Source organism: Haloactinopolyspora alba (genome assembly GCF_003014555.1).
Lineage (GTDB): Bacteria > Actinomycetota > Actinomycetes > Jiangellales > Jiangellaceae > Haloactinopolyspora > Haloactinopolyspora alba.
In genome coordinates, this window is the sequence record NZ_PYGE01000030.1 from 1 (window position 1) to 48,604 (window position 48,604).

A 48,604-nucleotide genomic window follows, 5' to 3' on the forward strand; every position below is an offset into this window, starting at 1 on the left:
GCGACCAGCTCGACCATGGCCTCCGGCGGGGTCCACGAGGTGCGTCCGTCGTGCATCGGCATCGCCGTGGTCATGTCGGTGCGCACGTGCCCCGGCGCCACGTCGAAGGCTAGGACCGTTGAGTCGCGAGCCGATCCGGCCCGGCGCGGTGTGGTTCGTGGACTTCGACCGGGTGCGTGGACGTGAACGAGGCAAGGAGCAGCCCGCCCTAGTGGTGTCTTCGACGTTCCACCTGGACTCACCGATGGTCAGCTTGTGAGTGTGAGAGTGGCCCCGTTTCGCGTCGCGTCGTCAACCCGTCGAGATCCTGCCCACCACCTCGGCCACGCACGTGTCCAGCGACAGGGCCGTGTCGATCTGAATCGAGCCGGGCCATGACGGAAAGCTGGCCAGCCGGGACGTAACATCCGACCAATCTGCGGCGTCGGCCCAGCCAGGGATGCCGCGCTGTCGTCGTTCAACGCGCTCCCGATGGAGCGCCGGGTCCGAGCAGACACAAACGATCGGTACGAAGGTTGCTCCGGCGGCTGTCGCAAGACTCTGCAACCGTGCCCTGGTGTCGACATCCTCAGTGGTCGCGTCGACGATTGCCGAACGCCCGACGAACAACTCACGGTAGGCCAACGTCGTCAGCAACTCCGCACCGACGCTCAGCAAGTCGAGTCGATGCCTCATGCCGAACGGGCTCAATGCTCCCAGTAGCCAGTCGAGCGCGAACACAGGATTATCCAGGGTTGACCCTACTCGCTGGGCGACGGCGCTCTTCCCGCTCCCGGGAACTCCTCCGAACACGACCAAGGTTGCGCTAGTGGCGTCGGCCGAGCCTTCGAAGTCCTTGGCGGTGAACTCAGCGGGTAAGGCCGCGGTCAGATGCTCAGGCACCCACGGCTGGGCGTAGGCCAGGACAACTCTGTGCGGTTCCTCAGCCTCGACGGTCACCCGCGCCACCCAGCGATCGCCGTCCCGGGTACAGAATCGCGCTACGGCCGAATCTCCCTCCACGTCGACCCCGTTCACAACAATCGGAGCGAATGTCGCCGCCCGTTCCCGCATCACCGCAACAAATCGCGACGGCGCAACTGCTGCCGCGAACTCCGGCGCCAGGACGGTCGTGGCGTCAGTCTCGTCACCCCAGCGACCAGCAAGGCCGTCAAGAAGCCAGCACAACCGGTCCATCGCCGGGCTCGATACGAACAGCTGGTCCATGAGCCTGATCGTCCCCCACAACACTCCGTAGCGGCCAGCTCATGGGAAGGTAGCAGTAGTAACTACCTTCGGGGTATGGACGTGATCCCGCAGAAGGAACTCCGCAACCTGTCGGCGAGGTCCTCCGGCGTGTCGAGGCCGGCGAGACCCTCACCGTCACTGTGGCCGGTCGCGCCGTCGCCGAACTGGCGCCGACCCAGCGACGCCGCTGGGTGGCGGGTCGTGAGCTTGCTGAGATTTGGGATGGACGACGCCGCGGGGCCTTGAGAAAGATCTGTCCCAGCTGGATGCCGGCGTGATCGAACCGTTTGCGACATGAGGGCAGTCCTGCACATCTGTGCTTGTCGGTGAGGTTGCACCCTCCGGTGTCGAAGCGGCGATCAGTGTCGTGTCGCTGACCGAGTTGCACTTCGGTGTTCTCGTTGCCCCGGATGAGGACGAGCGGGCGCGGCGTACCGATCGGTTGGCCGCGGTGGAGGCGGCCTTCGACCCTTTACCTGTCACCGCGGAGGTTTCGCGGGCTTGGGGCCGGCTGGCGGCAGCGGTCACTCGCCCGGGAGGAAATCTCCGACGCCGACAGATCGATCTTGCCATCGCCGCGACCGCGGAGGTCGAGCAGTGCCGTGACCGGCAGACTCAGCTTGGCGACGGCGCGTCGGAGATCCACGGCGCGGGGTCGGTGTGCCGGCCGTCCAGGCGCACCTCGAAGTGCAGATGCGGGCCGGTGGAGTAGCCGGTCGAGCCGACCTCGCCGATGACCTGGCCCTTCCGCACCCGCTGCCCGACGGTGACGCCCAGCGAGCTCTGGTGGGCGTACATGGTCGTCAGGCGCTGGCCGCGCCACGTCCCGTGGTCCACGATGACCATGTAGCCGTAGGCGTCGTTCCAGGTCGCCTCGACGACGGTGCCGGAGTCGGCGGCGTGGATGGCGCCGTCGCCACGGCCGAAGTCCAGCCCGGTGTGGACCTTCACGTAGCCGAGTATCGGGTGCAGGCGCGGGCCGTACTGTGAGGTGGGCGCGCCGGTGCCGGGAAGCACGAACGAGCCGGTGCCGTATCCGGGGCCGTAGTCGAGCGAGGCGAGGCGTTCGCCGATGGCGGTGGACTCGTCCAGCAGCCGCATGTATCGGCGGTAATCCTGCAGGCGAGCGTCCTCCGCGGCCTGCAGCGCGGACGTCACCAGCGCCGACTTCTCGTCGACCGTCTCGTGGGCGGTCCGCGCCTGCTGCGCGGCCTGCTCCTTCGCCTCGCGGGCTTCGGCCGCCTCGTCGGCGCGGCGTTTCCGGCGGTCGCGCTGGCCCTCGAGCCGCGACAGCGCGTCACGTAGCTCGGCCTCGTGCACGGCCATCTCGCCCAGGGTGGAGTCGCCGGAGCGCATCAGTGTGCGCATGCCGACGTAGCGATCGGTCAGCTGGGCCGGTGTCTCGGCGGACAGCACGACCCCGAGCGTCGCCATGCCGGTGCCCTTGTAGGCCTCACGCGCGACCGCACCGAGCTCCTGGCGGGTCCGCTCGGTCCGTGCGCGCAGCTCGGCGATCTCGCGTTCGGTGCGGGCGACCTCCTGCTCGGCGATCGTCAACTCCCGCCGGGCCTTCTTGGCGCTCGCACGCGCCGCATCGGCCGCGGCCCGCGCCTCGGCGTACGAGCGCTGGGCACTGTCGAGCTCACCGGCGACCCGGGCGAGCAGGCGCTGCGCCTCGGCGACGGCGACGGTCTGGGCGCCGTCGAGCGCGGCCTGGTAGGCCTCGTCGGGGTCGTCGGGCAGCTCGTCCGGGATCTGCATGTCCCCGTCCGGCGGAGTGGTGGGCTGCGGCGGGGGCTCGTCCGTGGGGCCGGTGCCGGGGTCGCCCGTCGGTGGCTGTGTCGGCGTCGGGTCCCCGGTCGGTTCGCTCGGTGGCTCGCTGGGTTCGCTGGGCGGTTCGCTGGGTTCGCTGGGCGGTTCACTGGGCTCGCTGGGCGGTTCGCTCGTGGGATCGTCGGTCGGCTCCTCCGGAGGCGGGACCGTCGGGTCCTCGGTCGGGTCCTCGGTCGGGTCTTCGGGCGGCGGTTCCGGAGGCGGCGGCGTCGGTGTCGGGTCGGGCGTCGGTGTCGGGTCGGGCGTCGGGTCCTCGGTCGGTGTCGGGTCCTCGGTCGGTTCGCTCGGCGGCTCGCTGGTCGGCTCCTCCGGTGGTGGAGTCGTCGGGTCCGTCGTGGGCTGTTCCGTGGGCTGCCCGGTCGGCTCGTCCGTCGGTTCGCCGGTTGGCTCGTCCGTGGGCTCGCGGGTGGCCGTGGGCGTCGCGTCCGGGTCGGACGTGGGCGCCGGCGTGCTGGGAGGCGATCCGGTGTCGGCATGGGCGGGGAGGCCGGCGATACCACCGGCGATGCTCAACGAGGCGACGACAGCCGTCAGCCTCCGTCGGACGAACCGCATCGGCGTTCGTGTCTCCTTCCGTGCCGTGCGCGGTGCGCCGGAACGACCGAGCGTGCCGACGACCCGGCGTCCTGGACGTCAGGTGCTTACGACATGACTAGCGCATTTTCTCGGCCGTTGCGACCGGTGACGAGAATCACGGCGTGTCGCGGTGCCGGATCCCACGGATGCGCCCGTCCGGGCGTGGGTGCGGGCCGGCGATTCTCGTAGGGTGCGGGCATGCCTACCGTCGTGCTCGTGCGTCACGGCCGGACCGCGGCCAACGCCTCCGGGACCCTGGCCGGACGTACCCCGGGCGTGGGCGTCGACGAGGCGGGACTGTCCGATGTGCACGACCTCGCCGGCCGGCTGCGCGGCATCCGGCCCGCGGCCGTCGTCAGCAGTCCGCTCGAACGCTGTGTCCAGACCGCCCGGGTGCTGACGGGGGACGATGCGGCGATCAGCACCGACGAGCGGCTCACCGAGTGCGACTACGGCTCGTGGACCGGCCGGGCGCTGTCCGAGCTGCGGCGGCAGAAGCTGTGGCGGGTGGTCCAGGAGCACCCGTCCGGGGCGGTCTTCCCGGACGGTGAGGCCATGCGCGACGTCCAGGACCGCGCCGTCGCGGCGGTGCGCGAGCACGACGCCCGCGTCGCCGAGAGCGCGGGCCCGTCGGCGGTGTGGTTCGCCGTGTCGCACGGCGACGTGATCAAGTCGGTGGTCGCAGACGCCCTGGGTATGCACCTCGACCACTTCCAGCGCATCGTCGTCGATCCGTGTTCGCTGACGGCCATCACCTACACCGACCGCAGGCCGTTCGTCGTACGCGTGAACGACGTCGGTGGTGACCTCGGGTTCCTGCGCGCGGCCGGGCGGCGACGCCGCCGCGGGGCGAGCGCGGACGGGGCCGTCGGGGGTGGGCGCGGCAGCCGCGCGAGATAGGGTCGACCCGTGGCCGCGCAGGTATATCGATTCGACGCGCCCGATCGTTTCATCGCCGGAACGGTCGGGCGCCCAGGCGAGCGCTCCTTCTTTCTGCAGGTGCGCGACTCCACCCGCCTCATCAGCGTGCTGCTCGAGAAAGAGCAGGTCTCCGTGCTGGCCGAACGGCTCGACACGATGCTGGACGAGGTTCTGCGCCGCTCCGAGGGTGGCGTCGACGTGCCTGCCGAGTCGCCGGAGGAGGTGGACGACCTCGACCCGCTCGAGCAGCCGATCGTCGAGGAGTTCCGCGTCGGGGCGATGACACTGTCCTGGGACGGCGACGACGAGCGTGTCGTCGTGGCCGCCTACGCCGCCGGTGAGGAGGAGACCGAGCCGCCGGACGACCCCGAGGACTCCGACCGCGACGTCGTCGTGGTCCGGCTGACCGGCGAGGACGCCCGCGCGTTCGTGAAGCGCGCGCAGGCGCTGGTCGCCGCTGGACGCCCGCCCTGTCCGCTGTGCAGCCTGCCGCTCGACGCCGACGGCCACATCTGCCCGCGGCAGAACGGCTACCGCCGGCGGAGCTGAACACGTGGACGTCCTGAGCCTGCTGCGTGACGGCGAGCTGAGCGTCGAGGGCAGGCTCGTCGTCGCGTCGAACCTGACCCTGCTCGGCCGGGTGACGCACGGTGAGCACTCGGCGCGATGCGTCTACAAGCCGGTGGACGGCGAACGTCCGTTGTGGGATTTCCCGGACGGGAGCCTGGCCGCGCGCGAGGTCGCCGCCTACGAGCTGTCCGAGGCGGCCGGGTGGCACGTCGTCCCGCCGACCGTCCTGCGCGAGGACGGCCCGTTCGGTCCGGGGATGTGCCAGCTCTGGATCGACCAGCCCGAGGACGAGCGCCGATGGGTCGACGTGGTGTCGCCGGACGCGGTGGCCCGCGGCTGGCTCCCGGTGCTCGAGGCCGTCGACGGTGACGGCGAGCCGGTGGTGCTCGTGCACGCCGACGACCCCGCACTGCGCCGTATGGCGGTGTTCGACGCCGTCGTGAACAACGCCGACCGCAAGGGCGGGCACGTGCTGGCCGGGCTGCCGGGCGCCGACCGCACGGCTCCCGTCGTCGGTGTCGACCACGGTGTCTGCTTCCACGTGGAGCCGAAGTTGCGCACCGTGCTGTGGGGGTGGGCCGGCACCGAGCTCACCCCCGCCGACGTCGCCGAGCTCACGGCTCTGCGCTCGGCCCTGGACGGTGATCTCGACCACACCGTGCGAGCCCTGCTGAGCACCGACGAGGTGACGGCCACGGCGGAACGGGTGGACAGACTGCTCGGCGACGGCCGGCTGCCTGATCCCACCGGGCGGATGCCGGTTCCGTGGCCGGTGTTCTGAGCGCCTAGGCTCTGCGGCATGCATGCTTGGTCTGCTCCCGAACCGCCAGAACTCCCCGGCCGCGGGCTGCCCGTACGGGTGTACGACACGGCGAGCGCGCAGTCACGGCAGGCGGCCACCGGACCGGCGGCGACGATGTACGTGTGCGGCATCACCCCGTACGACGCGACCCACCTCGGCCACGCCGCCACCTACGTCGCGTTCGACGTGCTGCACAGGGCCTGGCGCGACGCCGGCGTCGACGTCACGTACGTGCAGAACGTCACCGACATCGACGACCCGCTGCTCGACCGGGCGCGAGAGACCGGGCAGGACTGGCGCGAACTGGCCGACCAGCAGACCGAGCTGTTCACCGCGGACATGGCCTGGCTGCGGGTGCTGCCGCCGCAGCGGTTCGTCGGCGCGGTCGACTCGATCCCGCTGATCACCGAGCTGATCGAGCGGATGCGTTCGGCGGGTGCCGTGTACGAGGTCGACGGAGACCTGTACTTCTCGGTCCGGGCCGACCCGCGGTTCGGCGAGGTCGCCCGGCTCGACGACGCCACCATGCGCGAGCTGTTCGCCGAGCGGGGCGGTGACCCCGCCCGCGCGGGCAAGAAGGACGAGCTGGACTGCCTGGTGTGGCAGCGGGCGCGGCCGGGGGAGCCGTCCTGGGACAGCCCGTTCGGGGCCGGCCGGCCGGGCTGGCACGTCGAGTGCACCGCGATCGCGCTGCAGTATCTCGGTGTGCCGTTCGATGTCCAGGGCGGCGGCAACGACCTGGCGTTCCCGCACCACGAGATGTCCGCCTCGCACGGTCACCTCTCCAGCGGCACCTGGCCGTTCGCGCACGCGTACGTGCACGCCGGCATGATGGCGCTCGACGGGCAGAAGATGTCCAAGTCGCAGGGCAACCTGGTGTTCGCCTCCGAACTGCGGCACGGCGGGCAGGATCCGGCAGCGGTGCGGCTGGGGCTGCTGTCCGGGCATTACCGCGCCGACCGCGAATGGAACGACGACGTCCTGGCGCGGGCCACGCGCCGGCTCGAGCAATGGCGGACGGCGGCAGCGGCGCCGTCGGGCCCCGACGTGCTGCCGCTGCTGTCGCAGGTCCGGCAGAGCCTTGCCGACGACCTCGACACGCCCGCAGCGCTCGCTGCCGTCGACGGCTGGGCGGAGCAGACGCTGCGCGACGGTGGCGGCGACGAGTCGGCCCCCGAGCTGTTTCGCACCATGGCCGACGCCCTGCTCGGCATCTCCCTGTGACGGGGATGAATGATCACGTTCCGCATGGAATTCCATGCGTCACCACCCTTGCAGGCCTGGTGACGCGTACGAACGCCTAGTGATGCGGGCGAGGGCCACCGCATCGATGCCGTGACGGCCCCCGCGGCACCGGTATCCACAAGGCGCCGTGGCAGCCGTACGTTGTCCACAGAACGGCGGCGGTGCCTGGCGCATGGTCGACCGCGGGGCGAACGTTGCGCTCCATGGACAACGCGCTGGCGGCCCTGGCGGCCCAACAGGCAGGCATCATTCTGCGCACACAGGCGCTCGACGCCGGGTACTCCGACGGCGAGATCGCCCGGTGCGTCGCTCGCGGAGTCTGGGTTCGGGTGCGCCGCGGCGCCTACGCCGAGCGGCGCACCTGGGAGGCCCTCGACGAGGTCGGGCGACATCGGGCGCGCGCCCACGCCGTCGTGCGCCAGCTGGCGGTACCGGCGGTGCCGAGCCACGTCACGGCCGCCGTCCTGCTCAGGCTGCCGGTCTGGGACGCCGACCTGTCGGCGGTGCACGTCACCCGTGCCGACCTGCACACCCCACGCATCGAGGGCGGCGTGCACCATCACGCCGGTGCGATCGAGCAGAGCGAGCTGACGGGCAGCGACGACGGCCTCGTCGTCACCGCGGACGCGCGCACCGCCGTGGACGTCGCGCGCACGCTCCCGTTCGAATCGGCGGTCGTCACGACCGACGCCGCCCTGGCGCGCGGGAACGTGCCCGCGGACGGGTTGCTGGTCGTGCTCGACCGGATGCGCGACTGGCGTGGTGCCCGGGCAGCGGGCCGCGTGGTGGAGTTCGCCGACGGGCGGTCCGAGAGCGTCGGGGAATCGCGGCATCGCGTGCAGTTGGAGCGCATCGGCCTTCCGCGGCCGGAACTGCAGGTGACCGTCGAGGACCGGTCGGGCGAGACGGACCGGGTGGACTTCTATTTCGAGCGGTTCGCGACGGTGGGTGAGTTCGACGGCCGGGAGAAGTACCAGCGGCTGCTACGCCCCGGTGAGACGCCCGGCGACGCCATGTGGCGGGAGAAACGCCGCGAGGACCGGCTGCGCGAGAGGGGCCTGCAGGTCGTGCGGCCGGTGTGGGCCGATCTCTGTCGCGACGACGTCGTCGCGGCGCGTTACCGGCAGGCGTTCGCCCGTGCTCGAGGGCGCCGCGCCGTACGTTGACCGGTCGTACCCGGGGCTCGACGGGCGGGCGTCCGGCGCTGTGGCCTGACGGGGACCAGTCAGCGGTCGCGGCGGCGGAGGTAGCGCTGGAACTCGCGGGCGATGTGCTCGCCGGATGCCTCCGGGAGGTCGACGGTGTCGCGGGCCTCCTCGAGCCGCCGGACGTACTCGGCGACGTCGGAGTCCTCTTCGGCGAGCTCGTTCACGCCGTGCTGCCACGCCTCGGCCTGCTCGCTGAGCTCGTCCAGCGTGATCGGCAGCTGCAGGAAGTCCTCGAGGTGTTGCAGCAGCACCAGCGTCGCCTTCGGGCACGGGGACTGGGCGACGTAGTGCGGCACCGCGGCCCACAGCGACACGGCGTCATAGCCGGCGGCCGTGGCCGCGTCCTGGAACACGCCGACGATTCCGGTGGGGCCCTCGTAACGGGACGGGTCGAGGCCGAGCTTCGTGGGGTGCTCCGGGTCGCTCGCGGCGATGGTCACCGGGACCGGGCGGGTGTGCGGGACGTCGGCCAGTAGCGCGCCCAGCGTGATGATCTGGGTGATCCCCAGGTGGTCGGCGGCCGTGAGCAGCTCTCGGCAGAACGTGCCCCACCGCATGTTCGGCTCGATGCCGCGCAGCAGGACCACGTCGCGGCCGGCGTCGATCTCGCGGGCCACGGACAGCCGGGTGGTGGGCCAGTGAATGGAACGTACGCCCGCGTCGTCGATGCTGACCTGCGGACGGTTGACCTGGAAGTCGTAGTACTCGTCCGGGTCGAGCTCGCCCACCGGGGTGGCGTTCCACTCACGTTCGAGATGGTCGACACCAGCGGTGGCCGACTCGCCCGCGTCGTTCCACCCCTCGAAGGCGGCGATGAGTACGGGATCGCGCAGCTGCGGCGCACTGTCGAGCTCCATCACTCTCTCGTCTCCCTGGCTGGCGATCGTTCGTGTCCGTCAGACCTCATCGTCCGTGTGTCCACCCTACGGCCGGTCGCGGTGCGACGGCCGTAGGCGTACGGCATGGACGGGCGACGGGCACGTTGCGGATCGCCGGCCAGGGGACGGAGGTGATGAGCCGGGCGTCACTGCGCCTCGCCGGACTCCTCCGACTGCTCGGCGAGGGCGAACTGCACCGAGCCGTCGGCGTCGACGGCGGCGTCCAGGGCCTTGTCGTCGAGCATCACGGCGGCGTCGGAGTCGAGGAACAGCCGCACGCCGGAGTCGTCGACAACCTGGTCGCCCTCTTCGGGCTCGGGGGACAGGTTGAGGTTCAGCGCGCCCTCGTCGGTGGCGGCGATCCGCAGGCCGGTGCCGGCAGGCATGTCCTGCTGTCCGGTGATGTTGCGGATCACGTTCGCGGCGTTCTCGGTGAGCGTGAGCATGGTGATGGACCTCTCGGTGGTTTTTCGATGTCAGGGATCGGATCGCCCGGGATTCTCGGGGGCGCCGATGGAACGAACTACTGATCCGACACGGACCATGACGTTCATGAGATGCGACGGGGCCGTGCGTTGCTCGTTTCCGTGGCCCGATGGGAACCGGGCGGGCGGAACGTGGCACGTGCCCTTCGGCAGATGGTATTCCTCTCCCGGCGGCTGGGCCGGTCGACAGCCGTTCGCAACACCCACGCTTCCCGCTGTGCTTCGATACGTCAAGCCGGACCCGCGATCGCGTCCGGCGTGTCGCTGAGCGTGTCGCGGGGCTCGTCGCCGAGACCGTCGGCGACGACCTCGGCCAGATGGACCGCGCGACGGTCGCTGCCCTGCTGGATCTGGGTTCGGCAGCTGAAACCGTCGGCGATGATCAGGGTGTCGAGGCCGGCCGCACGGACCGCCGGCAGCAGTGCCTGTTCGCCCAGCGCGTGTGAGATCGCGTAGTGACCGCGTTCGAATCCGAAGTTGCCCGCGACGCCACAGCAGCTGGACGGCACCCGCTGCGCGTCCACGCCGGCGGCGGCCAGCAGCGTGTTCTCGGCGTCGACGCCGAGCGTGGCGTGCTGGTGGCAGTGGACCTGGGTCAGTGCACGCCGCTCCCGTCGCGGCGGCGACCAGTGCGGCGCGTGCGCGGCGAGGAACCCGGCGAGGGTGGACGCGCGGTCGGCGACGAGGCCGGCTCGCGGGTCGTCGGGCAGCAGGTCCGGCAGCTCGCCGCGCAGCGTGGACAGGCAGCTGGGCTCCAGGCCGACGATCGGGACACCGGCCGACAGCGCCGGCTCGAGGACCCGCAGCGTGCGCCGCAGCACTCGCCTGGCCACGCCGAGCTGGCCGGTGGACACCCAGGTCAGACCGCAGCACACGGAGCGCGACGGCAGTCGCGGGTCGAACCCGGCGGCACGCAGGACGGCGACGGCGGCGCGGCCGACGCCGGGGCTGAAGTGGTTTGTGAAGGTGTCCGGCCACAGCAGCACCTGAGGGCCGGACGCCCGCCCGCCCCGGCGGCGGAACCACCGGGTGAACGGCTCCGGCGCGGGCCGCGGGAGCTCGCGCTCCGGCGCGATGCCGCCGGCACGCTTCACCGTGCGCGAAACCGCAGGGACGTCGAGGGCGGCGCCGACCGAGCCGGGAGCGGCGGCGCCGAGCCGCAGCCACAGCGGCAGCCAGCCCATCGAGTAGTGCGCCGCCGGGCGTGGCCGCCGCGCGTAGTGATGGTGCAGGAACTCCGCCTTGTACGTGGCCATGTCGACGTCGACGGGGCAGTCGCTGAGACACCCCTTGCAGGACAGGCACAGGTCGAGGGCGTCACGGACCTCGGTGGAGCGCCAGCCGCCGGTGACGACCTCACCGGCGAGCATCTCGTGCAGCAGGTGGGCGCGGCCGCGGGTCGAGTGCTTCTCCTCGCCGGTGACCTGGAAGCTCGGGCACATGACGGCGCCGGCCGCGGTGCCGTCCGCGTCGGCGCGGTTGCGGCACTTGCCGACGCCGACGCAGCGCCGTACGGCCTGGGCGAAGTCGCCGTCGTCGTGCCGATAGCCGAACGCGGTGGACGGCGGCTCCGGCTGGACGGCCGCGAAGCGCAGGTCGTCGTCGAGGCGACGCGGGGTGACGACGACGCCCGGGTTCAGCCGGCTGTCCGGGTCCCATGCCGCCTTGAAGCGCTCGAACAGCTCGATCGTGTGCGCGGAGTACATGCGCGGCAGCAGCTCGGAGCGGACCTGGCCGTCGCCGTGTTCGCCGGACAGCGACCCACCGTGGCGGGCGACGAGGTCGGCGGCGTCCTGGACGAACCTCCGGTACGCGGCGACCCCGGCGGGGGTGACCAGGTCGAAGTCGATGCGGACGTGAACGCAGCCCTCGCCGAAGTGCCCGTAGGAGATGCCGTGCAGGCCGTGCGCGGACAGCAGGGCGCGGAACTCCCGGAGATAGGAGCCCAGCCGCTCGGGTGGCACGGCGGCGTCCTCCCAGCCCGGCCAGGCCTCGGTCCCGTCGGCCAGCCGGGTGGCGGTGCCGGCGCCCTCCTCGCGCAGCCGCCACAGCGCCCGCCGCTGCGCCGCGTCGGTGACGACGGCGTGCGGCACCGATTCGCACTCGGCGGCCACCTGCGCGGCACGATCGGCGGCCGCGGCGGTGTCGTCCGCGCCGAACTCGACGAACAGCCAGGCGCCGCCGGCCGGCAGGGATCCATGCGCCCGGTCGAGCTGAGCGCGGCCGCCCGGGCTCAGCTCGACCAGGCGCGCGTCCATGCCCTCGACGGTGAGCGGGCCGTGGCCGAGGATGTCCGGGACGGCCTCGGCGGCGGCGCTGTCGTCGGGGAAACCGAGGACGAGCAGGGCGCGCGCCGGTGGCGTCGGCACCAGGCGCACCGTCGCGCCGACGACGACGGCGCAGCTGCCCTCGGTGCCGACGAGGGCACGCGCCAGGTGGTGGCCCTTCTCCGGAAGCAGCCAGTCGAGGGCGTAGCCGGAGACCTGCCGGGAGAACCCGCCGAGCTCGCGCCGGATCGTCGCCAGCTCGGTGGTGACCAGCTCGCGCAGCGCCGCGTGCACCCGGCCCTCCGCACCGGGCGTTCCGGCACGACGGTCGAGCTCGCGGCGGCTGTTCGCGGCGACCGTCATCCGGGTGCCGTCGGCCAGCACGACGTCGAGGTCCTCGACGTTGTCGGCGGTGGTGCCCCAGGCGACGGAGTGCGAGCCGCAGGAGTTGTTGCCGATCATCCCGCCGAGGGTGCAGCGGCTGTGCGTGGAGGGGTCCGGTCCGAACGTCAGCCCGTGCGGCGCGGCCGCCGACCGGAGGTCGTCCAGCACGACCCCGGGCTGGACCCGAGCCGTCCGGCGGTCCGGGTCGACGTCCACGATGCGGTCGACGGATGTGAGGTCGAGCACAATCCCCGAGCCGATGGCGTTGCCCGCGAGGCTGGTGCCGCCGCCGCGCGGCACGACGGTGAGCCCGGTTTCGGCGGCCGCCGCGACCGTCGCGGCGGCGTCGTCCGGCGAGCGTGCCACCACGACCGCCGCCGGCGAGTGACGGTGGTTCGAGGCGTCCATGGTGTAAAGAGCCCTGGTCGCAGCGTCGTCGTGCACCACTGCCGTGCTCGTCGAACGCAGCCGGGCCGACAGCTCGGCGACCCGCGCCACGGGCCGCTCGGACGGTGGACTCTCCACGGGCGCCTCCTTCGTGTCCATGCGTATCAGAGTCGGTCCGGTCGCCGGTGGACGATCGCGGTCGGCCCGCCCGCGCGTGCGACGATGGTGTCCGTGACTGCTCATCTGCCCGCCGCCGTCCTGTGGGACATGGACGGCACCATGGTCGACACCGAGCCGTTGTGGATCGGCGCCGAGAAGGCGCTGGTCGAGCAGCACGGCGGCGCATGGACCGACGAGGACAGCCTGGCCCTGGTCGGCAGCGATCTGCTGGCCGCGGGGGCCTACATCCGCGACCGCGGCGGACTGCCGCTGACGCCGGAGCAGGTGGTCCAGCACCTGCTGGGCGAGGTGCTGCGGGGTGTGCGCGAGGGCGCCGTCGGCTGGCAGCCGGGCGTGCGCGAGCTGCTGGCCGAGCTGAACGGGCTCGGGGTGCCCTGTGCGCTGGTGACGATGTCCTACCGGGTGCTGGCCGAGGCGGTGGTCGCGCAGCTGCCGGAGGCGACGTTCGCCGCGGTGGTCACCGGCGACGAGGTGACGCACGGCAAGCCGCATCCGGCGCCGTACCTGTCGGCGGCCGCGGCGCTGGGCGTCGACCCGTCGGACTGCGTCGTCATCGAGGATTCGCCGCCCGGCTCGGAGTCCGGGGTGGCCGCCGGGGCGAAGGTGGTGTCGGTGCCGAACGCCGTGGCTGCCAACCCGGTGCCGGGCATGGTCGTCATCGACTCGCTGGACGGCGTTGCCGCGCGTGACCTGCTCACCCTGTTCGACGAGCCGCGCCTCGACCCGGTCCACTGACCCGCCGCGCCGGTCGCTCTCACTGCTTGTTCGTATAGCGGACGAAACCGTTGTGGAATCGCGACGAGTTTCTGACGCCCCGGTGACTCCGGGGGAGCGCCGGAGGAAGTACTGTCACAGGCCAAACCGGACGGATGACCGCCGGCAGTCGAGCTTGTGAGGTGTGAGATGCGTGGCACGAGCCTGAATCGCAGGCTTGTCGCCGGGGCGACCGCGGGTGGCCTGGCCCTGGCGCTGACGGCCTGCGGGGGAGACGACGGCGGTGGCGGTGACACCTCCGGGGACGGCGGGACGCTGGTCTTCGGAGCCTCGGCCGACCCGGTGATTCTGGACGGCGCACTGATCAGCGACGGCGAGTCCGCCCGTCCGATCCTGCAGATCTACGAGGGCCTCGTCGGCACCGCCGAGGGCAGCACCGAGATCGTCCCGGCGCTCGCCACGTCCTGGGAGGCCAGCGAGGACGGTCTGAAGTGGACGTTCGAGCTGCGCGAGAACGTCACCTTCCACGACGGTGAGCCGTTCAATGCCGAGGCCGTGTGCTTCAACTTCGAGCGGTGGTACAACTTCACCGGCATCATGCAGAGCCCGTCGGTGACGTACTACTGGCAGGCGGTCATGGGCGGGTTCAAGAACAACGAGGACCCGTCCCTGGGCGAGAGCATGTACGCCGGATGCGAGCCCACCGACGAGTACACCGCGACCATCTCGCTGACCCGCCCGTCGTCGACGTTCATCTCCGCGCTCGCGATGCCGGCCTTCTACATGGCCAGCCCCGCCGCGCTGCAGAAGTACAACGCGGACCAGGTCAGCGGCACCGGGCAGGCGCCGACGTTCGAGGGCTCGTTCGGCTACGAGCACCCCGTCGGCACCGGCCCGTTCATGCTGGCCGACCCGTCGGACTGGGAGCGCGGCAGCCAGCTGACACTGACCCGCTACGACGACTACTGGGGCGAGCCCGCCAAGCTCGAGCAGCTGATCTTCAGCGTGATCCCGGACGGACCTGCCCGCCGGCAGGCGCTCGAGGCCGGCGACATCGACGGCTACGACCTGGTGGCCCCGGCCGACATCGGCGCGCTCGAGTCCGCAGGGTTCCAGATCCTGCGCCGGCCCGCGTTCAACGTCGGGTACCTGGGTTTCCAGCAGGACACCCCGCCGCTGGACAACCTGAAGATCCGCAAGGCCATCGCGCACGCCATCGACCGCGAGAACCTCGTGCAGACCAACTATCCCGAGGGGTCGCAGGTCGCGAACCAGTTCATGCCACCGGAGCTGTTCGGCTACTCCGAGAACGTCCCCACCTACGAGTACGACCCGCAGAAGGCCGAGCAGCTGATCGCCGAGTCCGGCGTCACCGACCTGACCATCGACTTCTGGTACCCGACGGACGTGTCGCGGCCGTACATGCCGAACGCCGAGGCGAACTGGGAGATGATCCGCAGCGACCTCGAGGAGGTCGGCTTCACCATCAACCCGAAGAGCGCGCCGTGGGACCCGGACTACCTGAACGCCTACCAGAGCGGGAACACGCCGATGTACCTCATCGGCTGGACCGGCGACTTCGGCGACCCGGACAACTTCCTCGGGACGTTCTTCAAGTCGCCGTCGCCGGAGTTCAGCTTCAAGAACCAGGAGATCCACGACCTGCTCGCCCGGGCCGAGGCCGAGACCGACCACGACAAGCGCGTCGACCTCTACCAGCAGGCGAACAACCTCATCATGGAGTTCGTGCCAGGGGTGCCGTACGTGCACACGGAGCCGGCCGTCGCTCTGCGTGAAGGCGTGTCCGGGTACGTTCCGGACCCGCTGAACAACGAGAGCTTCGCCACCGTCTCCATCGAGTAAGGCAGAGCGCGCCTGTGCTGAAGTTCGTCGTCCGCCGGCTGTTGATGCTGGTGCCGATCCTGATCGGCCTGTCGGCGCTGCTGTTCGCGTGGTTGCGCGCTCTTCCGGGCGGGCCCGCCGTGGCCCTGCTCGGAGAGCGCGCGACCCCGGAGTCGATCGCCCGCGTCGAGGAGCTGTACGGGCTCAACGAGCCCTGGTACGTGCAGTACGGCAGGTACCTGAGCAACGCCGTCCAGTTCGACTTCGGCAACAGCACCCGGACGAACCGCCCGGTCACCGAGGAGATGGCGCGGACGTTCCCCGCGACGTTCGAGCTCGCCCTCGCCGCGCTGATCCTCGCGATCGGCATCGGCATCCCGCTCGGGTACCTGGCGGCCCGGCACTACGGCCGCTGGCTGGACAACATGTCCGTCACCGGATCGCTGCTCGGCGTGGCCATCCCGGTGTTCTTCCTGGCCTACATCCTCAAGTACGTCTTCGCCGTTCGGCTGGGCTGGTTCCCCACCCAGGGCCGGCAGGACCCGCGCATGGACGCCGAGCATCCCACCGGCATGTACGTGCTGGACGGGCTGCTCACCGGGAACCTCGACGCGAGCTGGGACGCGCTGATGCACCTGGTGCTGCCCGCGCTCGCCCTCGGGTCCATCCCGCTGGCGATCATCGTGCGCATCACCCGGGCCAGCGTTCTGGACGTGGTGCACGAGGACTACGTGCGCACGGCCGAGGCGAAGGGGCTGTGGGAGCGGACCATCACCCGGCGGCACGTGCTGCGCAACGCGCTGCTGCCCGTGGTGACGGTCGTGGGCCTGCAGGCCGGGCTGTTGTTCTCGGGGGCGATCCTGACCGAGACCGTCTTCGCCTTCGACGGGGTGGGGCGGTTCGTCGCCGAGGCGATCTCCAACCGCGACTATGCCGTCCTCCAAGGGTTCATCCTGGTCATCGCCGTCCTGTACGTCGTGATCAACCTGCTCGTGGACGTGTCGTACGGGTTGATCGACCCGAGAGTGAGGGTGCGATGAGCCTCTCGCAAGTCGAAGCCGCGACCGAGTCCGACCAGGTCGAACAGCCGGTCGGCAACCTGCGGCAGGCCGCCTGGCGCCGGTTGCGGCGCGACCCGGTCGCGATCACCGGGTTCGTGCTGATCGCCATGTTCATCGTGGTGGCGGTGCTGGCGCCGTTGATCGCGCCGTACGACCCGCGGGACACGCCGGGTGCGGGAACGATCACCCCGACGAACATCCCGGGCCCTTCGGCCGAGCACTGGTTCGGGCTGGACGAGCAGGGCCGCGACGAGCTCAGCCGGGTGATCTACGGAGCGCGGCAGTCGCTGCTCGTCGGCGTGGTGGCGATGCTGCTGGGCATGGCCGGCGGCATGGTGCTCGGCGTGCTGGCCGGCGCGTTCGGCCGGTGGGTCGACTCGGTGGTCATGCGGATCGTGGACATCATGCTGTCCATCCCGGGCCTGCTGATGGCGATCGCCATCGCGGCGGTGCTCGGGCGCAGCCTCACCTCGGTCATGATCGCCATCGCGGCGGTGAACGTGCCGATCTTCGCCCGGCTGCTGCGCGGGCAGATGATGTCCCAGCGCGAGAGCGACTACGTGCTGGCGGCGCGCTCGCTCGGCGTGCGGCGACGATCGATCGTGCTCAGCCACGTGCTGCCGAACTCGATGTCGCCGGTCATCGTGCAGGCCACGCTCACGCTGGCCACCGCGATCATCGAGGCGGCCGCGCTGTCGTTCCTCGGCCTCGGCGGGGCGGACCCGGCCGTGCCCGAGTGGGGGCGGATGCTCGCCAGCACACAGCGCTACCTGGCCAGCGCTCCGCACCTGGCACTGTTCCCCGGCCTGGCCATCATGGTCGCCGCGCTCGGGTTCACCCTGATCGGCGAGCGGCTGCGCGAGGCACTCGACCCCAAGTATCGGCGGTGACCGTGACGAACGACCCGACGCGACCGTTGCTCGCAGTGCGTGACCTCGGGGTGAGCTTCACCCGCAAGGGCGCGCCGGACGTGCGCGCCGTCGACGGTGTGTCCTTCGACGTGAGTCCCGGACAGACCGTCGGCCTGGTCGGCGAGTCCGGCAGTGGCAAGAGCGTGACCTCGCTGGCGGTCATGGGACTGCTGCCCCGGCGCAACGTGCGCGTCGACGGCCGGGTGATCTTCGACGACGACGATCTGCTGACGCTGCCGCGTGAGCGGATGCGCGACATCCGCGGCCGCGACATGGCGATGGTCTTCCAGGACCCGATGACGTCGCTGAACCCGGTGGTGCCCATCGGTGTCCAGGTCACCGAGGTGATCGAGCGGCACCAGCAGCTCAGCGGCGACGCCGCGGACAAGGCGGCGGCCGAGCTGCTCGACCGTGTCGGCATCCCCGACCCGACGCGGCGGCTGCGCGAGTACCCGCACCAGCTCTCCGGCGGGATGCGCCAGCGCGCGCTGATCGCGATGGCGCTGGCCTGCCGGCCGCGGCTGCTCATCGCCGACGAGCCGACCACCGCGCTCGACGTCACGATCCAGGCGCAGATCCTGGAGCTGCTGAAGGAGCTGGTCCACGACTCCGGGGCGGCGCTGATCATGATCACCCACGACCTCGGTGTGGTCGCGGGGCTGTGCGACACCGTGCACGTGATGTACTCCGGGCGGGTCGTGGAGGGCGCGCAGCGCCGTGAGCTGTTCGCCCGGCCGCGCCACCCGTACACCGGCGGGCTGCTCGCCTCGGTGCCGCGCCTGGACGCCGCGCGCGGAACGCCGCTGCATCCCATCCCGGGGTCACCGACCGACGTGCTCGCGTGGCCGTCGGGCTGCGCGTTCGCGCCGCGCTGTCACCATCGGGTGGACGCCTGCACGGACGGCCCGCCACCGCTCGAGAACATCGGAGGCCGGTCGCTGCGCTGCGTCAATCCGCTGCCCACGACCGAGGAGGTGCCGGCATGACCGCGCAGCCCTCGGCGGCCGGCGCGGACCCGGTGCCCACCGGGCGCGACCAGCGGGAGATCGATCCGGACGACGTGCTGCTGTCGGTCCGTGGCCTGCAGGTGCACTTCCCGATCCGCCGCGGGATTCTCGTCGAGCGGCAGGTCGGTGCCGTCAAGGCCGTGGACGGGGTGGACCTCGCCGTCCCCCGCGGGTCCACCGTCGGCCTCGTGGGTGAGTCCGGTTGCGGCAAGACCACGTTCGGGCGGGCGGTGCTGCGGCTGGTGGAGCCGACCGGCGGCACCGTCACCTTCGACGGGACGGACCTGCGAGAGCTGGACGCCGAGCAGATGCGCCGGCAGCGCCGGCAGATGCAGATGGTCTTCCAGGACCCGATGGCCAGTCTCGACCCGCGGCAGAGCGTCGAGTCGGTGCTGACCGAGCCGTTGCGCGCGCACGACATCGGCGGTGATCACCGCGCCCGCGTGCGCGAGCTGCTCGACGTCGTCGGGCTGCCGGCGTCGGCCGCCTCACGGTATCCGCACGAGTTCTCCGGCGGGCAGCGCCAGCGGGTCGGCATCGCCCGGGCCATCGCGCTGGAGCCGCAGCTGATCGTCGCGGACGAGCCGGTGTCGGCGCTCGACGTGTCGATCCAGGCGCAGGTGGTCAACCTCCTCGAGCAGCTGCAGGACCGACTCGGCCTGACCTACCTCGTCATCGCGCACGACCTCGCCGTCGTGCGGCACATCGCCGACGTCGTCGCCGTCATGTACCTCGGCGGCCTGGTGGAACAGGCGCCGTCCGACGAGCTGTACGCGACGCCGCTGCATCCCTACACGCGGGCCCTGATGTCGGCGGTGCCGATCCCGGACCCGGACGTCGAGGAGAGCCGGGAGCGCATCCTGCTGACCGGCGACCTGCCGTCCCCGGCGGCGCCGCCGTCGGGCTGCCGGTTCCACACGCGCTGCCCGTTCCGGCAGGAGACGCGCTGCGACGACGAGCGTCCGGCGCTGCGGGAGATCCGGCCGGGACACACCGTGGCGTGCCACTGGGCCGAGGACATCGAGGCCGGGCGGATCGCGCCACGGGAATCCGCCGTGGTCGAACCCGACGTGTCCACTGCCTGACCACCGCACGACGGGAGCGCGGAGGGATGCCGGCCAGGGTCCGGTCGGGCATCGGTGAGGAACGAGCCGCGGGCGGGGCCGGCATCCCTCCGCGCCCCCGCTACTCCGTGGTGATGGCACGCAGCACGTCCAGCTTCGCCGCGCGCCGCGCCGGCCACACCGCCGCGAGGACGCCGACCACGCCCGCCAGCACCACGAACACCGCGAGCCGGCCGGCCGGGAGGGCCAGCACCTCGAGACCCTGGCCGGACACCGCCTGCTGCAGCGCGATGCCGAACACCACGCCCAGCGCCACGCCGAGGACCGCCCCCAGCACCGCGATCACGATCGACTCGAGCCGCACCGTGCGGCGCAGCTGCCGGCGGCTGAGCCCGACGGCGCGCAGCAGCCCGACCTCGCGGGTGCGCTCCATGACCGACAGCGCCAGCGTGTTCACGATGCCGAGGATCGCGATCAGCACGGCCAGCCCGAGTAGTGCGTACACCAGAGACAACAGCTGGTTGACCTGGTCGCGGGACTGCTGCTTGTACGCCTCCTGGTCCTGCACCGTGACCGTCGGGACGTCGGCGGTGGCCTCGTCCAGGCCGTTCTGCACGGCCGCCGGGTCGGCGCCGTCCTCGGTGACGACGTAGACGAGCGAGTCGACGGGCGGCACCGCGCCCTCGGCGAGCGTCTGCTGGCTGACGACGTACCCGCCGGACAGCACCGGGCTCTGCGTGTAGACGCCGACGACGGGCACCGTCTCGTCCGAGCCGGGCAGGCTCAGGCGCACCTCGTCGCCCACGGCGACCCCGTCGGACTCGGCGGTGTCCTCGCCGACGAGCACGCCGCCGCCGCCGAGGTCGCCGTCGCCGTCGACGAACTCGAGCTCCGCGGCGCGGGAGAACGCCTCGGGGTCGAACGCTTGCAGGTAGACGGTCCGACCGTCGACCTGGCCGGGCGCCGCGCGCACCGACACCGTCTCGGCCACACCGTCGACCTGCGCGGCCTGCCTGGCCACGTCCGGCGAGAACGGCTGGCCTACCGCGTTGGAGATGACGAACTGCGCCCGGACGCCGTCGTCGAGCGCCCGGTCGACGGTCGCGTTCGCCGACGCCCCGACGATCGAGATCGCGGACACCAGGGCCATGCCGATCATGAGCGCCGACGCGGTGGCGGCGGTGCGCCGGGGGTTGCGCAGGGCGTTCTCGCGTGCCAGCCGGCCGACGGTGCCGAACGCCTTCGGGTACCAGCCGGCGAGGACCCGGATCACCGGAACCGAGATGATCGGCGCCAGCATCGCCACCCCGACGAACACGGCGAGGATGCCGAGGCCGACCACCAGGGCGGCGTTGCCGACGCCGGTGAACAGTCCGACGAGCATCGCCGCTGCGCCGCCGGCGATGATCACGCTGCCGACGCCGGTGCGAGTCTGCCGGGACGACTCGGGAAGAACGACGTCGTCGCGCATCGCCGCCACCGGCGGCACCCGCGCGGCCCGGCGTGCCGGGACGAACGCGGCCACCATGGTGACCAGCACCCCCACCGCGTAGGCGACGACGATCGTGCGCGGCAGGACCACCAGGCCGCCGCCGAGCTCCAGCCCGAACGCGCCGAAGAGCACCTTGAGCAGCTGCGCCACGCCGAGCCCGAGCGCCAGCCCGACGGTCGAGCCGACCAGGCCGACGACCACCGCCTCGACCAGCACCGACCGGGTGACCTGGCGCCGGCCGGCCCCGAGAGCCCGCAGCAGCGCCATCTCCTGCGAACGCTGCGCCACCAGGATCGAGAACGTGTTCAGGATCAGGAACACCCCGACGAACAGCGCGATCGCCGCGAAGACCAGGAGGAACGTGTTGAAGAACGACAGCCCCTCCTCGATGGCCGAGGCGGTCTGCTCGTCCACCTCGGCGCCGGTCACCGACTCCAGGCCGTCCGGCAGCACCTGGGCGACCTGGTCGCGCACTTCGGTGGCGCTCGCGTCGTCGGTGGTGGTCACCGCGACCCGGGAGAACGCGTTCCGCCCGTCGAGGAACAGCTGCTGCGCCGTCGCGGTGTCGAACACGGACAGACTGGCCCCGGCGAGGCTGCCGGAGTCGCCGAAGCGGACCACACCGACCAGCTCGGCGCTGACTCGTGGCGTGTCGCCGCTGGAGACGAAGTCGACCTGGTCACCGATCCGGTAGCCGGACCGGTCGAAGGTGCGGGTGTCGAGCGCAACCTCTCCCGCGCCGTCCGGCACCTCGCCGTCGACCAGCTCGAGCACCTGCGATCCGTCCGCCGTGGGCCCGTCGTGCCAGTTCACCGCGACGCCGGGCGCGCCCTGGGTGGTGATCGGCTCGCCCTCCGTGTCGAGGACGAACAGGCTCTGGCTCTCGACCTCGCCGTCGGCGCGCTCGACTCCCGGAAGCCCGGCGATCTCGCCGACGAGCCCGGCCGGGACGGTCGTGGTGGTGCCGGGGTCGAACCCGCTGAAGAAGCCGGCTTCGCCGGGCAGGTCGGCGCGGACCACGACGTCGGAGCTGAGCCCGCCGAAGATGTCGTCGAACGTCTTGTCGATGGTGTCGGTGAACACGTACGAGCCGACGACGAACGCGACCCCGAGCACGATCGCGAACGCGCTCATGCCCAGGCGCAGCTTCCGGGCCGCGAGACTCTTGAGAGTGGCGCGGAGCATCGGTCAGGACGCCTGCGCGGTGTGCTGGAGGCCGTCGAAGCCCTTCATCCGCTCGAGGACGCGGTCGGCGGTCGGGTCGGCCATCTCGTCGACGATCAGCCCGTCGCCGAGGAACAGCACCCGGTCGGCGTAGGCGGCCGCGCCCGGGTCGTGGGTCACCATCACGATGGTCTGGCCGTACTCGCGCACCGAACGGCGCAGGAACGACAGCACCTCGGTGCCGGAGCGGGAGTCGAGGTTACCGGTGGGCTCGTCGGCGAACACGATCGACGGCTTGCTGACCAGCGCACGGGCGCACGCGACGCGCTGTTGCTGGCCGCCGGAGAGCTCGCTCGGCTTGTGTCCGAGGCGGTCGGACAGGCCGACGGTGGACACGACGGTGTCGAACCAGCCCGGGTCGACGTCGCGGCCGGCGATGTCGAGCGGCAGCGTGATGTTCTCGCGCGCGCTGAGCGTGGGGACGAGGTTGAACGCCTGGAAGACGAAGCCGATCTCGTCGCGGCGCAGCCGGGTGAGCGCGGCGTCGCCGAGCCTGGTCAGCTCGGTCTCGCCGATGTAGACCTCGCCGCGGGTGACCGAGTCGAGCGCGGCCATGCAGTGCATCAGCGTCGACTTGCCCGAGCCGGACGGGCCCATGATCGCGGTGAACTGCCCGGAGGCGAAGTCGACGGTGACGCCGCCGAGCGCGACGACCTGGGTGTCGCCCTTGCCGTAGACCTTGGCGAGGTCGACCGTGCGGGCCGCCCTGCTCTGGCTGTCGAGTTCCGTCACCGATCGCTCCCGGTCCGATGAGCAGTGCAGTCACCGACATACGGTACGTGCCCCGGGGCCCGGCGTGATCGGTGCGCGGTGCGGTCCCGGGCCTCCGCCGGACGGACGAGCGGGTCGGCGAACTCGTCCGTACGGAGGACTCCGGCGGTTCAGGACCGGCCGGGCGGCGCGGTGCTCTCGCGGACGGTCAGGCTGGTCGCGAGCTCGACGCGCGGGCTTTCGACGTCCTCGCCGCTCGCGAGCCGCAGGACGCTGCGCGCGGCCAGCATGCCCATCTCGGCCAGCGGCTGGCGGACGGTGGTCAGCGGCGGCGACGACCACCGCGCCTCCTGGAGATCGTCGAACCCGACGACGCTGACGTCGTCGGGCACCCGCCGGCCGCTGCGGCGCACGGCCTCGTAGACGCCGAAGGCCATCGTGTCGCTGGAGGCGAAGATCGCGGTGGGCGGGTCGTCGAGCTCCAGCAGAGCGGTGCCGCCGTCGAAACCGGACCGGTGGTAGAAGTCGCCGTCGACGACGAGCGCGTCGTCCATCGCGATGCCGGCGGCCTCCAGCCCGGCGCGGTAGCCGTCCGACCGGGCGCGGCTGCACATCATGGCGCGCGGGCCGGCGACGAAGCCGATGCGGCGGTGCCCGAGCGAGAGCAGGTGCTCGGTCGCCGCCAGCCCTCCGGCCCAGTTGGTCGCGCCGAAGGTGGGGGTGTCCAGGGGAGCGCCGCCGACGGAGTCGGCCACCACGATGGGCACGTTCAGCCGCCGCAGCTCGTGCCGCACCGAGGAGTCCAGGTCGGAGCTGACGAGGATGACGCCGTCGGACGCCCGGTCGCGCAGGTTCTGCAGCCATTGCCGGGCAGCGGCGGGCTCACGGTGCACCGCCGACACGACCGTGCCGACGCCCGCGGCGTGCATGACGTCCTCCACACCACGGATGATCTCCACCGCCCACGGACTGTCCAGGTCGTTGAAGACCAGGTCGACGAGTCGCGGGCCCAGCGGATGTGACGAGCGGCGCCGGTAGCCGCGTCGGCGCAGCAGGTCCTCGACCCGCTCGCGGGTACCGGGAGCCACGTCCGAGCGGCCGTTGAGCACCCTGGACACCGTCGGCACCGACACGCCGGCCTCCCGTGCGATGGCGGTGATGGTGACCTTGCTCCGGTTACTTGCCACCGACACCCGCCAACCCCGCGATCAGCCAGCGGCGGGCGAAGACGTACAGCAGGAACACCGGCACCGCCGACAGCAGCACGGCCATCATCAGGCCGGGGATGTCGACGGCGAACTCCTGCTGGAACTCCCGCAGCCCGAGCGTGACCATGGTCTTCGACTCGTCCCGGATGAAGATCAGCGGGAAGATGAAGCTGTTCCAGGCGGTGAGCCCGACGAACACGCACACGGCGGAGATGCTGCCGCGCGACATCGGCACGACCGCGCTGAGCAGGATGCGCAGCGACCCCGCACCGTCGAGCGTCATGGCCTCGTACATGTCCCGCGGCACGTCGCGCAGCGCACCGGACAGGATCAGGATGACCAGCGGGAGGGTGAAGGCCACCGTCGGCAGGATGACCGCGATCAACGTGTCGTACAGCCCCATCTCGGTGATGATCAGATAGAGCGGCACGATCACCGCCTGCGCCGGGATGGCCAGGCCGAGCAGGAACATCCGGAACGACGCGCCGGCGACCCAGCTCTTCGACCGGACGATCGCGTAGGCGGCCGGGACGGCGAGGACCAGCGACAGGAGGATGCTGCCGACGGTGACGACGGCGGTGTTCCAGTAGTAGTCGAGAAAGCCGCGGTCGATGACCTCGGTGACGTTGCCGAGCGTCCACACCTGCGGCACGGCGAGCGGGCCGGCGTCGCGGAAGGCCTGCTCGGTGGTCAGGCCCCAGACGATCATGCTGAGGATCGGTACTCCGACGACGACCAGCCAGACGGCGGACAGGCCGCCGGCGAGCCAGTTGGGTCGGGCCGTGGATGTGCTGGGCATCGGTCACATGCCTTCCAGAGTGGAGCGCATCTTGGTGAAGCCGGAGAACCGGACGATCAGCAGCGAGAACGCGGTGGCCACGACCACGAGCACGGTCGCGATGGCCGACGCGTAGCCCATCTCGAACGCCTCGAAACCCGCGCTGTACATCAGGTACGGCAGGATGCGGGTCGCGCCGCCGGGCCCGCCTCCGGTGATCAGCAGCACGGTCTCGAACGTGATCAGCGATCCGACGATCATGATCACCGACGAGGTCACGACGGTGTAGCGCAACTGCGGCAGGGTGATGCGCCAGAACATGTCCCAGCGCCCGGCGCCGTCGATGGTCGCGGCGTCGTACAGCACCGTGGGGACGTTGCGCGCGGCGGCCTGGTACAGCAGCGAGTGGAACGGCACCCACTGCCACGCGCTCACGAACACGATCACCAGGAACGCGCCGTGCGCCGTGCCGAGGATGTTGCCGTCCGGGAACCCGATCAGCGGGCCCAGGTCCCTGGCCATGCCGTAGTTCGGGTCGAGGAACCGGTGGAACAGCACCGCGATGGCCGCGGACGACATCAGCAGCGGCAGGAAGAAGATCGTCGACAGCACGGCCCGGTTGCGCTGCCGCCCGGCGGCCCAGACGCCGATCGCGATGGCCATGGGCGTCTGGGTGAGCCAGGTGGACGCGGTCAGCGCCAGCGTGATCCCGGTGGACTCGCGGACGCGTTCGTCGCCGATCAGCCGTTCCCAGTTGTCCAGGCCAGTCCATCGGATGTCGCCGAAGCCGGGCCACGACGTGAACGACAGCACCACCACGAGCACGAGCGGCACGACGGCGAAGACGGTGAAGAACACGACGGCGGGCAGCACGTAGCCCATGCCGGGACGGGGTGCGGCGTCCGAACCGGTCCGGGTTCCGTCCCGCGCCCGCTTCGGGCGACCCCGCCTCAGCCGGCCCCGCGCCGGACGCGCGGGCGGCAACGGGGGCGCCTCGTCGTCAGGAAGCGGCGTCTTCATTGGCCTGCACGAAGCCTTCGGCGTCGAGGTTGCCCAGGAAGACGTTCTCCATGGCCTCGAGCATCGGCTGCGCCTGCGGACGGGCGATGGCCTGGTCCCACGACAGCTGGAAGTTCGGTGCGTTCGCGGCCATGGCGTACACGAACCCGAAGTACTCCTCGTGCTCGTGCCCCTCGATGAGCGTCTCGATGTTCGCCACCGCGGGGATGTCGCCGACGTCGAGCAGGTCCTGGACGTACGTGTCGGAAGCCATCTCCTGCTTCAGGTAGTTGATCGCGACCTCCTTCAGCGGCGAGTCGGCGTGCACGGAGAAGTAGTTCGTCGGGTTGCCGGCGACGTTCTCCGGGTCGCCCTCGCCGTCCTCGAGCGCCGGGAACGGGCCCCAGGCGAGGCTGTTGGTGACGAAGCCGGGCGCGTCCTCGAGGAAGTTCGTGTACTCCCAGCTGCCCGACAGCATCATCGCGGCGCGGCCGTCCGAGAGCAGCGGGCCGGAGTCGTCGTAGGCCACGGACGCGAAGGCGTCGCCGAAGGCACCCCGGTCGACCAGGTCGCGGATCGTCTCGACCGTGCGCGTGATCGCCGGGTGCGCCCACCCCTCGCCGGTGCCCTCGGCGATGTCCTGGAACACCTGGGCCCCGCCGAGCCGGTCGGTGAGGTACTCGAACCACATGAGCAGTGGCCACTGGTCGGCCGCGCCCACCGCCACGGGCGTGATGTCCTCGGCGGCGAAGGCGTCGACGGCGTCCAGGAAGTCCTGCCAGGTGGTGGGGACCTCGAGGCCGACCTGGTCGAACAGGGCGGTGTTGTAGAACATCAGCTTGGGCTGCATGGTCCGCATCGGGATGCCGTAATAGGCGCCGTCGATCTGGCCGGCCTGCAGCACCGACTGCAGGAAGGCGTTCTTGAACTCGGAATCCTCCTCCAGGTACGGGGTGAGGTCCTCGACCAGGCCCGCCCGGACGTAGGAGCGGATGCTGCCGCCGCCCCAGTTGAAGAAGATGTCCGGCCGCTCGTCCTGGTCGATGATGGTCTGCAGTACGTCGCGGTAGCTCTCGTTGGGCTCGGTGATCAGGTTCGCCTTGACGTCGGTCCCGCCGAAGAAGCGGTCCAGCGAGGCCCGGCTGACTGGGTTCACCGCGTCTTCCTGCAGCACCCAGACATCGAGCTCACCGCTGGCCTGGGCGGGATCGCCGGCGCTGTCCAGGTCGGCCGCGGCTTGCGAGCCGTTCGAGTCGTCACTGCACGACGTGGTGGCCAGTGCCGTCGCGCCGGCACCGAGAGCCGCCAGAAACGTCCGGCGGGGAATCGTGCGGGGTGCGGTCATGATCGTCCTCCAGACGAGAGCTTCCGGGTCGCTGCGGCGGCTGCCCGGACCTGCTTCCGGGTTCTCGGTTCAGCTGTGTCTGAGCGGTGGTGAGGATCGATTGTTCCGATAGTTTCGGGTACGTTACAGCGGCTCTCCGTAACGGTCAACCCCCAGATGTGCTGCGGCTTTGTCCGAATAACGGGTTGGCGTGCCGGACCTGTGTTGCGGCGTCGTCGCGCTGTGCTTCCGAAAGTTTTCGGTCGCGGAGTGCCGACATGACCGGCCCACCGTCAACGGGGGCGCTCTGCGGTCGCATGATCTGTCCGGACGGGAGATCATGAGGCGTCTACGGCCTCGACACGCCTCCGATGGCGTGGGTGGTCTTCAACGGATCACACTCGCGCGGCTCAGCCGGATGCGGCGGGCGCGGTGCTCTCGCGGGGCACCAGCGTGGTGGCGAGCTCCAGGCGCGGGCTCGCCTCGGGCTCGCCCGCGGCCAGCCGCAGGACGGTGCGCGCGGCCACGGCGCCCATCTCGGACAGCGGCTGGCGGACCGTGGTGAGCGGCGGAGACGCCCACCGGACCTCGGGCAGGTCGTCGAAGCCCACGATGCTGACGTCCGCGGGCACCCGCAGGCCCTGCCGCCGGACCGCCTCGTAGGCGCCGATGGCCATCTGGTCGCTCGAGGCGGCGATCGCGGTGGGCGGGTCGTCGAGCTTCAGCAGTGCGTTCGCGCCGTCGAAGCCGGACTCGTGGTAGAAGTCGCCCTCCTGGACGAGCTCGTCGTCGAGCGTGAGCCCGGCTGCCCGCAACCCTGCGCGGTACCCGTCGAGGCGGGCACGGCTGCACAGCAACCGCCGCGGACCGGCGATGACGCCGATGCGCCGGTGATCGAGCGACAGCAGATGCTCGACGGCGGACAGCCCGCCCGCCCAGTTGGTGGCGCCGATGGTCGGCGCCTCGATGGTGGGCCCGCCTGCCGGGTCGACGACGACGATGGGGACGTTGAGCCGGTGCAGTTCCGCCTGCAGCGGCGTGTCCAGGGTGGATGTCACGAGGATCACGCCGTCGGAGGCGCGTGCGCGCAGGTTGGACAGCCACTGCCGGGCAGGTTCGGAGCGGCGATGGATGGCGGAGACGACCGTGCCGGCGCCCGAGCCGTGCGCGACGTCCTCGACGCCGCGGATGATCTCCACCGCCCACGGGCTGTCCAGGTCGTTGAAGACGAGGTCGATCAGCCGGGCGGTGGTGCTGGGGCGCGACGAACGGCGCCGGTAACCGTGCCGGTTGAGCAGGTCCTCCACCCGGCGGCGGGTCTCCGGCGCGACGTCGGAGCGTCCGTTGACCACGCGGGACACCGTCGGTACCGAGACGCCGGCCTCCTGCGCGACGGCGCTGATGGTGACTCTGCGCTCCTCGCTCATGCCGACCATTATCGCGCCCGTCACGCCGTGGCTGCGTCATTCCGGTCGCGCGCCGAAAGTTGCGGCCGTACGTCGCGGCCGCGCGTGGACATCGTCGCAGAAGATCTCCGGTTGGCTTCGCGTCCAGGGTGATAACGTGACCGTTCCGCAAGCGAAATGTTCGGCATCACGACCGGAAATTCTCGGAAATCGAGCGACGGAGCGGTTCATGCGAGCTGACCACGACGGCGAGCCGGTCGCCGACCAACCGGCGCCCGTGTCCCGGGCCGGGGACGGCACCTGGCTGGACACGACGCTGCCGGCGCCGGAACGGGTGGCGGCGTTGCTGGCGGCGATGAGCCTGGAGGAGAAGGTCGCGCAGCTGTACGGCGTCTGGGTGGGCGCGGACCCCGCGGGTGCGGCGGTCGCTCCGCACCAGCACGAGCTGGCCGACGACACGCCGGACTTCGGGGCGCTGATCCGCCACGGGCTGGGACAGCTGACCCGGCCGTTCGGCACCGCGGCCGTCGACGCCACCGAGGGCGCCAGAGCGCTGGCGAAGATGCAGAGCGAGGTCGTGACGGCCAATCGTTTCGGCATCCCGGCGCTGGTGCACGAGGAGTGCCTGACCGGATTCATGACAGCCGGGGCGACCATCTTCCCGACGCCGCTGGCCTGGGGAGCGACGTTCGACCCCGGCCTGGTCGAGCGGATGGCCGGCTACGTGGGCGCGTCGTTGCGGTCGGTGGGCGTGCACCAGGCGCTGGCTCCGGTTCTCGACGTGCTCCGTGACCCTCGCTGGGGGCGCACCGAGGAGACCGTCGGCGAGGACCCGTACCTGGTCGGCACGGTCGGAACGGCGTACGTGCGCGGACTGCAGTCCACCGGTGTCGTCGCCACCCTCAAACACTTCGCCGGATACTCCGCGTCCGTGGCCGGACGCAACCTCGCGCCGGTGCGGGTGGGGCCGCGGGAGTTCGCGGACGTGTTCGTCCCGCCGTTCGAGATGGCGATCCGTGCCGGAGGCGCCCGCTCGGTGATGAGCTCGTACACCGAGATCGACGGCGTCCCCACCGCCGCCGATCCGGGCGTACTCACCGACCTGCTCCGCGACCGGCTGGGATTCACCGGGACGGTCGTGGCCGACTACTTCGGCGTGTCCTTCCTGGAGCTGCTCCACGGCGTGGCGGGCTCGGCCGGCGACGCGGGCGCGCAGGCGCTGGCCGCCGGTGTCGACGTCGAGCTGCCGAGCGTGCGCTGCTACGGCGACGCGCTGCTCGACGAGCTGCGCTCCGGTGCGGTCCCGGAGTGGCACGTCGACCGGGCCGCGGCCCGCGTCCTGGCGCAGAAGTGCGAGCTCGGGCTGCTCGACCCGGACTGGGAACCGGGCCCGCCGGCGCTGCGCGAGCCGGGAGCGAGCGTCGACCTGGATCCGCCGGACGGGCGCGCGCTGGCCCGCGAGGTCGCCGAGGAGTCGGTCGTGCTGCTGGCCAACGACGGGACGCTGCCGCTGCCGCCCGCCGGGGGCGTCGCCGTCGTCGGCCCGCTCGCCGACGAGCCGGAGGCGATGCTGGGCTGCTACACCTTTCCCAGCCACATGGGCCGCGGCGGGCCCGGCGGCCCCGAGGAGCTGCCGGGGGTGGCCGTTCCCACCCTGCTGGACGGCATCCGTGCGGCGCTGCCCGACGCGAGGCTCACCCATGCCGAGGGCTGCGACGTCGTCGGCACCGACGCCTCCGGGTTCGACGCCGCTGTCGCGGCGGCCGCCGGCGCCGACGTGTGCGTGGCCGTCGTCGGCGACCGTGCCGGCCTGTTCGGCCGTGGCACCTCCGGCGAAGGATGCGACGCCCAGGACCTCCGGCTGCCGGGCGTGCAGGAACAGCTGGTGCACGCGCTCGCCGACACCGGGACCCCGGTGGTTCTGGTGCTGTGCACGGGCCGCCCGTACGCCCTCGGCGCGTTCGGCGACCGGCTCGCGGCCGTCGTGCAGGCGTTCTTCCCGGGTGAGGAGGGCGGGCGGGCGGTGGCCGGCGTGCTCTCCGGGCGGGTGTGCCCGTCCGGGCGGCTGCCGGTCAGCGTGCCCCGCGAGCCCGGCGGGCAGCCGGCCACCTATCTCGCACCGCCGCTCGGGCACCGTTCCGAGGTCAGCTCCGGCGACCCGACGCCGCTGTATCCGTTCGGGTACGGGCTGTCCTACACCTCGTTCGCCTGGGACGACCTGCGGGTGGGGACGGACGAGCCGGCGCCGGCCGACGGCCCGGTCGAGTGCGGCACCGACGGCGCGGTGTCGCTGTCCGTGCGGGTCCGGAACACCGGCGACCGGGACGGGGCCGAGGTCGTACAGCTGTACCTGCACGACCCGGTCGCTCAGGTGACCCGGCCGCCGGTGCGGCTGATCGGCTACGCCAGGGTCGTGCTGCGGCCGGGGGAGCAGCGCCGGGTCGCGTTCCGCGTGCACGCCGACCTGACCGCGTTCACCGGCCGGGACGGCCGCCGCGTCGTGGAGCCCGGCGCCATCGAGCTGAGGCCCGCGCGATCGTGCCTGGACGCCGAGCACGCCGCCGCGGTGACCCTGGTCGGCCCGGAGCGCGTCGTCGACCACACGCCACACCTGACGGCGCAGGTGAGCGTGTCATGACCGGGACGTACGAGATCGCCCTCGTCGGCACCGGAGGCATCGCGGGCGTGCACGCCGGCGACGTCGCGACGCTCGGCCCCCGCGCGCGCATCGTCGCCGCCGTCGACCCGGAGGCGGACAGGCTGGACGCGTTCGCCGACACCTGGTCGATCCCGCACCGCTACCGGAGTCTGGACGATCTGCTCGAGGCGCGCAGCCCGGACCTGGTGGACCTGTGCACCCCGCCGGCGCTGCACGCGGCGCAGGCCGTCGAGTGCGTGCGGCGCGGCCTGGCGGTGCTGTGCGAGAAGCCACCGGCGCTGAGCCTGGCCGAGATGGACGAGATCGCGGCGGCCGAGGCGGCCGGCGGCGGCACGTTCGCCACCGTCTTCCAGCACCGGTTCGGCAGCGCCGCGGCGTCACTGCGCGGTCTCGTGGGCGACGCGCGCATCGGGCGGCCGACGGCGGCGGTGTGCCACACGCTGTGGTACCGGCCGGACGCGTACTTCGCGCCGTCGTGGCGCGGGTCGTGGGAGGCCGAGGGCGGCGGTCCGACGATGGGTCACGGCATCCACCAGATGGATCTCATGCTGTCCGTGCTCGGGCCGTGGCAGGACGTGACGGCGGTGGCCGCCCGGCGGTTCCGGCCCACCGACACCGAGGACATCTCGGCGGCGATCGTGACGTTCGAGAGCGGCGCCGTGGCGACGGTGGTGAACAGCCTGCTGTCCCCGCGCGAGACCAGCTACCTCAGGTTCGACTTCGAGCACGCCACGGTGGAGGTCGAGCACCTCTACGGCTACCGGGACGACGACTGGCGGGTGACACCGACCCCGGAGCACGCCGACGCGGTGGCCGCCGCCTGGGCCGACGGCCCGGCGGGCCGCCCGAGCGGGCACGCGGCACAGCTCGGCGCGGTGCTCGACGCGCTGGACGACGGAGACGTGCCACCGGTGAGCACCGCCGACGCGTGGAGCACGATGGAACTGATCGCCGCGGTGTACGCGTCGTCGTTCACCCGCCGGCCGGTACGCCGCGGCGAGATCGACCCCGACTCGCCCTTCTACCGGCGGATGGACGGCACCGGTGCGCCGTGGATGCCGAAAGGAGCCGCTACGTGACCGAACCGGACCACCACGGCCTGCACCTGGTGCACGAGCACGGGCTGTCGCTGCGTATCGGCGCCGGCGGCCGGGAGTTGGCACGCTACGTCTACCGGCCGTGGGACCGCCAGCTCGAGTCGCCGCGTCCGTACTTCCATCCGCTGCGCACGCTCGGCGGGGACGTCGTCAGCCTGTACCGCCCGCACGACCACGTCTGGCACAAGGGCATCGCGTGGTCGGTGGCGAACGTCGGCGGGCCGGGCGCGGGTGACGGGCAGGACCAGCAGAACTTCTGGGGCGGCACCACGTACCTGCGCGGCGCCGGATACCAGCAGCTGGACAACGACGGCGCGATCCGGCACCGCGAGTTCGCCCACCTCGAGGCTGGCCCGGAGCGAGTGGACGTCGCGCATCGGCTGGACTGGGTGACCCAGGACGCGCGGGCCTGGGTCGACGAGCTGCGCCGGTTCACCGTCACGCTGACCGACCAGGCCTGGGTGCTGACCTTCGTCACCGAGCTCACGAACGTCAGCGGGCACGCACTGACCATGGGCAGCCCGACCACACAGGGCCGCGAGAACGCCGGATACGGCGGGCTGTTCTGGCGCGGTCCACGCTCGTTCACCGGCGGCACCGTCCACGCCCCGGGCCGCGCCGGCGGTGACGAACTGATGGGGGTGCGCGCTCCGTGGCTGGGCTTCACCGGTGTGCACGACGAGCACGGGCGGTCGTCGACCCTGGTCGTCGTGGACGACCCGGACAATGCGGGGCATCCCACTCAGTGGTTCGTCCGTTCCGAGCCGTTCGCCTGCCTGTGCCCGGCGCCGTTCTTCAGTGCCGAGGTCGAGATCGCCCCCGGCGACAGTCTGGGCCTGCGCTACGCGGTGGTCGTCGCCGACGGCGACCCGGGCACCGAGGGCGCCGAGCGGCTCGCGGCGTCGGGACGGGCGGCACTGGCCGGCTGGGGCGCGGCGAGGTAGGCCAGCGTCACCAGGACTCTGCACGCATCACCAGGTCCGCAGGGTGCCCTTGCAGGCCTCGTGACGCGTGCAAAAGCCTTGTGATGGCCCGTCCGGAGCCGTGGATGTCGGCCGTTCACGGCGTGGCGAAGGTCCGCGCCGGAGTTGCGTGCGGCACAGGATCAGTCGCCGCGGACACTCCGTATACAACTCAGCGCTGGATATACAACTGAGCGACGAAAGGCGATGCGTTCGGGGTCGTATTCGACGCTCAGTTGTATATCCAGCGCCCACGTGTATCCCGCGGTCGGTAGTGACCTCTCGGTGTGCCGACGCCGTCGTCGCCGGACACGTACTCCGGCACCACCAGGACTCTGCACGCGTCACCAGGCCTGCAGGGGTGGTGACGCATGGAATTCCATGGTGAACGTGGTCATTTCCGCGGCGGTCAGATGGCGCCGGGCTGGACCAGACCACTCTCGTAGGCGTACACGGCCGCCTGGACCCGGTCACGCAGGCTCAGCTTGGTGAGGACGTTGCCGACGTGCGTCTTGACCGTCGTCTCGGAGACGACCAGGTCAGCGGCGATCTCGGCGTTGGAGTACCCGCGTGCGACGAGCTTCAGCACCTCACGTTCACGTTCGGTCAGCTGCTGCAGGTTCGCCGGGGTGGGGGAGTTGGTTGCCGGCAGCCGGGTGGCGAACATGTCCAGCAGCCGGCGGGTGATGCTGGGCGCCACGACCGCGTCGCCGCTGGCCACGGTGCGGATCGCGGCCACCAGGTCGTCGGCCGGGACGTCCTTGAGCAGGAACCCGCTGGCCCCGGCGCGCAGCGCCTCGACGACGTACTCGTCGAGGTCGAACGTGGTGAGCACGAGCACCCGCGGGGAGTGCTCGCGGGCGGTGCCGGTGATCCGCCGGGTGGCCTCGACGCCGTCGACCCGCGGCATCCGGATGTCCATCAGGACCACGTCCGGCTGCAGCGCCCGGGTGTCGGCGATCGCCGCCTCGCCGTCGCCGGACTCGCCGACCACCGCGATGTCCGACTCCGCCTCGAGGATCATCCGGAAACCGGTGCGCAGCAACGGCTGGTCGTCGACCAGCAGCACGCGGACGGGCTGGCTCGTCATCGTCACACCGCCGTGCTGTCGTAGGGAATCGTGGCGAGAACCGTGAACCCGCCGCCGGACCGCGGGCCCACGAGAAGGGACCCACCATAGAGTGCCACCCGTTCGCGCATGCCCAGCAGCCCGTGCCCCGGCCGGCCGCCCTCGAGCTCGGTCGCGACGCCGTACCCGTCGTCGGCGATCTCGATGCGCAGTTCGGCGGGCAGATAGTGCACGGACACCGTCGCGCTGGACGGACCGGCGTGCTTGATGGTGTTCGTCAGCGCCTCCTGGATGACCCGGTAGGCGGCCAGATCCACCCCGAGGGGCACGCCGTCGGCCTCGCCGTCCACCGTGACCTGCACCGGCAGCCCGGCGTCACGCATGTGCGCGACGAGGTCGCCGAGCTCGGCCAGACCCGGCTGCGGCGACAGCGCCGCCTCCTCCGTGCGGTCGGTGCGCTCGCCCCGCTCACCGCGCTCGCCGCCCTCCGTGCCGTCGGGGGTGCGCAGGACGCCGACGACGCGGCGCATCTCGGCCAGCGCGGCGCGCCCGGTGGCCTCGACGGACAGCAGGGCCTCGGCGCTGCGGTCCGGGTCCCTCGGGATGGAGCGGCGGGCGCCGGCCGTCTGGACGGTCATGACCGAGACGTGGTGCGCGACGACGTCGTGCAGCTCGCGGGCGATGCGCGAGCGCTCCTCGGTGATGGCCATGCGCACCTCGGCCTCGCGGGCCCGCTCCAGCCGGCTGGCGCGGTCCTCGAGCTCCGCGGTGTACAGCCGGCGGTTCCGCACGGCACGGCCGAACGCCCACGCGCCGAACAGCACCACGACGTTGAGCGCCAACGCCGCGGCGTCGTAATGAGACTGTTCCGGGTGCCGGGCCGAGGCCGCGAGCGCGTACGCCACCGACGACGCCGTGTGCGCCGCCAGTACCATCAGCGACCGGGTCAGTCGGGCGTAGCCGGCGGCCGAGTAGATCGCGATCAGGATGACGGCCACCGCCGTCGGCATGGCGTAGTCGCGGACCGTGAAGGTCAGCAGCATCAGCGCCGTCACGAGGCCGACGGCCACCGGGTACCGGCGGCGCAGCAGCAGCGGGGCGGTGGCCGCCACCACCACGGCCACGCCGAGGGCGTCGCCGTCGCGGTAGTCGATGCCGCCCGGGTCGGTGTAGGTGAACACCATGATCACGCCGGTGACCAGGAGCGTCCCGGTGACCACGGCATCCAGCAGGCCGGGCGGGATGTCGGGCATCCGGCGGGCTGGGCGATCACTCACGTGTCCACGGTAGGCGCCGGCGCGGCGTGCCGGGGTCGTCCGTGACGCGGAGGTCACGTCTCCGCCGCCGGGAGGAGCCGGCCGGGCCGCGGTGTGGCGGCGCTCGGCGCGTGCCGCCGCCGGGTCAGGCGTCGACCGGCGACGTCCGCGGCGACGGCGCCTCGTCGTCGCCGTCGCCGCCGGCCCGGACCGGCAGCGGCGGGGGAGTGCCGCCGTAGGAGGGACACAGCGCCTGGTGGTGGCACCAGTCGCACAGGCGGCTCGGGCTGGGGCGCCAGTCGCCGGTGTCGCCGGCGCGCTGGATGGCCCGCCACAACGCGGCGAGCTTGCGCTCGGTGGCGCGCAGGTCGGCCTCGTCCGGCTCGTAGCGCAGCACCTCACCGCTGCCCAGGTAGATCAGCTGCAGCAGCCGCGGCACGGTGCCGCGCAGCCGCCACAGCACCAGGGCGTAGAAGCGCATCTGGAACATCGCCCGCTGCTCGAAGCCGGCGCGCGGGGCCCGCCCGGTCTTGTAGTCGACCACACGCAGCTCGCCGGTGGCCGCCGCCCGGTCGAGCCGGTCGACGTACCCACGCAGCCGCAGCCCCGAGTCGAGGGTGGTCTCGACGTACAGCTCGCGCTCGGCGGGCTCGAGATGCTGCGGGTCCTCGAGCGTGAAGTACCGGTGCACCAGCTCCTCGGCGCTACGCAGCCAGCCGGCCAGCGCCGAGCCGTCGGTGTCGTCGGCGAACAGCTCCGCGACCGCGGGGTCGGCCTCGAGCAGGCTGTCCCACTCGGGGCGCACCATCTGCGCCGCCTGGTCCGGCGTGCGCTGGTCGGCCGGCAGGTCGAACAGGCGCTCCAGGACGCCGTGCACGACGGTGCCGCGGGTGGCCTCCGGGCTCGGCGGCTCGGGCAGCCGGTCGACGGTGCGGAAGCGGTACAGCAGCGGGCAGGTCATGAAGTCGGCCGCGCGCGACGGCGACAGCGTCGGCACCGCCGTGGCCTGCCCGGTGCCGGTCTCGGAACCGGGCTCGGTGCCGGTCCGGCTGCCGGCCTCGGTGCCGGCTTCGTCCCCGTCCGTTCCGGTCCCTGCCCGTGCCGTCATCCCGCGAGGGTAGAACACGCCTCCGACAACCACGCGTCGCCCGACACCGACGTGCCGGTGCCGGGCGCCGGGGGCCGTAGCCTGGGAGGGTGACATTCGGAAGCGGCCGGAGCCTCAGACTCGGACGGGTCGCCGGCATACCGGTCCACGTCAGCCCGACGTGGTTCCTCGTCGCGGCGGTCATCACCATCGGCTTCGAGCCGTTCGTGTCGCGGTATCTCGACGATCTCGGCAACGGCACGTACGCCGTGTCGTTCGCCTTCGCCGTGCTGTTGTACGGCTCCGTCTTCCTGCACGAGGTCAGCCACGCGCTGACGGCGCTGGGCCTCGGGCTGCCGGTCCGCGGCATCACGCTGCACTTCCTCGGCGGGTACACCGAGATCGAGCGCGACTCACCGACCCCCGGCCGCGACCTCGTGGTCTCCGCGGCGGGGCCGCTGCTGTCGCTGGTGCTCGGCGCCGGTGCGTACGTGGCCTCGCGGCCGGTGCACGGTGACGTGACGGAGTTCCTGCTGTTCGAGCTGGCCGCGGCGAACCTGGTCGTGGGTGTGTTCAACCTGCTTCCGGCGCTGCCGCTGGACGGCGGGCACATGCTGCGCGCGGTGGTCTGGCGCGTCACCGGCGACGAGAACCGCGGCACGGTGGTGGCCGGGCGGGCCGGGCAGGTGCTGGCGGTGCTGGTGCTGGTGGTGCCGTTCGCCGCCTCGGGCGGCACACCGGACGTCGTCGGCGTCGTGTGGGCCGCGCTGGTGGCGATGCTGCTGTGGAGCGGTGCGACCCAGGCGCTGACCGTCGGGCGGATGCGCGCCAGGCTGCCGGCCCTGGACCCGCGCCGGCTGGCCCGGCCCGCGGCGCCGGTCGCGCCGGACGTCCCGCTGTCCGAGGCGCTCAAGACGGCGCGCGGCGCCGGAGTCACCTCCCTGGTCGTGGTCGACAGCGCCGGGCGCCCCACCGGCGTGCTGAACGAGGCGGCCGCTGCCGCGGTTCCGCAGGAGCGACGGCCCTGGGTGACCGTCGGCCAGTCGTCGCGGACGCTGACCGAGGGGCTGGTGGTCGGTCTCGGTGTCACCGGTGACGAATTGCTGCGGGTCATGCGCGAGACCCCGGCGTCGGAGTACCTGGTGGTCGACGAGCACGGGCGCGTCTACGGAGTGCTGGCGTCCTCCGACGTCGACGCGGCGCTGGCCGCGCGGTGACGGACGGCCCGGGCGGCGTAGATAGCCTGCACGGCATGTCCACCACCGACTCGACTCACCGCACCGGACCGCTCGGCCCCGGCGACCAGGTCCAGCTGACCGATCCGAAGGGCCGCCATCACACCATCACGCTGGAGCACGGCAAACGGTTCCACACGCACAAGGGCTCCTTCGCGCACGACGAGCTCATCGGGCAGCCGGAGGGCACCGTCGTCACGTCGACCGGTGGGGCCACGTACCTGGTGCTGCGCCCGTTGCTGCCCGACTACGTGCTGGCGATGCCGCGCGGCGCGGCGGTGGTGTACCCGAAGGACTCCGCGCAGATCATCACCATGGCCGACATCTTCCCGGGTGCGCGGGTCGTCGAGGCGGGGGTGGGCTCCGGCGCGCTGACCATGTCGCTGCTGCGCGCGGTCGGCCCGGGCGGGTCGGTGCACTCCTACGAGCGCCGTGCCGACTTCGCCGAGGTGGCCGAGCGCAACGTGCACCGGTTCATCGGCGACGACCACCCGCAGTGGCGGCTCACCGTCGGCGACCTGGCCGAGGACCTGGCCGACGAGCCGGTCGACCGGGTCGTGCTGGACATGCTCGCGCCGTGGGAATGCGTGGACCGGGTCGCCGGTGTTCTGGTCCCGGGAGGTGTGTTGTGTTGCTATGTGGCGACGACGACACAGCTGTCCCGCGTGGTCGAGACGCTCCGGGAGAGTGAGATGTTCACCGAGCCCGCGTCGTGGGAGACGATGATGCGGACCTGGCACGTCGAGGGCCTCGCGGTACGGCCCGACCACCGCATGGTCGGGCACACCGGGTTCCTGGTGACGACGCGCCGGATGGCGCCGGGCGTGGCGCCGCCGCGGCGCAAACGCCGCCCCGCCCCCGGTGCGCAGGGTGATTAGTGTTGGCATGGCGGCAGTGAACACGACCTTGCGGTCAATGACCGATCACCTGCGTGGCGAACGGGCCCGACGACTGTAGGGTCTGGCTATAGACGACCCCCTTGCGAGGAGGTGCGACATGGCTTCGTACGACGATGGCTTCGAGCACGGGCGCAGGAGCTCCGGGCGAGAGCCGTCCGACATGGCCGGAGAGGTGGCCTTCCTCGAGGCCCGGCTGGCGTCGGTGAACGCCCAGAACGAACGGCTGGCGGCGACGCTGCGTGAGGCGCGCGACCAGATCGTGTCGTTGAAGGAGGAGATCGACCGGCTGGCGCAGCCGCCGTCCGGGTTCGGCACGTTCCTCCTGCGCCATGACGACGGCACGGTCGACGTGTTCACCGGTGGCCGGAAACTGCGCGTGGCGGTCAGCCCCGAGGTCGAGCTCGACGAGCTGAGACCGGGCCAGGAGGTCATGCTCAACGAAGCGCTCAACGTCGTGCGCGCCCTCGAGTTCGAACGCGTGGGCGAGGTCGTGATGATCAAGGAGCTGCTCGCCGACGGCGAGCGCGCCCTGGTCATCGGGCACACCGACGAGGAACGCGTGGTGCGCATCGCCTCGCCGCTGCAGGACGCCGGCATGCGCGTCGGCGACTCGGTGCTGCTCGAGCCGCGTTCGGGCTTCGTGTACGAGCGCATCCCGAAGTCCGAGGTCGAGGAGCTGATCCTCGAAGAGGTCCCGGACATCGACTACCTCGACATCGGCGGCCTCAGCCGGCAGATCGACCAGATCCGCGACGCCGTCGAGATGCCGTTCCTGCACGCCAACCTGTTCCACGAGCACCAACTGCGCCCGCCCAAGGGCGTGCTGCTGTACGGCCCGCCCGGATGCGGCAAGACACTCATCGCCAAGGCCGTGGCGAACTCGCTGGCGAAGCAGATCGCCGAGCGTAAGGGGCTGTCCGAGCACAGGTCCTACTTCCTGAACATCAAGGGCCCCGAGCTGCTGAACAAGTACGTCGGCGAGACCGAGCGCCACATCCGGCTGGTCTTCCAGCGCGCTCGCGAGAAGGCCGGCGAGGGCACACCGGTCATCGTGTTCTTCGACGAGATGGACTCGCTGTTCCGCACCCGCGGCTCCGGGGTGTCCTCGGACGTCGAGAACACCATCGTCCCGCAGCTGCTGTCCGAGATCGACGGCGTCGAGGGTCTCGAGAACGTCATCGTCATCGGCGCGTCGAACCGTGAGGACATGATCGACCCGGCCATCCTGCGGCCGGGCCGGCTGGACGTGAAGATCAAGATCGAGCGGCCCGACGCGGAGGCGGCCCGCGACATCTTCAGCAAGTACCTCACCTCGGAGCTGCCGCTGCACCCCGAGGACCTGGACGAGCACGACGGCGACGCCGACGCGACGATCGCCGCGATGATCCAGCGCTCGGTCGAGCGGATGTACGCCGAGAGCGAAGAGAACCGCTTCCTCGAGGTCACGTACGCCAACGGCGACAAGGACGTGCTCTACTTCCGCGACTTCAACTCCGGCGCGATGATCCAGAACATCGTCGACCGGGCGAAGAAGATGGCGATCAAGGACCTGCTGGAGTCCGGCAACCGCGGCATCCGGGTCCAGCACCTGCTGACCGCCTGCTTCGACGAGTTCAAGGAGAACGAGGACCTGCCCAACACCACCAACCCGGACGACTGGGCACGCATCTCCGGCAAGAAGGGCGAGCGGATCGTGTTCATCCGGACGCTCGTCTCCGGCAAGCAGGGCGACGAGGCCGGGCGCTCCATCGACACCGTCGCCAACACCGGCCAGTACCTGTAAGCCACCTCCACCGGCGCACTCGGGCGCCGCAACGGTCCCGCGACGCGGTCCGTTGCGGCGCCCGAGCCACGCCGGTGCGGCGCGGTTGGTCGGGTGGGGTGGCCCACGCCCGGCTGGCCGATAGAGTGCCGTGGATGAATTCCGAACGAACCATCGGGTGGGGTGTGGTCTCCACCGGAAACATTGCTCACAGCGTCACCGACGACCTCCGGCTGGTCGAGAACAGCGAACTGGCCGCCGTCAGCTCCCGCGAGCCGGCCCGCGCCGAGGCGTTCGCCCGCGAGTTCGGCGCCGAGAACGCCTACGACGACGTCGACAAGCTCATCGCCGACGACGCCGTCGACGTGGTCTACGTCGCCACGCCGCACGCGCAGCACGCACCCATCGTGACCAAGGCCGTCGAGGCCGGTAAGGCGGTGCTGTGCGAGAAGGCGTTCTCCACCTCGCTGAGCGAGACCGAGAAGCTGGTGGGACTCGCCCAGGAGAAGGGCGTGTTCTGCATGGAGGCCGTGTGGAGCCGGTTCAACCCGCTGATCGTCAAGGCGCGCGAGATGGTCGCCGAGGGTCTGATCGGCGACGTGCGCTCCATCAGTGCCGAGCTCGGCTTCGTCGCCCCGGACGAGCCGGAGCACCGGCTCTGGGACCCGGAGCTCGGCGGCGGGGCGCTGCTGGACGTGGGTATCTACCCGGTGGCGTTCGCGCAGATGCTCCTCGGCGCGCCCGCGAGCATGACGGTGGCGGGCTCGCTGACCGAGCGCGGCGTGGACGCCGAGGCCGGCATGATGCTGCGCTGGGACGGCGGTGCGCGCGCACACCTGGAGGCCTCGCTGGTCTCGCCGGTGCCCGGCGCGGCCGTGGTGCTCGGGACGAAGGGCCGTATCGAGATCCCGCCGCGCTTCCATGCGCCGGCGCTGCTGCGCTACGTGCACACCCCCAAGCGCGGCGTCGAGGAGCCCGAGCTGCACGAGGGCGCTCGCGAGGGACGCGGATACGTGCCGATGCTGCGCTCGGTGGCACAGGCCGTGCGCGAGGGCCGCACCGAGTGCGCGGAGATGCCGTTGTCCGACACCGTGGACGTCATGCGGATCCTGGACGAGGCGCTGCAGACGCTCGGGGTCCGTTACCCGGTGCCGGCGCCCATCGGCTGACCGGTGCCGACGACGTCCGCCCGCGATGGAGATCATGAGGCTTCTGCAGTGTTCCGGGGCCGTTGAAGTCTCATGATCTCCGGTTCCGGCAGCGGGAAACGGACGCGACGAGATGAGCTCGGGAGCGGACGGGACGAGAACTGTGTCGTGAGTTCCACGTAGGCTCGGTCCATGAGTGCCCGGCGCATCATGGGGATCGAGACCGAGTACGGCATCTCGGTGCCCAACAATCCCGCGGCCAACTCCATGTTGGCCTCGTCGCAGGTCGTCAACGCCTATGCCGCCCAGCGCGCCCGTGCCCGGCGTGCCCGGTGGGACTTCGAGGAGGAGAACCCGCTGCGCGACGCCCGCGGGTTCGAGCTCTCGCGAGGCGGCGCCGACCCCAGCCAGCTCACCGACGAGGAGATCGGGCTGGCCAACGTCATCCTCACCAACGGCGCCCGGCTGTACGTCGATCACGCCCACCCCGAGTACTCCTCGCCGGAGGTCACCTCGCCGCTGGACGCGGTGGTCTGGGACAAGGCCGGCGAGCGGGTCATGGCCGCGGCGGCGCGGTGGGCCGGCAGCATGCCGGGCGCGTCGCCGATACAGCTGTACAAGAACAACGTCGACAACAAGGGCGCGTCCTACGGCTGCCACGAGAACTACCTGATGGACCGCGCGACCCCGTTCGCCGACATCGTCCGCCACCTCATTCCGTTCTTCGTGTCGCGGCAGGTCATCTGCGGTGCCGGTCGCGTGGGCATCGGACAGGACGGCAGCGGCGACGGCTTCCAGATCTCGCAGCGTGCCGACTACCTCGAGGTCGAGGTCGGTCTCGAGACCACGCTGAAGCGGCCCATCATCAACACCCGCGACGAGCCGCACGCCGACCCCGAGCGCTACCGCCGTCTGCACGTCATCGTCGGCGACGCGAACCTGTCCGAGGTGTCGACGTACCTGAAGCTCGGCGCGACGTCCCTGGTCCTGGCGATGATCGAGGACGGCTTCCTGGGCGGCGACCTGTCGCTGTCGCGCCCGGTGGCGGCGATGCACGAGGTCTCGCACGACCCCACGCTGCGCCACCAGGTCGAGCTGGCCGACGGCCGGCGGATGACGGCCGTCGAGCTGCAGCGCGAGTTCGCCGAGCAGGCGCGCAAGTTCGTCGAGGACCGGTACGGCTCCGACGTCGACCCGGTGACCGCCGACGTGCTCGACCGGTGGGAGGCGACGCTGAGCGATCTCGCCGCCGACCCGATGGTGCTGGCCGACCGGCTCGACTGGGTGGCCAAGCTGGCGCTGCTGCAGTCCTACCGCGACCGCGACGGCATGGAATGGTCCCACCCCAAGCTGCACCTGGTCGACCTGCAGTACGCCGACCTGCGGCCCGAGCGCGGCCTGTACCAGTGGCTCGTCGGCAAGGGCCGGATGCAGCGCATCGTCACCGACGAGGCGATCGACGGCGCCGTGAACGAGCCGCCCGAGGACACGCGCGCGTATTTCCGCGGTCGCTGCCTGGACCGCTACGCCGACGCCATCGCCGCGGCGTCGTGGGACTCGGTGATCTTCGACCTGCCCGGGCGCGAGGCGTTGCAACGCGTCCCGACCCTCGACCCGACCCGCGGCACGAAGGCGCACGTCGGCGAGCTGCTCGACCGGTGTGACACCGCCGTCGACCTGGTCAGCGCGTTGACGTCGCGCTGAGCACGGCGCCGTGGCGCCGGCCCGGGTGCTTCGCCGAGCGCGTAAGCGGCGGGTCGAATCCGATCTCGTCGGCCCGGGACGTACATGATCGAGGTGCTCGGTGGATAGGGTCGTGTCTAGGCGACCAGGTCGGAGGTTGGCGATGGCGCAAGACAACACTGGCGGGCAGCAGCACAAGCAGCCCCGCAAGAACGAAGACGCCGAGACCGAAGAGGCCACGGCGGCCGAGTCGAGTGAAGAGCTCAAGGAGCGGCAGGACAAGATCGAGGACGACGTCGACACCATCCTCGACGAGATCGACGACGTGCTGGAAGAGAACGCCGAGGACTTCGTGCGGTCGTTCGTGCAGAAGGGCGGAGAGTAAGTGGACGTGACCCGCATGGGCAGCCTGCCGGCGGCGTTCCTGACACCGGGGACGTCGTCGTTCACCGAGTTCCTCCGGCAGTACTCGCCCGAGCTGCTGCCCGGTAACCGGGTGCACAGCGGCACCTCTGGCGACGACCTCGGCGCGCTGACACCGCACGGCACGACCATCGTCGCGGCGACGTTCCCGGGCGGCGTGGTCATGGCCGGAGACCGGCGCGCCACCATGGGCAACATCATCGCCCAGCGCGACATCGAGAAAGTCTTCCAGGCCGACGAGTACTCGGCGGTGGCCTACTCCGGCACGGCCGGCATGGGCGCGGAGGTCGTGCGGCTGTTCCAGCTCGAGCTCGAGCACTACGAGAAGATCGAGGGCTCGGTGCTGTCCCTCGAGGGCAAGGCGAACCGGCTGTCGCACATGATCCGCGGCAACCTCGGCATGGCCATGCAGGGCCTGGTGGTGGTGCCGCTGTTCGCCGGCTACGACCACGCCAGCGGCGGCGGGCGGATCTTCTCCTACGACCCCACCGGCGCCCGCTACGAGGAGCACGCCTTCTTCTCGGTCGGGTCCGGTTCGGTGTTCGCCCGCGGCGCGTTGAAGAAGCTGTTCCGTGACGACCTCACCGTCGACGAGGCCGTGTCGGTCACCATCCAGGCGCTGTACGACGCCGCGGACGACGACTCCGCCACCGGGGGCCCGGACATGCAGCGGCGCATCTACCCGGTCGTCGCCGTGGTGGACGAGAACGGCTTCCGCCGGCGGGACGAGCAGGTCGTGGCCGAGACCGTCGAGTCGATCGTCACCGCGCGCCAGGACCGTCCCGACGGGCCCAACGCCCCCCTTCGCTGACTCGCCCACCACTCATCGAGAGGACCATCGGTGTCGATGCAGTTCGGATACGTCTCGCCCGAACAGATCATGAAGGACCGGGCGGACTACGCCCGCAAGGGGATCTCCCGCGGCCGGTCCGTGGTTGTCATCCAGTACGCGGGCGGGATCCTGTTCGCTGCCGAGAGCCCGTCGCCGTCGCTGCACAAGATCAGCGAGATCTACGACCGCATCGCGTTCGCGGCGGTGGGCAAGTACAACGAGTTCGAGAACCTCCGCCAGGCCGGCGTGCGCCTGGCCGACCTGCGCGGATACTCCTTCGACCGGGTCGACGTGTCCGGGCGGGCGCTGGCCAACGTCTACGCGCAGACACTGGGAACGATCTTCACGCAGGAGCCGAAGCCGTACGAGGTCGAGCTGGTGGTGGCCGAGGTCGGCAAGACGGCCGACGAGGACCAGATCTACCGCATCACCTACGACGGGTCGGTGGCCGCCGAGAACGGGTACGCCGTCATGGGCGGCGCCGCCGAGCAGGTGGCGCGCTACGTCGGCGACAACGTCAGCCCCGGCGGGTCGCTCGAGGACACGTTGCGCCTGGCCGTCGACGCGCTGCGCCGCGGCGAGGACGGCAACGACCGGCACCTGCCGACGGCGTCGCTGGAGGTCGCGGTCCTCGACCGGGAGCGCCCGCGCCGCGCGTTCCGGCGCATCGTGTCGCCGACGCTGGATTCGTTGCTGGACCGAAGCGGTTCCGAGGCGGGCACAGACGATTCGGGCGACTAAGGTCGTGTCATGGATCGCCGCATCTTCGGGCTCGAGAACGAGTACGGCGTCACCTGCACGTTCCGCGGGCAGCGTCGGCTGTCCCCGGACGAGGTGGCGCGGTACCTGTTCCGCCGGGTCGTCACATGGGGCCGCAGCAGCAACGTCTTCCTGTCCAACGGCGCCCGGCTCTATCTGGACGTAGGCAGCCACCCGGAGTACGCGACGCCCGAGTGCGACAGCGTCGTCGACCTGGTGACGCACGACAAGGCCGGCGAGCGGGTCCTCGAGGGGCTGCTGGTCGACGCGGAGAAGCGGCTGGCCGAAGAGGGCATCGCCGGCGACGTCTACCTGTTCAAGAACAACACCGACTCCGCCGGGAACTCCTACGGCTGTCACGAGAACTACCTCGTGGGCCGGCACGGCGAGTTCTCCCGGCTCGCCGACGTGCTGATTCCGTTCCTGGTCACCCGCCAGATCGTGTGCGGGGCGGGAAAGGTGCTGCAGACGCCGCGCGGTGCCGTGTTCGCGGTCAGCCAGCGCGCCGAGCACATCTGGGAGGGCGTGTCCAGTGCGACCACGCGCAGCCGCCCGATTATCAACACCCGCGACGAGCCGCACGCCGACGCCGAGCGGTACCGGCGGCTGCACGTCATCGTCGGCGACTCGAACATGAACGAGTGCACCACCCTGCTGAAGGTCGGCGCCACCGACCTGGTGCTGCGCATGGTCGAGGCCGGGGTCGGGCTGCGCGACCTGACCCTGGAGAACCCGATCCGGGCCATCCGCGAGATCAGTCACGACATCACCGGGCGCCGCAAGGTGCGTCTGGCCGGGGGCCGCGAGGCGTCGGCGCTGGAGATCCAGGAGGAGTACTTCACGAAGGCGCGCGACTTCGTCGAGCGCCGCGACATCGGCACGCCGGTCGTGCGCAGGGTTCTGGACCTGTGGGAGCGCACCATCAAGGCGATCGACTCCGGCGACCTGTCGCTGGTCGAGACCGAGATCGACTGGGTCACCAAGTACCGGCTGATGGAGCGCTACCGCGCCCGGCACAACCTGAGCCTCACGCATCCCCGGGTCGCCCAGCTGGACCTGTCATACCACGACATCCACCGTGGCCGTGGCCTCTACTACGTGCTCGAGCGGCGCGGCGCGGTGTCCCGGGTCACCCGCGACGTCGAGGTCTTCGAGGCGAAGTCCGTGCCGCCGCGCACCACCCGGGCGAAGCTGCGCGGCGAGTTCATCAAGCGTGCGCAGGAACGCCGGCGCGACTTCACCGTCGACTGGGTGCATCTCAAGCTCAACGATCAGGCGCAGCGGACGGTATTGTGTAAGGATCCGTTCCGATCCGTGGACGAACGGGTGGCGCGGCTGATCGACGGCATGTGACCATGCGACGCCGACGACGGTGGCGCGTTCAGGCAGTTCTCAGGTCACCGTTCTACGCTGACTGCTTGCGATTGTCAGACCTGCTCGCCAATTGACTAAAGGACTTGTTCAAGTGCGCACCAGACAGGCCATCGTGGCCCTGCTCGCGACGTCCGCGCTCGCCCTGACCGGGTGCGGGTCGGACGACGAATCGGGCTCCGGGTCCGACTCCACCGCTTCCGGCGGACCGGTCATCACCGAGGACATGGGCGTCGAGGTCAGCGGTGAGATGGGGGAGAAGCCGACCCTGACCATCCCGGACGAGGCTCCTCCCGAGGAGTTGCAGGTGCAGGTCCTGTCCGAGGGCGACGGGCCCGAGGTCTCCGGCAGCGACGTCGTCGTCGCCGACTACCTGGGCCAGACGTGGAAGCCGCGCGCGCCGCAGACCGCGCCGCCGCCCGGTTCCGGCGGGTCGACCCCGCCGCCGTCGGACGAGGGCGCCGCCGGCGGTGCCGGGTCGTCGTCGCAGCCGTCCGCCGGCGGTACCGAGCCGCCCGCCGACGCCGAGCCGTACGTCTTCGACAACTCCTACGACCGTGGCCAGGCCGCCGGGTTCTCGCTCGACGCGGTCATCCCCGGGTGGAAGGAAGGCCTCGCGGGGCAGAAGGTCGGCTCGCGGGTGCTGATGTCCATCCCGCCGGACAAGGGCTACGGCGCGCAGAAGGGGCACGACCTGCAGAACGACACGCTCGTGTTCGTCGTCGACATCATCGACTCGATCGACGGCACCTCGAGCGCGTCCGGCGAGCCGGTCGAGGACCTGCCGCAGGGCCTGCCCACCGTCGAGGACGGTGAGGAGGGCGCCGCGCCCACCATCAAGATGGACGGCGCCAAGCCTCCGCAGAAGTCCGACTCCACCCTGGTCATCAAGGGCGACGGCGACAAGCTCGGCAACAACATCGTCATCAACATGGTGCAGGCGGAGTATCCTGACGCCGCCAACACGATCAGCTCGTGGGACGAGAACCAGACGCCGGTCGTGCTGGCGCCGCAGCAGCTGCAGGGCATCCCGGGCCTGGCGCAGGCGCTGGAGGGACAGACGGTCGGCAGCCGCGTCGTCACCCGCATCTCGGCGAAGGACAACGCCGCGCAGGACGGTTCCAAGGGCACGCCGCTCGTTCTGGTCATCGACGTGATCGGCACGTTCTGATGCTCGAGCGTCCCGAGGTCGACTTCCCCGAGGGGCCGCTGCCGCAGGAGCTGGAGGTGACCGACCTCGTCGTCGGCGACGGCGACGAGGCGGTGCCCGGTTCGACGCTGCTGGTCCACTACGCCGGCGTCGACTTCGAGTCCGGCGAGGAGTTCGACGCGTCGTGGAACCGCGGCAAGCCGGTCGAGGTTCCGCTGCGCGGGTTGATCGAAGGCTGGCAGGTCGGCGTCCAGGGGATGCGGATCGGGGGCCGGCGCAAGCTGGTCATCCCGCCGCACCAGGCGTACGGTCCGGCCGGCAACGGCCACCGCCTGGCCGGCCGGACCCTCATCTTCGTGATCGACCTCCTCGCCGTGTCCCAGCAGGAATGATCACGTTCACCATGGAATTCCGGCTCTTGTGACGTTTCCGTGGGTGGGTGAGCGCGTCTGATAGAGCTGCACGCCGCTCTCGCTCTAGGTTTCTGTCTTGTCAGGGATCAGAAACT

Annotated in this window: 42 protein-coding genes; 27 read left to right on the forward strand and 15 right to left on the reverse strand. The window is 71.3% G+C overall.

Going from position 1 to position 48,604, the window contains the following annotated elements:
- Positions 1-148 precede the first annotated feature (148 nt).
- Complete coding sequence (locus tag CLV30_RS27980) at positions 149-259, forward strand: hypothetical protein (protein ID WP_425323599.1); 111 nt, start codon at positions 149-151, stop codon at positions 257-259.
- A 32-nt stretch (positions 260-291) separates the two neighbouring features.
- Here the strand turns inward: CLV30_RS27980 and CLV30_RS24475 are convergent, their stop codons facing one another.
- On the reverse strand, positions 292-1,206 hold the full coding sequence (locus CLV30_RS24475; protein ID WP_129711080.1) for a P-loop nucleotide/nucleoside kinase family protein: 915 nt from the start codon (positions 1,204-1,206) through the stop codon (positions 292-294).
- Between the two features lie 388 nt (positions 1,207-1,594).
- Between CLV30_RS24475 and CLV30_RS27985 the strand changes: the two genes are divergently transcribed.
- Positions 1,595-1,939, forward strand: coding sequence for a PIN domain-containing protein (locus CLV30_RS27985; RefSeq protein WP_420842011.1), 345 nt, complete (start codon positions 1,595-1,597; stop codon positions 1,937-1,939).
- Here CLV30_RS27985 and CLV30_RS24490 read toward each other — a convergent pair.
- Positions 1,843-3,615: a peptidoglycan DD-metalloendopeptidase family protein gene (locus CLV30_RS24490; RefSeq protein ID WP_106539877.1), complete on the reverse strand. Its 1,773-nt coding sequence runs from the start codon at positions 3,613-3,615 to the stop codon at positions 1,843-1,845. The genes CLV30_RS27985 and CLV30_RS24490 overlap by 97 nt on opposite strands.
- Before the next feature lie 219 nt (positions 3,616-3,834).
- Between CLV30_RS24490 and CLV30_RS24495 the strand changes: the two genes are divergently transcribed.
- From CLV30_RS24495 to CLV30_RS24515, 5 genes are all read left to right on the forward strand, one after another.
- Entirely contained in the window at positions 3,835-4,536 is a 702-nt protein-coding gene (locus CLV30_RS24495) for an MSMEG_4193 family putative phosphomutase (RefSeq protein WP_106539878.1), read from the forward strand.
- A gap of 9 nt (positions 4,537-4,545) precedes the next feature.
- Entirely contained in the window at positions 4,546-5,106 is a 561-nt protein-coding gene (locus tag CLV30_RS24500) for a DUF3090 domain-containing protein (RefSeq protein WP_106539879.1), read from the forward strand.
- 4 nt (positions 5,107-5,110) lie between these two features.
- Positions 5,111-5,908 (forward strand): SCO1664 family protein, encoded by a 798-nt coding sequence (locus CLV30_RS24505; RefSeq protein ID WP_106539880.1) that lies wholly within the window; start codon positions 5,111-5,113, stop codon positions 5,906-5,908.
- A gap of 18 nt (positions 5,909-5,926) precedes the next feature.
- On the forward strand, positions 5,927-7,153 hold the full coding sequence (gene mshC, locus CLV30_RS24510) for a cysteine--1-D-myo-inosityl 2-amino-2-deoxy-alpha-D-glucopyranoside ligase (protein ID WP_106539881.1): 1,227 nt from the start codon (positions 5,927-5,929) through the stop codon (positions 7,151-7,153).
- 224 nt (positions 7,154-7,377) lie between these two features.
- Positions 7,378-8,340 (forward strand): type IV toxin-antitoxin system AbiEi family antitoxin domain-containing protein, encoded by a 963-nt coding sequence (locus CLV30_RS24515; RefSeq protein ID WP_106539882.1) that lies wholly within the window; start codon positions 7,378-7,380, stop codon positions 8,338-8,340.
- A 59-nt stretch (positions 8,341-8,399) separates the two neighbouring features.
- On the opposite strand, the gene CLV30_RS24520 is transcribed toward CLV30_RS24515, so the two are convergent.
- The 3 genes from CLV30_RS24520 to CLV30_RS24530 form a co-directional block, all read right to left on the reverse strand.
- Complete coding sequence (locus tag CLV30_RS24520) at positions 8,400-9,242, reverse strand: PAC2 family protein (protein WP_106539883.1); 843 nt, start codon at positions 9,240-9,242, stop codon at positions 8,400-8,402.
- A gap of 164 nt (positions 9,243-9,406) precedes the next feature.
- On the reverse strand, positions 9,407-9,706 hold the full coding sequence (locus tag CLV30_RS24525) for a HesB/IscA family protein (protein WP_106539884.1): 300 nt from the start codon (positions 9,704-9,706) through the stop codon (positions 9,407-9,409).
- A 269-nt stretch (positions 9,707-9,975) separates the two neighbouring features.
- Positions 9,976-12,942: an FAD-binding and (Fe-S)-binding domain-containing protein gene (locus CLV30_RS24530; RefSeq protein ID WP_106539885.1), complete on the reverse strand. Its 2,967-nt coding sequence runs from the start codon at positions 12,940-12,942 to the stop codon at positions 9,976-9,978.
- Between the two features lie 63 nt (positions 12,943-13,005).
- Here CLV30_RS24530 and CLV30_RS24535 point away from each other — a divergent pair, with 63 nt between their 5' ends.
- The 6 genes from CLV30_RS24535 (at position 13,006) to CLV30_RS24560 (ending at position 19,583) form a co-directional block, all read left to right on the forward strand.
- Positions 13,006-13,698, forward strand: a complete 693-nt coding sequence (locus CLV30_RS24535) for an HAD family hydrolase (protein WP_106539886.1) — start codon at positions 13,006-13,008, stop codon at positions 13,696-13,698.
- Between the two features lie 168 nt (positions 13,699-13,866).
- A complete protein-coding gene (locus tag CLV30_RS24540; RefSeq protein WP_106539887.1) occupies positions 13,867-15,540 on the forward strand; it encodes an ABC transporter substrate-binding protein in 1,674 nt (557 codons plus the stop codon).
- A 14-nt stretch (positions 15,541-15,554) separates the two neighbouring features.
- Positions 15,555-16,559, forward strand: a complete 1,005-nt coding sequence (locus tag CLV30_RS24545; protein WP_106539888.1) for an ABC transporter permease — start codon at positions 15,555-15,557, stop codon at positions 16,557-16,559.
- Complete coding sequence (locus CLV30_RS24550) at positions 16,556-17,470, forward strand: ABC transporter permease (protein ID WP_106539889.1); 915 nt, start codon at positions 16,556-16,558, stop codon at positions 17,468-17,470. The genes CLV30_RS24545 and CLV30_RS24550 overlap by 4 nt, the downstream gene beginning before the upstream one ends.
- Positions 17,471-17,472: 2 nt before the next feature.
- The gene (locus tag CLV30_RS24555) at positions 17,473-18,477 is read left to right on the forward strand and encodes an ABC transporter ATP-binding protein (RefSeq protein WP_420842015.1); all 1,005 of its coding nucleotides are present in this window, start codon (positions 17,473-17,475) and stop codon (positions 18,475-18,477) included.
- A 59-nt stretch (positions 18,478-18,536) separates the two neighbouring features.
- Positions 18,537-19,583 (forward strand): ABC transporter ATP-binding protein, encoded by a 1,047-nt coding sequence (locus CLV30_RS24560; RefSeq protein ID WP_106539913.1) that lies wholly within the window; start codon positions 18,537-18,539, stop codon positions 19,581-19,583.
- Positions 19,584-19,683: 100 nt separating this feature from the next.
- Here the strand turns inward: CLV30_RS24560 and CLV30_RS24565 are convergent, their stop codons facing one another.
- From CLV30_RS24565 to CLV30_RS24595, 7 genes are all read right to left on the reverse strand, one after another.
- Entirely contained in the window at positions 19,684-22,239 is a 2,556-nt protein-coding gene (locus tag CLV30_RS24565) for an ABC transporter permease (RefSeq protein WP_106539890.1), read from the reverse strand.
- 3 nt (positions 22,240-22,242) lie between these two features.
- Positions 22,243-23,010 (reverse strand): ABC transporter ATP-binding protein, encoded by a 768-nt coding sequence (locus CLV30_RS24570; RefSeq protein ID WP_106539891.1) that lies wholly within the window; start codon positions 23,008-23,010, stop codon positions 22,243-22,245.
- A 149-nt stretch (positions 23,011-23,159) separates the two neighbouring features.
- Positions 23,160-24,176 carry a LacI family DNA-binding transcriptional regulator gene (locus CLV30_RS24575; RefSeq protein ID WP_205741030.1) on the reverse strand — a complete coding sequence of 339 codons (1,017 nt, stop codon included), beginning with the start codon at positions 24,174-24,176 and terminating at the stop codon, positions 23,160-23,162.
- Complete coding sequence (locus CLV30_RS24580) at positions 24,166-24,996, reverse strand: carbohydrate ABC transporter permease (RefSeq protein ID WP_106539893.1); 831 nt, start codon at positions 24,994-24,996, stop codon at positions 24,166-24,168. Before CLV30_RS24580 ends, CLV30_RS24575 begins: the two co-directional genes overlap by 11 nt.
- A 3-nt stretch (positions 24,997-24,999) precedes the next feature.
- The gene (locus CLV30_RS24585; RefSeq protein ID WP_106539894.1) at positions 25,000-25,857 is read right to left on the reverse strand and encodes a carbohydrate ABC transporter permease; all 858 of its coding nucleotides are present in this window, start codon (positions 25,855-25,857) and stop codon (positions 25,000-25,002) included.
- Between the two features lie 118 nt (positions 25,858-25,975).
- On the reverse strand, positions 25,976-27,319 hold the full coding sequence (locus tag CLV30_RS24590; protein ID WP_106539895.1) for an extracellular solute-binding protein: 1,344 nt from the start codon (positions 27,317-27,319) through the stop codon (positions 25,976-25,978).
- A gap of 389 nt (positions 27,320-27,708) precedes the next feature.
- Positions 27,709-28,725 carry a LacI family DNA-binding transcriptional regulator gene (locus tag CLV30_RS24595; RefSeq protein WP_205741031.1) on the reverse strand — a complete coding sequence of 339 codons (1,017 nt, stop codon included), beginning with the start codon at positions 28,723-28,725 and terminating at the stop codon, positions 27,709-27,711.
- A 208-nt stretch (positions 28,726-28,933) separates the two neighbouring features.
- Between CLV30_RS24595 and CLV30_RS24600 the strand changes: the two genes are divergently transcribed.
- From CLV30_RS24600 to CLV30_RS24610, 3 genes are read left to right on the forward strand one after another with little or no spacing between them, the layout of a single operon-like run.
- Positions 28,934-31,342, forward strand: a complete 2,409-nt coding sequence (locus CLV30_RS24600; protein ID WP_106539897.1) for a beta-xylosidase/alpha-l-arabinosidase — start codon at positions 28,934-28,936, stop codon at positions 31,340-31,342.
- Entirely contained in the window at positions 31,339-32,442 is a 1,104-nt protein-coding gene (locus CLV30_RS24605; protein ID WP_106539898.1) for a Gfo/Idh/MocA family protein, read from the forward strand. The genes CLV30_RS24600 and CLV30_RS24605 overlap by 4 nt, the downstream gene beginning before the upstream one ends.
- The gene (locus tag CLV30_RS24610; RefSeq protein WP_205741032.1) at positions 32,439-33,404 is read left to right on the forward strand and encodes a DUF6807 domain-containing protein; all 966 of its coding nucleotides are present in this window, start codon (positions 32,439-32,441) and stop codon (positions 33,402-33,404) included. Before CLV30_RS24605 ends, CLV30_RS24610 begins: the two co-directional genes overlap by 4 nt.
- 427 nt (positions 33,405-33,831) lie before the next feature.
- Here CLV30_RS24610 and CLV30_RS24615 read toward each other — a convergent pair whose 3' ends face one another.
- The 3 genes from CLV30_RS24615 to CLV30_RS24625 form a co-directional block, all read right to left on the reverse strand.
- Complete coding sequence (locus CLV30_RS24615; RefSeq protein WP_106539900.1) at positions 33,832-34,512, reverse strand: response regulator; 681 nt, start codon at positions 34,510-34,512, stop codon at positions 33,832-33,834.
- 2 nt (positions 34,513-34,514) lie between these two features.
- Positions 34,515-35,768, reverse strand: coding sequence for a sensor histidine kinase (locus tag CLV30_RS24620; protein ID WP_129711081.1), 1,254 nt, complete (start codon positions 35,766-35,768; stop codon positions 34,515-34,517).
- Positions 35,769-35,892: 124 nt separating this feature from the next.
- A complete protein-coding gene (locus tag CLV30_RS24625) occupies positions 35,893-36,855 on the reverse strand; it encodes a RecB family exonuclease (RefSeq protein WP_106539902.1) in 963 nt (320 codons plus the stop codon).
- An 89-nt stretch (positions 36,856-36,944) separates the two neighbouring features.
- Between CLV30_RS24625 and CLV30_RS24630 the strand changes: the two genes are divergently transcribed.
- The 11 genes from CLV30_RS24630 to CLV30_RS24680 all read left to right on the forward strand — a co-directional run bounded on the left by CLV30_RS24630 (position 36,945) and on the right by CLV30_RS24680 (position 48,488).
- On the forward strand, positions 36,945-38,051 hold the full coding sequence (locus CLV30_RS24630; RefSeq protein WP_106539903.1) for a site-2 protease family protein: 1,107 nt from the start codon (positions 36,945-36,947) through the stop codon (positions 38,049-38,051).
- A gap of 35 nt (positions 38,052-38,086) precedes the next feature.
- Positions 38,087-38,947, forward strand: coding sequence for a tRNA (adenine-N1)-methyltransferase (locus CLV30_RS24635; RefSeq protein ID WP_106539904.1), 861 nt, complete (start codon positions 38,087-38,089; stop codon positions 38,945-38,947).
- Positions 38,948-39,065: 118 nt separating this feature from the next.
- Complete coding sequence (gene arc / locus CLV30_RS24640; RefSeq protein WP_106539905.1) at positions 39,066-40,751, forward strand: proteasome ATPase; 1,686 nt, start codon at positions 39,066-39,068, stop codon at positions 40,749-40,751.
- Between the two features lie 134 nt (positions 40,752-40,885).
- Positions 40,886-41,899 carry a Gfo/Idh/MocA family protein gene (locus CLV30_RS24645; protein WP_106539906.1) on the forward strand — a complete coding sequence of 338 codons (1,014 nt, stop codon included), beginning with the start codon at positions 40,886-40,888 and terminating at the stop codon, positions 41,897-41,899.
- Between the two features lie 171 nt (positions 41,900-42,070).
- Positions 42,071-43,582, forward strand: a complete 1,512-nt coding sequence (gene dop / locus CLV30_RS24650; RefSeq protein WP_106539907.1) for a depupylase/deamidase Dop — start codon at positions 42,071-42,073, stop codon at positions 43,580-43,582.
- Positions 43,583-43,724: 142 nt separating this feature from the next.
- Positions 43,725-43,946, forward strand: coding sequence for a ubiquitin-like protein Pup (locus CLV30_RS24655; RefSeq protein ID WP_106539908.1), 222 nt, complete (start codon positions 43,725-43,727; stop codon positions 43,944-43,946).
- 15 nt (positions 43,947-43,961) lie between these two features.
- Positions 43,962-44,795, forward strand: coding sequence for a proteasome subunit beta (prcB, locus tag CLV30_RS24660; protein ID WP_106539915.1), 834 nt, complete (start codon positions 43,962-43,964; stop codon positions 44,793-44,795).
- A 30-nt stretch (positions 44,796-44,825) separates the two neighbouring features.
- Positions 44,826-45,557: a proteasome subunit alpha gene (prcA, locus tag CLV30_RS24665; RefSeq protein ID WP_106539909.1), complete on the forward strand. Its 732-nt coding sequence runs from the start codon at positions 44,826-44,828 to the stop codon at positions 45,555-45,557.
- Positions 45,558-45,566: 9 nt separating this feature from the next.
- Complete coding sequence (gene pafA / locus CLV30_RS24670; protein ID WP_106539910.1) at positions 45,567-46,928, forward strand: Pup--protein ligase; 1,362 nt, start codon at positions 45,567-45,569, stop codon at positions 46,926-46,928.
- 112 nt (positions 46,929-47,040) lie between these two features.
- Positions 47,041-48,117, forward strand: a complete 1,077-nt coding sequence (locus CLV30_RS24675) for an FKBP-type peptidyl-prolyl cis-trans isomerase (protein WP_106539911.1) — start codon at positions 47,041-47,043, stop codon at positions 48,115-48,117.
- Positions 48,117-48,488 carry an FKBP-type peptidyl-prolyl cis-trans isomerase gene (locus CLV30_RS24680; RefSeq protein ID WP_106539912.1) on the forward strand — a complete coding sequence of 124 codons (372 nt, stop codon included), beginning with the start codon at positions 48,117-48,119 and terminating at the stop codon, positions 48,486-48,488. The genes CLV30_RS24675 and CLV30_RS24680 overlap by 1 nt, the downstream gene beginning before the upstream one ends.
- Positions 48,489-48,604 lie beyond the last annotated feature (116 nt).

What these genes read in the sequence shown, in the direction of transcription:
- CLV30_RS24475 (WP_129711080.1), bottom strand. Translation starts at nt 1,206, where the DNA reads ATGGACCAGCTGTTCGTATCGAGCCCGGCGATGGACCGGTTGTGCTGG.
- CLV30_RS24490 (WP_106539877.1), bottom strand. Translation starts at nt 3,615, where the DNA reads ATGCGGTTCGTCCGACGGAGGCTGACGGCTGTCGTCGCCTCGTTGAGC.
- CLV30_RS24495 (WP_106539878.1), top strand. Translation starts at nt 3,835, where the DNA reads ATGCCTACCGTCGTGCTCGTGCGTCACGGCCGGACCGCGGCCAACGCC.
- mshC (WP_106539881.1), top strand. Translation starts at nt 5,927, where the DNA reads ATGCATGCTTGGTCTGCTCCCGAACCGCCAGAACTCCCCGGCCGCGGG.
- CLV30_RS24515 (WP_106539882.1), top strand. Translation starts at nt 7,378, where the DNA reads ATGGACAACGCGCTGGCGGCCCTGGCGGCCCAACAGGCAGGCATCATT.
- CLV30_RS24525 (WP_106539884.1), bottom strand. Translation starts at nt 9,706, where the DNA reads ATGCTCACGCTCACCGAGAACGCCGCGAACGTGATCCGCAACATCACC.
- CLV30_RS24530 (WP_106539885.1), bottom strand. Translation starts at nt 12,942, where the DNA reads ATGGACACGAAGGAGGCGCCCGTGGAGAGTCCACCGTCCGAGCGGCCC.
- CLV30_RS24535 (WP_106539886.1), top strand. Translation starts at nt 13,006, where the DNA reads ATGGTGTCCGTGACTGCTCATCTGCCCGCCGCCGTCCTGTGGGACATG.
- CLV30_RS24540 (WP_106539887.1), top strand. Translation starts at nt 13,867, where the DNA reads ATGCGTGGCACGAGCCTGAATCGCAGGCTTGTCGCCGGGGCGACCGCG.
- CLV30_RS24550 (WP_106539889.1), top strand. Translation starts at nt 16,556, where the DNA reads ATGAGCCTCTCGCAAGTCGAAGCCGCGACCGAGTCCGACCAGGTCGAA.
- CLV30_RS24565 (WP_106539890.1), bottom strand. Translation starts at nt 22,239, where the DNA reads ATGCTCCGCGCCACTCTCAAGAGTCTCGCGGCCCGGAAGCTGCGCCTG.
- CLV30_RS24580 (WP_106539893.1), bottom strand. Translation starts at nt 24,996, where the DNA reads ATGCCCAGCACATCCACGGCCCGACCCAACTGGCTCGCCGGCGGCCTG.
- CLV30_RS24585 (WP_106539894.1), bottom strand. Translation starts at nt 25,857, where the DNA reads ATGGGCTACGTGCTGCCCGCCGTCGTGTTCTTCACCGTCTTCGCCGTC.
- CLV30_RS24590 (WP_106539895.1), bottom strand. Translation starts at nt 27,319, where the DNA reads ATGACCGCACCCCGCACGATTCCCCGCCGGACGTTTCTGGCGGCTCTC.
- CLV30_RS24595 (WP_205741031.1), bottom strand. Translation starts at nt 28,725, where the DNA reads ATGAGCGAGGAGCGCAGAGTCACCATCAGCGCCGTCGCGCAGGAGGCC.
- CLV30_RS24600 (WP_106539897.1), top strand. Translation starts at nt 28,934, where the DNA reads ATGCGAGCTGACCACGACGGCGAGCCGGTCGCCGACCAACCGGCGCCC.
- CLV30_RS24605 (WP_106539898.1), top strand. Translation starts at nt 31,339, where the DNA reads ATGACCGGGACGTACGAGATCGCCCTCGTCGGCACCGGAGGCATCGCG.
- CLV30_RS24615 (WP_106539900.1), bottom strand. Translation starts at nt 34,512, where the DNA reads ATGACGAGCCAGCCCGTCCGCGTGCTGCTGGTCGACGACCAGCCGTTG.
- CLV30_RS24625 (WP_106539902.1), bottom strand. Translation starts at nt 36,855, where the DNA reads ATGACGGCACGGGCAGGGACCGGAACGGACGGGGACGAAGCCGGCACC.
- CLV30_RS24635 (WP_106539904.1), top strand. Translation starts at nt 38,087, where the DNA reads ATGTCCACCACCGACTCGACTCACCGCACCGGACCGCTCGGCCCCGGC.
- arc (WP_106539905.1), top strand. Translation starts at nt 39,066, where the DNA reads ATGGCTTCGTACGACGATGGCTTCGAGCACGGGCGCAGGAGCTCCGGG.
- CLV30_RS24645 (WP_106539906.1), top strand. Translation starts at nt 40,886, where the DNA reads ATGAATTCCGAACGAACCATCGGGTGGGGTGTGGTCTCCACCGGAAAC.
- dop (WP_106539907.1), top strand. Translation starts at nt 42,071, where the DNA reads ATGAGTGCCCGGCGCATCATGGGGATCGAGACCGAGTACGGCATCTCG.
- CLV30_RS24655 (WP_106539908.1), top strand. Translation starts at nt 43,725, where the DNA reads ATGGCGCAAGACAACACTGGCGGGCAGCAGCACAAGCAGCCCCGCAAG.
- prcB (WP_106539915.1), top strand. Translation starts at nt 43,962, where the DNA reads ATGGGCAGCCTGCCGGCGGCGTTCCTGACACCGGGGACGTCGTCGTTC.
- pafA (WP_106539910.1), top strand. Translation starts at nt 45,567, where the DNA reads ATGGATCGCCGCATCTTCGGGCTCGAGAACGAGTACGGCGTCACCTGC.
- CLV30_RS24680 (WP_106539912.1), top strand. Translation starts at nt 48,117, where the DNA reads ATGCTCGAGCGTCCCGAGGTCGACTTCCCCGAGGGGCCGCTGCCGCAG.